Consider the following 56,804-nt stretch of genomic DNA (forward strand, 5'->3'; position numbering starts at 1 on the left):
TTCGGGCACGCCGGGATCGAGTGGGACCTCACGCGCGCAGACGTCGCGGAACGCGCATCCGTCGCCGAGTGGATCGCCGAGTACAAGCGCTCGCGCGAGCTGCTGCGCACCGGCACCGTCGTGCGCGCCGACAGCGTCGACCCCGCCCTGTGGGTGCACGGGGTGGTCGCCCCCGACCGGCGCGAGGCGCTCTTCGCCGTGGTGACCGTCGCGGCCACCCGCGAGGCGGTGCCGGCCCCGGTGACGTTCCCCGGGCTCGACGAGTCGCGGCGGTACCGGGTGGAGCCGGTGCTGCTCGGCGGTGGCCCCCGGCTGATTCAGGATGCGCCTCCGCCCTGGTGGGCGGAGGGCGGCGTCGTGGCCGCCGGGCGACAGCTCGCAGTGGTGGGCCTGCCCCTGCCGCTGCTGGCTCCCGAGCAGTCGCTCGTGCTGCGCCTCACCGCGCTCGGCTAGCCCCCACCCCGCTCCACCCCCGCGCCGCGGCGCGGGTCAGACCACGTCGGAGTAGAGGTCGGCAGCCCCGAACTGCGGCGTCTGCGCCACCGACTCCCACGCCGCGCCGAGCGCCCGCACCCCGCGCTCGAGGTCGCCCGGGCGATACACGATGGGCACCCGGAGGAACCGCTCGAACGCACCGTCGATGCCGAACCGCGGGCCGGCGGTGATGAGCAACCCCTGCGCCCGCGCCGCCAGAGCGAGCTGCGAGCTCACCGGCGCCGCGAGGTTCACCCAGGCTGCGAGCCCGCCGTCGATGGCGGGCACCTGCCAGCTCGGAAACGCCTCCGCGAGCATGCCGAGCAGGGTGTCCCGCCCTTCGCGCAGCTGGGCCGAACGCACCGCGAGCACCGGCTCGAAGTCGCGCAGCAGCTCGGCCACGATCAGCTGCTCCAGCACCGGCGTGCCGAGGTCGCCCGCGAACCGGGCCCCGGCGAGCTTGCGGATGATCGCGGGTTCCGCGCGCACCCAGCCCACCCGGAGGCCGGCCCAGACCGTCTTGCCCACCGACCCCACGAGGATCGCCGAGGCGGCCGTGTCGGCATCGCCGTAGGCGGCGAACGGCAGGAACGACTCCGCGCGGTCGATGTCGAGCTCGGCCGTGGTCTCGTCGACCACCACGAGCGACCCCTGCCGGGAGGCGTGCCGGAGCACCTGGCTGCGCAGCTCCGCCGGCATCGATTCGCCCGTGGGGTTGTGGAAGTCGGGCATGAGGTACGCGAGCGTGGGACTCGTGCGGGCGAAGGCTTGTTCCAGTCCCGCGGCGTCCCAGCCGCGCATCCCGTCGCCCGGCACCCCTCCTCGTCGGCCGTCGCCCGGTGCCGTGACCGTCACGGGCACGAACCGCGCCCCGGCCGCCCGCAGCGCCTCGTACGCGTGCGGGTAGCTCGGCAGCTCCACCACCGCGCGGTCGCCGCGGGCGAGCAGGGTTCTGGCCAGCAGGAAGATGGCGTGCTGGGCGCCGATGGTGATCATCACCTGCTCGACGCTCGTGGGCAGGCCGCGGGCCGTGTAGCGATCGGCCACGGCCTGACGCAGGGAGGTGGCTCCGAACGGATCGATACCGGTACCTCCGAGCTCGACGGCGAACTCGTCCATCACCCGGGTGGTGGCCGCGTGCAGGCCGGGGTAGGCGGGGGCCGTCGCTTTGGAGAAGTCGATGAAGTCGTCCGGCGCATCCGTACCCGCCACCGGAACGCGGCCGGGCAGGCGCGTGACGCTGCCCGACCCGCGGACGCTCTGCGTGTAGCCGGCCTCGCGCAACTCGCGGTAGGCGGCCGAGACCATGGTGCGGCTGACGCCGAGCGCCTGAGCCAGGTCGCGCTCGGCCGGCAGGCGGGTGCCCGTGGCGATGCGCCCGTCGAGCACCAGCAACCGGATGCGGTCGAACAGCGCCAGATACGACGGGCCCGCCGACGAGCGTCGCCAGTCACCGAGCAAGGCCATGAGGCTTCGGGTTCCAATGCGTTGGTCTGACATGACGCCACTTTAGCCATATTGGCCCTAGAGCATCAAGCCAATTGTGAGATTGGATGGCCACATGCTCGATCGTCTGCCCTTGCGGCTTCTTCGCCTGTTCGTCGGCCTCTTTCTGTACGGCTTCGCCGACGCGCTGATGATCCGCGGGGCCGTCGGCATCTCACCCTGGACGGTGTTCTCGCAGGGACTGTCGCTGAGCACCGGGCTCTCGATCGGACTGCTGACCAGCCTGATCGGGCTGGCCGTGCTGCTGCTGTGGATTCCCCTGCGCCAGCGGCCGGGATTCGGCACGGTGGCCAATGTGCTGCTGCTCGGACCGTTCATCGATGTGGGGTTGTGGTTGCTGCCGGCGCCCCCGAACCTGCTGCTGCAGGTGCTGTCGTTCACGGCGGGGCTGCTGCTGCTCGCGGTGGCCAGCGGCCTCTACATCGGCGCGCGTTTCGGGCCGGGGCCGCGCGACGGGCTGATGACGGGCATCCACAGCCGGCTGGGCTGGCCGATCTGGCTCGGGCGCACCCTGGTCGAGGCCACCGTGCTGGGGGCCGGCTGGCTGCTCGGGGGCGACGTGGGGTTCGGCACGCTGGCGTTCGCGCTGCTCATCGGGCCGCTCTGCGGGGTCACGATTCCGCTGCTCGCGGGGAGGCACCGCGCCGCGCCGGCCAGGGGCCGTGCTGCGCCGGCCGCGGGCCGGGCCGCACGGGGTACCCGCCGCAGCGCGTCTTCCGCGGGCCGGGTTGCGCGTGTTGCCCGCCGCGGCGCGCCGGGAGCGGTCCGGGCACCCGAGCCGGGTACCGCCGCCCCCACGGCGCCGGCGGCTGGATCCCGTGCGGCTACCGCATCTCCGGCCCCCGTCACGACCGCGTCCGCCGCCGGTTCCGGGCCCGCCTGAGGCGCGCACGGCCGATGCCACAGGCGGCCGAGCACTCCTCGCGGGTTCCGACGCTCCCACGGGCACGGCACCCGGAATCCGTGCGGCTACCAGCTGGGCCGGGCGTGCCGGACAGGCCGGGTGCGCTGGGGGCGCTGGAGGCGCGCTGGCGTGGGCAGGTCGGGCGCCGGGTCGGACGGGAGGCTCAGGACTTGGCGGCGGCCTTGGCCGCGCGCTTGGTCTCGCGCACGAGGGCCAGCGACTCGGGGTCGACGATGTCGGCTACCGAGCGGTGCGAGCCCTCCTCGCCATAGGGGCCTGCGGCCTCGCGCCAACCCGGGGGCGTCACCCCGTACTGCTTGCCGAGCAGCGCCACGAAGATGCGCGCCTTCTGAGCGCCGAACCCCGGCAAGGCCTCGAGCCGCTTGCGCAGGGTGGCTCCGTCGGGCACCTCGGCCCAGAGCGCGGCCGCGTCACCACCCCAGTCCTGCACCAGCGCCGCGCAGAGCGCCTGCACGCGGCCGGCCATCGACCCCGGGTACCGATGCACGGCGGGCGTCTGGCGGAAGACCTCGACCAGTGCATCCGGATCGTAGGCGGCGAGGTTCTCGGCGGTGAACGGCCCTTCGATGCGGTCGCGGATCTTCTTCGGCCCCTCGAAGGCCGTCTCCATGGCGATCTGCTGGTCGAGCAGCATTCCGAGCAGGATGGCGAGCGGATCGGTCGACAGCAACTCGTCGGCCGCCGTATCGCCAGTGATGTGCAAAGCGGGTTCCATGCGTCTATTCTGCCGCCCCACCCCGGCGGCCCGCGGTGGGTCGCGCGAAGTCGTGCTCAGGCGCTGCTGAAGGCGACTTCTCGCGACGCAACACTTGGTGAGGGTGGATGGGCGGGCGGGCAGGCGTGGGGGGATCGGCCTAGAGTCGGAGGATGTTCGACCTCGGCCCAGCGGATCGGCCCGCCGCAGACGCCCGGCCCGTCAGCCCGAGCACGCCGGCCGGCCCAGGCACGCCGACCAGCCCGAGCACGCCGGCCGCTCCACGGGGGCCGAGCACTCCGCCCGCGCCCCGGGTGCTGGCCGCTCCACGGGGGCCGACCATTCCTGGCGCGGCCGCGCCCGCGCCCGCGCCCGCGCTCGTCACCGTGCGGCGCACCGTGGAGGCCGACTGGCCCGAGGTGCGCCGGCTCCGGCTCGAGATGCTGCGCGACACCCCGCTGGCCTACCTCGAGACCCTCGAGCAGGCCCAGCGGCGCAGCGAGGGCGAGTGGCGGGCCAAGGCGCGCGAGGGCTCGAGCGGACACGCCATCACGGTGGTGGCCGAGGTGCCCGACGGCCGCTTCGTGGCGACCATGCTCTCCTCGGTGCCGCGCGGCGCATCCGGGGCCTACCTCTTCGGGGTGTACGTCGCGCCCTCGCACCGTGGGCCGGCCGGGGTGACGGATGCCTTGCTCGACCGCATCGAGGCCTGGGCGGCGGGCCGCGGCGACTCCCTCACCCTCGAAGTGCACGAAGAGAACCTCCGGGCGAGGGCGGCCTACGCCAAGCGCGGCTTCATCGAGACCGGGGCCACCCGGCCGTACCCGCTCGACCCGCGCAGCCGCGAGATCGAGATGCGCAAGGCGCTGCGCCGATGACCCGGCACCTGGCGGCCACGCCCCTCGTGGGCCCCGTCGGACCGCCCGAGCTGCATGTCATGACGTACAACATCCGCCGGCCGATACCGAGCATGCGGCGCCGGAGCCCCGACCGCTGGGAGACCAGGCGACCACACCTCGGGGCGCTGCTCGAGGCCGAGCGGCCGAGCATCCTGGGGGTGCAGGAGGCGATGCCGGCGACCATGGGTTTCGTGCGCCACGCGCTCGGCGAGCACTACCGATCGGTGGGGTACGGGCGCTCGGCCGATCGTCGGGGCGAGGGCTGCCCGCTGTTCTACGACACCGCGCGACTCGAGCTGCTGGAGTGGCGGCAGCAGGCGCTGTCGGCCACACCGGATGTCGCCGGATCCACCGGCTGGGGCAACCGGGTGCCGCGCGTGCTGGTGGCGGCGCAGTTCCGCGACCGGGCCACCTCAGCGCGCTTCCTCGCCGTGAACACGCACTTCGACCACCTCTCGCGCCACGCCCGCGTGCGCTCGGCTGAGGCGGTGCACGCCCTCGTGGCGGCGAGCGGCCTGCCCGCGGTCGTCACCGGCGACCTCAACAGCGGCGAGGCCACCACCCCGTTGCGCGCCCTGCTGAGCGGCGGGCTGCTTCGGGATGCGTACGCCGTCGCCGAGTCGCGCCTCACGCCCGAGTGGGGCTCGTTCCCCAACTACGGCGACCCGCGGCTCGGCCGCAAGCGCATCGACTGGGTGGCCACCACGGCCGACGTCGAGGTGGTGCGCGCCGGCATCAATCCGCAGCGCTACGGCGGCGGCTGGGGCTCCGACCATCTGCCCGTGCAGGTGGTGCTTCGGATGCCGGCGGCGTCGTGATCGCACGATTCCTGCGGCGGCCCCACGGTGCTGCCGAATGGGTCGCGGACGCGGTGCGGGTGGTCGGACTGCTCAGCGTCGTCGCGGCGTTCGTGGGCTGGAGCGTCACCGACGCGGGGATTCTCGCCCTGGTTCTGCCGGCGCTGCTCGTACCGCGGTTCGTGGGCGTGCATCCGCTGTTCGACATCGGCTACGGGGTGACGTTGCTCGTGGCCGCGTGGAGCAACGTGTTCGACCTCTACACCCGGGTGTGGTGGTGGGATCTCGTGGTGCACTTCGCCTGCACCGGCGTGATCGCCGCCCTGGTGTACCTCCTGCTGGCGCGGGTGGGGATGCTGGCCGCCCCGGGCAGCCAGGGGTTCTCGCTCGCGACGTCGCTCGTCTTCTGTGCGACGTTCGGGCTCGCGGGCAGCGCGGTGTGGGAGATGATCGAGTGGCTCGGCAAGACCTACGTGAGCCCGGCGATCTCGGTGGAGTACGGCGACACCATCGGCGACATGGCGATCGGCGGGCTCGGGGCGGTGGTCGCGGGGGTGCTGCTGTGGGCGTCACGACCGATGCCCCCCACCGTCTCACGCCCCGGCGTCAGCCCCGGGTAGTAACGTCGGAGCATGGCTCCCTTCGGCCGACGGCGGCGTGACGACCGACACCCCGACCGCCGCGAACCCCTGCACCCGAGCCCCGCCGCTCCGGATGCCGCGGGCGCCGTCGCCTCGCGCCGCGCGTTCCTCAAGGCCGCCGCCGTGGGCGCCGCGGGTGCCGCCGCCGGAGGCCTCGGCGGCGCCGCCATCGGAGCCGGCGTCTACGCGCAGGAGTCGAACCTCGACTTCGCGCCCGAGACCAAAGAGGTCAAGCCCGGCTTCGATCACCTCGTCGTGCTGATGTACGAGAACCGTTCGTTCGACAACCTCTTCGGCTGGCTGTACAAGAACGAGGAGCTCAAAGACGGGCAGTCGTTCGAGGGACTCTTCCAGGGCCGACGCTCGAACCCGGTGCCGGGCACCGACGAGGAGATCGAGGCGCGTCCCTACTCGGGCTCCACCGACGAAATCATGCAGAGCCCCAACCCCGACCCGGGCGAGGAGTACTCGCACGTCAACACGCAGCTTTTCCAGAAGGTCGACCCCGACGGCAACAGCGACCTGCACGCCAACGGCCTGCAGTACCCCTACAACGCCCCCGGCCCGAACGAGTCCCCCACTATGAAGGGCTTCGTTCAGGACTACATCATCAACTACCGGCACATCACCAAGAACAAGAAGGAGCCCGGCCGCGCCGAATACGAGACGGCGATGGGCGGCTTCACCCCCGAGATGCTGCCCGTGTTCTCCACGCTCGCCAAGAGCTTCGCGGTGTTCGACCACTGGCACAGCGCCGTGCCCTCGCAGACCTTCTGCAACCGCGTGTTCTTCCACGCCTCCACCTCGCACGGCTACGTCACCAACAAGGGCGACGGCGGCTACGAGAAGTGGCTGGATGCCGACAGCGCGAGTGCTCCCACCATCTTCAACCGGCTTCAGGATGCGGGGCTCACCTGGCGGGTCTATTACGACGCCGCCCAGCTGGTCTCCATGACGGGGGTGCTGCACGCCCCGGTTCTCGAGCCCTACTGGAAGACGAACTTCCGCGTGATGGAGCAGTTCTACGACGACGTGGCCAACGGCGACCTGCCCGACTACGCCTTCATCGAGCCGCGGATGATCTACAACCACAACGACATGCATCCGCCGCACGGCACCCTGCGCGAGAGCGACGACGCCACCGTCGACGGCGACGTGGTGATCGATGGGGCCCTCTCGGATGCCCGGGCGGCCGACGCCCTGCTGCACGCCGTGTACTCGGCCATCCGCTCGAGTGATTCGGCCGCGGGCTCGAACGCTCTGAACACGATGCTCTTCGTCACCTTCGACGAGCACGGCGGAACCTACGACCACGTGCCGCCACCCTCGGCCGTGCCGCCCACCACGGGTGAGCCGGGCGAGATGGAGTTCACCTTCGACCGGCTCGGCTGCCGCGTGCCGGCCCTCGCCATCTCGGCCTACACGGCGAAGAACACGATCGTGAACTCGCTGCACGACCACGGTTCGGTGATCGCCACGCTCACGAAGCTGCACGGGCTGAAGCCGCTCACCCGCCGCGACGCCGAGTCTCGCGACATGTTCGACGCGGTGAACCTCACGGCGCCTCGGCCCGCGACCGACTGGCCGCAGACGATGCCGCAGTACTCACCGCCGAACCCCGAGGTGAGCTTCGACGGCACCTCCCAGGCGCAACGGGCGAAGCCCATCAGCAACCCGGCGAAGGGTTTGCTCGGGCTGCTGATCGCCAAGTACGGCACGTCGGGCACCGCCGAACCCGACACCTATGCCGAGGCGTACGCGGCCTTGATGGAGACGCAGTCCTCGCAGGGGCAGCTCTTCGGCACCCTCGACTCCGTCGACGGCGCCCCCGGGCCAACGCCCACCCCTTGACCCCACCCCTTGAGGCCACCCCTCGACGCCCCCGACCCCTCGACGCCGCCGAGCCGTCGCAGATCGCCCTCTCGGGGCCCGCAAAGGGCGGTTCGCGACGGTTCGGCGGGCGGTCAGGCCCCGACGAGGCGCTCGGCCAGGTAGCCCGTGAGGCGATCGAGCGAGATGCGCTCCTGCTCCATCGAGTCGCGCTGCCGCACGGTCACGGCGTTGTCGTCGAGCGAGTCGAAGTCCACCGTGATGCAGAACGGCGTGCCGATCTCGTCCTGGCGGCGGTAGCGGCGGCCGATGGCTCCCGCGTCGTCGAAGTCGACGTTCCAGTTCTTCCGCAGATCGGCCGCGAGCGTGCGGGCGAGCGGCGACAGCGCCTCGTTGCGCGACAGCGGCAGCACCGCCGCCTTCACGGGAGCCAGGCGCGGGTCGAGCTTCAGCACGGTGCGCTTGTCGACACCGCCCTTGGTGTTGGGCGCCTCGTCCTCGTGGAACGAGTCGACCAGGAAGGCCATCAGCGAGCGCGTCAGCCCGGCGGCCGGCTCGATCACGTACGGCGTCCACCGCTCGCCGGTGGTCTGGTCGAAGTACGACAGGTCGGTTCCGGAGGCCTTCGAGTGCGTCGTGAGGTCGAAGTCGGTGCGGTTCGCCACACCCTCGAGCTCGCCGAAGGCGCTGCCGGTGAAACCGAACTTGTACTCGATGTCGACGGTGCGCTTGGAGTAGTGCGAGAGCTTCTCGGCGGGGTGCTCGAACAGGCGCAGGTTCTCGGGGTCGATGCCGAGGTCGGTGTACCACTGGAAGCGCTGGTCGATCCAGTACTGGTGCCACTCCTCGTCCTCCCCCGGCTTGACGAAGAACTCCATCTCCATCTGCTCGAACTCGCGGGTGCGGAAGATGAAGTTGCCGGGCGTGATCTCGTTGCGGAAGCTCTTGCCGATCTGGCCGATGCCGAACGGCGGCTTCTGCCGCGAGCTGTTCAGCACCGCGTTGAAGTCCACGAAGATGCCCTGAGCGGTCTCGGGCCGCAGGTACGCCATGCCGCCCTCGTCGTCGACGGCGCCGAGGTAGGTCTTCATGAGGCCTGAGAAGTTCTTCGGCTCGGTCCACGAACCCGGCTGCCCGGTGTCGGGGTCACGGATGTCGGCGAGCCCGTTCACGGGCGGGTGGCCGTGCTTCTCCTCATACGCCTCGAGCAGGTGGTCGGCACGGTAGCGCTTGTGGGTGTGCAGCGACTCCACGAGCGGGTCGGAGAAGACCTCGACATGGCCGGAGGCCTCCCACACCTGGCGCGGCAGGATGACGGCGGAGTCGAGCCCCACCACGTTGTCGCGCGACTGCACCATGAACTTCCACCACTGGCGCTTGATGTTCTCTTTCAGCTCCACGCCGAGAGGCCCGTAATCCCACGCCGACCTGGTGCCGCCGTAGATCTCACCGGTCGGGAACACGAACCCCCGGCGTTTGGCGAGGGCGATGACGGAATCGAGACGGGATGCAGGCATGCCTGAATTCTACCGGGGCGGCCCGCATCCGCCTTCGCACCCCAGATCCGTCACTTTCGGCCCCATAGCCGCCGTTTTGGGGCGAAAAGTGACGGACCTGGTTTCAGGAGGCGCGGCTCTTGTCGACCGAGCGGCGCAGCGCCTCCATCAGGTCGAGCACCTCGCCCGCGTCGTCGCTCTCTCCGGGCTCGCGGCCGAACGTCTCGTCGGTGTCGAGCGAGTCGCCCTGGGCGAGTTTCGCGTCGATGAGGGTGCGCAACTGCTCCTGGTACTCGTCGGTGAACTTCTCGGGCGCGAAGTCGCTCGAGAACTGGTCGACCAGCGACATCGCCATCTCGAGCTCCTGCGACGACACCCGCGTGGGCTCGTCGAGCGAGGGAAACGCCGCCTCGCGCACCTCGTCGTCCCACAGCAGCGTCTGCAGCACCAGCACGTCGCCGCGCACCCGCAGCGCACCGAGCCTGGTCTTCTGCCGCAGGGCGAAGTGCACCACGGCCGTGCGATCGGTGGTCTCGAGCGTCTTGCGCAGCAGAGCGTAGGCCTTGGGCGACTTCGAGTCGGGCTCGAGGTAGTAGCTCTTGTCGAACATCATCGGGTCGATCTGCTCGCTCGGCACGAACTCCACCACCTCGATCTCGCGGCTGCGCTCCTCGGGCAGCGACGCGAGGTCTTCCTTGGTGAGGATGACCGTTCGGTCGCCGTCGTCGTAGGCCCGGGCGATGTGCTCGTACTCGATGATCTTGCCGTCGATCTCGCAGCGGCGTTGATACCGGATGCGCCCGCCATCGGCGTCGTGCACCTGGTGCAGCGAGATGTCGTGGTCCTCGGTCGCCGAGTAGACCTTAACGGGCACGTTGACGAGCCCGAATGTGATGGCGCCCTTCCAGATGGATCGCATGACCAATTAGACCCCGCATCGGGCCCTCACCGGAAGGCCTACCGGCCCCGGAGGCCGGAGAGGAGGATGAGGACATGGCGTCGACGTCGAACGAGCAGACCGTCACGGTGGGCGGGCACCGGCTGCGCATCACGAACCTCGAGAAGGTGCTCTATCCCGAGACCGACACCACGAAGGCGGATGTGTTCCGTTACTACGCCGAGATCGCCCCCGTTCTCCTTCCACACTCGCGCGACCGGCCGGCCACCCGCAAGCGTTGGGTGCACGGGGTGGGCACCGACGGGCATCCGGGTCAGGTGTTCTTCCAGAAGAACCTCGACGAGGGCACCCCCGACTGGGTCAGGCGCGTCGACGTGCAGCACTCCGACCACGTGAACGTGTACCCGCTGGTGAACGACGCCGCGACGCTCGCCTGGCTGGCGCAGATCGCGGCACTCGAGATCCACGTGCCGCAGTGGCGGGTGGATGCGCGGGGCCGCCGCCAGAACCCCGACCGCTTCGTGATCGACCTCGACCCGGGCGAGGGCGCCGGCCTGCCGGAATGCGTGGAGGTGGCCGCGCTGGCCCGCTCGATCCTGACGGGAATGGGCCTGGAACCCGTGCCGGTCACCAGCGGCAGCAAGGGCATCCATCTCTATGCACCGCTCGACGGTTCGCAGTCGAGCGAGCAGGTCTCGGCGGTCGCTCATGAATTGGCCCGGGCGCTCGAGGCCGACCATCCCGACCTGGTGGTGAGCGACATGAAGAAGGCGCTGCGTACGGGCAAAGTGCTGGTCGACTGGAGTCAGAACAACGGAAACAAGACCACGATCTGCCCGTACTCGCTGCGCGGGCGGTCGAGGCCGACGGTGGCCGTGCCGCGCACCTGGGAGGAACTGGAGTCGCCCGGCCTGCGACAGCTCGAGCTCGGCGAGGTGCTCGAACGTATGCGGGAGCGGGAGGACCCGCTGACGGAGTCGGGGTCGGGCTCCTCCCACGACGACGACCGCCTCGCCGTCTACCGCTCCAAGCGCGACCAGGCCAAGACGCCCGAGCCCGTGCCGTCGTCGGCCCCCACGTCGACGGATGGCCGCAGCTTCGTCATCCAGGAGCATCATGCGCGGCGCCTGCACTGGGACTTCCGGCTCGAGCACGACGGCGTGCTCGTGTCGTGGGCGCTGCCGAAGGGGGTTCCGGACGACCCGGGTCAGAACCACCTCGCGGTGATGACCGAAGACCACCCGCTCGAGTACGGCTCGTTCGAAGGAAGCATTCCCGCAGGGGAATACGGGGCCGGAAACGTCACCATCTGGGACTCCGGCACCTACGATCTCGAGAAGTGGCGCGACGGCCGCGAGGTGATCGTGACGTTGCACGGCCAGCCGTCGGGCGGGCTCGGTGATGCCCGCAAGGTGGCGCTGATCCACACCGGGCGGGGCGGGGATGATGCGAAGAACTGGTTGATGCACCGGATGCGCGCTGGAGCTGGAAGCGACGATCCAGTGGATCGTCGCAGCGACGCCAGCGCCGAGCGGCCGGCCGCTCGGGCTCGCCAGAAGGCTTCGCCTCCCGAGGGCGCGGCGCGGGACTACACGCCGATGCTCGCGACCCTGGCCTCGCCCACAGACCTCGACGACGAGTCGCAGTTCGCCTTCGAGATGAAGTGGGACGGCATCCGCGCCATCGCCCGCGTCGACCGCGGCGCGGTCACCCTGCACACCCGCAACGGCAACGACGTCTCGGCCGCCTACCCCGAACTCACCGAAGCACTCGCACGCCTCTACCCCGAGAGGTCGCTCGTGCTCGACGGGGAGGTGGTCGCGCTCGAGAAGTCCGGGCGCCCCAGCTTCGGCCGACTACAGCAGCGGATGGGCCTGTCGAAGCCGCGCGAGGTCGAGGCGGCCCGTGCTGCGGTGAAGGTGGATCTGCTGGTGTTCGACATCCTCGAGCTCGACGGTTCGTCGCTGGTGTCGGAGCCGTACGACGAACGGCGGCGCATCCTGAGCCGGGTGGCGCCGGCCGACGACGGGCCCGTGCACGTGCCGCCGGCGTTCGACGGCGACCTCGAGCACGCGATGACCGTCAGCCGCGAGCTCGGCCTCGAGGGCGTGATGGCCAAGCGCCGCGACAGCACGTACACGACCGCGCGTTCCCGGGCCTGGCTGAAGCTCAAGCACCACCTCGCCCAGGAGGTGGTGATCGGCGGTTGGCGCCCGGGCAAGGGCCGGCGTGCGTCGCAGGTGGGATCGCTGCTGATGGGAGTGCCCGTCGGCGACGGCCGGCTGCGGTACGTGGGCCGCGTGGGCACGGGCTTCTCAGAGCGTGACCTCGAGCAGATCACCTCCCGTCTCACACGCCTGGAGCGGAAGACGAGCCCCTTCGACGACGTGCCCCGCGCCGACGCCTCCGACGCGGTCTGGGTGACACCCTCACTCGTGGGCGAGGTGTCGTTCGCGGAGTGGACGGCCACGGGCCGGCTCCGCCAACCCTCCTGGCGCGGCTGGCGCCCCGACAAGTCCCCCGCCGACGTCATTCGCGAGTAAGTCTCGCATCCCCCTCGTAAGCTGAGGTTTACTCCGCTACTCTGGGCCGATGAAACCCTCCATCCGACGGGCCACCGCTGTGGCCGCAGCCCTCACCCTCGGGCTCGTCGTCGCTCCTCTGGCAGCGACCTCCGCCTCCGCGACGAACTTCGTCGTCGCGACGATCCCCATCCCTGCCACCACCGCGGCTGCCAATCCGGTTGCGGTCGCGGTCGACGCCGATGCTCGGCGAGCGTATGTCGCGAACATCGGCAACGGCACGGTCTCCGTGATCGACACGGCGACCGAGAGCGTGATCGAGACGATCCCCGCCGGGGTCGCGTCAGGAGGTTTCGGCCCGACCGCCGTCGCCATCGACACCGCGAGGCATCTGCTCTTCATCTCGAATTCGCTGGCTAATACGGTGACGATCGTCGATGTCGCTCCCGGAGGCAGAAACGCCGTCCTGAAAGCAATCCCGGTCGGAAATCAGCCCGGCCGAATCGACGTCGACTCCGAACTGGGCAAGGCCTACGTGCTCAATTACCTCGACGGCACCGTATCGGTGATCGACATCGCGACCAGGGCCGTCTCCTCCGTCATCCCCCACGACTCCGCTGCCGGGATCGGCACCTCGCCCATGGGCATCTCGATCGACACGGCACTCCACAAGGGGTACGTCACCAACTGGGCCGACGGCAGCGTCTCGGTCTTCTCGACCCGAACGGACTCCGTCACCAAGGTGCTCCCCCAGGCATCCGACGGCATCGGTGAGTATCCTGCCGAGCTGGTCGCCGATGCCGCCTCGCACCGCGCCTTCGTCGTCAACAACGGCTCGAAGACGGTCTCCGTGGTCAACACCCTCACCGACGCCGTCGAAAAGGTGATCACGGGCATCGGCGATCAGCCATTCGCGGTCGGTCTCGACACGGTCGGCGGGCAGATCTGGGTCTCCGTGACCAACAACATCACAGCGATCGACGTGCGATCTCTCGCCGTCGTCCGCACGCTCGCGCATCCGCGCGGGGCGTCGATCGACGTGGACGCGGCTCACCGGCGCGCCTACGTCGCGACCAGCTCCACGAACTCGGTCGACGTGATGGATCTGGATGCCACGGCGCCGCTGTCGCGGCGGAGCGGTGTCGACCGGTTCGAGGGGTCGGCCGCCATGTCGGCCTCGGAGTTCGCTCCGGGCGTCGACGTGGCCTACGTGGCCTCGGGCGCCAACTACCCCGACGCCCTCTCGGGTTCGGCCATCGCCGGGCGGAAGGGCGGCCCGGTGCTGCTGGTCACCCGCGACGCGGTCCCGGCCTCGGTCACCGCCGAGCTGGTACGCCTGAAGCCCAAGAAGATCATCGTGCTCGGCGGAACCGCATCCGTCGGCGCGGGTGTCGAAGGCTCCCTCGGCGGCATCGCACCCGTGACCCGGCTGGGCGGAGCCGATCGCTTCGCCGTCTCGGCGGCCGTGTCGGCCGACGGGTACCCCGCGGGCACGAAGCCCGGGGTGGTCTTCGTGGCGTCGGGCGAGAACTTCCCCGACGCCCTCTCGGGTGCCGCCGCGGCTGCGAAGCAGAACGGGCCCGTTCTGCTGGTCACCCGCGACGCCGTGCCCGACGTCATTGCCGCCGAGCTGACGCGGCTCGCGCCCCCGATGATCGTGGTGCTGGGTGGGGAGAACTCGGTCAGCGCGAAGGTGGAGGCACAGCTCGACGACCTGGCTCCCACCACGAGGATCGCAGGAGCCGACCGCTTCGCGGCCGCCGCGGCCATCTCGGCCAACGTGTTCAGTGGAGGCGCCTCGACGGTCTACATCGCCTCGGGCACCGTCTTCTCCGACGCGCTCCCGGGCGGCCCCCTCGCCGCGGCGGCCGGCGGCCCCGTGCTGCTCGTGCGGCCCGACGCGATCCCCGACTCGACCTCCACCGAGCTGCAGCGCCTGAAGCCCACCCGCATCGTGGTGCTGGGCGGCCCGGCCACCATCACCCCCGCCGTCTACGACCAGCTGCGGGACTTCCTGCCCCGCTGACCTGGCAGGCCCACGCGAACGGCCCACGCGAGAAGACACCACGGCACCCCGGGCGCGAAAACCGCCCGGGGTGCCGTCGCGCCTGCACATCTGTGCGGGGTGTGGTCGCGGAGCCGGGCGGGGTGGTAGCTTCGCGAGCAGATCGCCACGGCGACGACGGCGACGACATCGAGGAGGATCTCATGACCGACAAGCGGAACGAGCGCGGCGAGCGCGACGGCGAGTACACCGACACCGAGGCCGAGAACGTGATCGAGCCGGAGCCCGAATCGGGCGAGTACACCGACAGCGACATCCCGGGCGACAACTGACACCTGGCCGTTCTGCGAGGGGCGGGAATAACCCGCCCCTCGCCCGACTTGACTCTGTGTTGGCCGCGAGTAGTGTTCTCACTCGTGGCCAACGAAACCCGCTCGGCAAAACGCTGGCTCATCGGAGACCCGCTGCCGAGCGACAAGCTCGACGGGCAGCTGCTGCCCAAGCGTCTCGCGCTCCCCATCTTCGCCAGCGACCCGCTCTCCTCCGTGGCCTATGCGCCGCAGGAACTGCTGATGATCCTGCTGATCGGCGGGCTCTCCTTCCTCACTCTGGCGCCCTGGGTGGCGGCCGCGGTCATCCTGCTGCTCGTGGTGGTGGTGGCCTCCTACCGGCAGCTCGTGAAGGCCTACCCCTCCGGCGGCGGCGACTACGAGGTGGCGCACAAGAACCTGGGTGAGAAGGCCGGCCTGGTCGTCGCATCCGCTCTGCTGGTCGACTACGTGCTCACGGTGGCCGTGTCGGTGGCCTCGGGCGTCGACAACATCATCAGCGCCATCCCGCAGCTGAACCCCTTGCGGGTGGAGCTGGCGGTGGGCTTCGTCATCATCCTGATGGCCGTGAACCTGCGGGGCGTGCGCGAGTCGAGCAAGGCCTTCGCCATCCCCACCTACATCTTCGTGGGCAGCGTGGCGCTGATGATCGTCACCGGTCTCGTGCGCACCGCCCTCGGCGACGCGCCCGTCTCCGAGTCGGCCGGCTACCAGGTGCAGGCCGAGCAGCTCACCCAGGCGGCCATGGTGCTGCTGCTCCTGCGGGCCTTCTCGAGCGGATGCTCCGCCCTCACGGGCGTCGAGGCCATCTCGAACGGCGTGCCCGCCTTCCGCGCCCCCAAAGTGAAGAACGCCCAGCGCACGCTGGTGCTGATGGGTTCCATCGCCATCTGCCTGTTCGCCGGGCTCACGGCTCTCGCGCTCATCTCGAACGTGCACTACGCCGAGAACGCCTGCCACCTGATCGGCTTCGCCGACTGCGCCACCACCCCGCAGCGCAGCCTGATGGCGCAGGTCGCGGCATCCGTGTTCGGCAACAACTCCATCCTGTTCTTCGTCATTCAGGCGGCCACCGCCGCCGTGCTGCTGCTTGCGGCCAACACGGCCTTCAACGGGTTCCCATTGCTCGGCTCGGTGCTCGCGAAAGACTCCTACGCCCCCAAGGCCCTGCTCACCCGCGGCGACCGCCTCGTGTTCTCGAACGGCATGATCGTGCTGGCCCTCGCGGCCACCGCCATCCTGATCGTCTACCAGGCCAACCTCACCCAGCTCATCCAGCTCTACATCATCGGCGTGTTCGTGTCGTTCACGCTCGGCCAGACCGGCATGGTGCGGCACTGGCTCCGGATGCTCCGCGAGGGCTGCGCGAACCGGGGCGAGGTCGTGCGCTCCCTCGCCATCAACGCGGTGGGCGCCGTGTTCACGGCCGTCGTGCTGATCGTGGTGACCATCACGAAGTTCACCCACGGGGCCTGGCTGGTGTTCGCCATCATGCCGGTGCTGTTCATCCTGATGATGGGCGTGAACCGCTACTACCGCGACGTGAACAAGGAGGTGGAGGTCGACCCGACCACCACCTTCGGCGCCACCGGCGACCACGCCATCGTGCTGGTGGGCCGCATGCAGAAGCCGGTGCTGAAGGCGCTCGACTACGCGATCGCCGCCCGGCACGACTCGATCGAGGCGGTGCACCTCTCGATCGACGACGAGCAGACCGCCCAGCTCGAGGCCGACTGGCAGCGCATGAACATCGAGGTGCCGCTCAACATCATCGAGTCGCCCTACCGCGACGTGGCGGTACCGCTGGCGAAGTACATCATGAAGCACCGCGCCGAGCACGGTTCGGAGGTGGTGACGGTCTACACGCCGATCTACATCGTGGGGCACTGGTGGGAGTCGATGCTGCACAACCACAAGGCCCGCCGCATCCGCAAGAAGCTGATGCTGGTGCACGGCGTGACGATCGCCCTCGTGCCCTGGCTGCTGGACTCGTCGGAGCTGCTGTACGGCCGCCGGTCGCGCCCGCTCCCCGGTCAGGAGCGGCGAGGCGAACCGGTGCGGCCGGTGCCGCGCCGCCCCCACGCGGAGCCTGCTCCCTCGCACAAGCGCGGCCGCGGCTGAGCGCTGCCTGACCGCGGCGGCCACCGCGCGGGGTGATGAGGTTGCTGCGTGCTAAACTCACACTCGATTTCGTTGTTATTCGTCTCATCCGGCGGCAGTGCCCCCGGCCCGAATCGTGAGGGGGTCTCGCATGGGGCGTGGCCGTCAGAAAGCCAAGCACACGAAGGTCGCGCGAGAGCTGAAGTACTTCAGTCCTGACACGAACTATTCGGCCCTTGAGCGTGAACTCACCGGCAAGGCCGGAGAGCCCGACTACTCCAAGTGGATCGAAGAAGACGACGACTCCGACGATACGTTCGAGCCGACGGCTCTGGAGCCGATTCCGTTCGAACCGAACGACGAGCAGAAGCGCGCCTAGGCGACACCGTTCTTGCTGAAGGGCCCGGCTCCGGTCGGGCCCTTCAGCGTTTCTCGGGTCGGCCCGACTCCGGTCGGGCCCTTCCGCGTTTCACGACGGCCCGACCAGGCCTAGAGTGACGGCATGGCGACTCAGTGGGTGGCGAGCGACTTCGGCGGGCTCGACGTGTTCGAGCAGATCGAGACGGAGGTCGCGCCGCCCGGCCCGGGTGAGGTGACCATCCGCATCCGGGCGGCCGGGATGAACCCCGCCGACTACAAGCACGTGGCCACCGGCGGTGACCGGAGCGCGCTGCCGATCCCCATCGGTTACGAGGTCTCGGGCGCGGTGATCGCTGTGGGGCCGGGCACGCGCATCGGCTCGGGAGACGTCGCCGTGGGCGACGAGGTGCTCGCGTTCCGCATCCAGGGCGGGTACGCCACCGAGCTGACGGTGCCGGCGGCCGATGTGTTCGCCAAGCCCGCGTCGCTCTCGTTCGAGGCGGCAGCCGGGCTGCTGCTGGCCGCGACCACGGCCGACGAGATGCTGCACGTGACGAGCGTGGCCGAGACCGACACGATCCTGGTGCACGGCGCCTCCGGAGCGGTGGGGGTGAGTGTGCTGCAGCAGGCCGCCCTGATCGGCGCGCGGGTGATCGGCACGGCCGGCCCGTCGCGGTTCGACGTGGTGGAGCAGTTCGGCGGCATCCCGGTGGCGTACGGACCAGGCCTCGCCCAGCGCGTCCGCGAGGCCGCCCCCGAGGGCGTGGTGGCGGCGCTCGACACGGTGGGAACGGATGAGGCGATCGACGTGTCGCTCGCCCTCGTGGCCGACCGGGAGCGCATCGTGACGATCGCCGCGATGGGGCGGGCGAAGAAGGACGGCATCAGGCTGATCGCCGGGGCGATGCCCGAGAGCGCCGCCTTCCGGGCGTCGGAGCGGGCGCGGTTGATCGCGCTGGCCGGCGAGGGCCGGCTCGTGGTGCCGATCGCGCGCAGCTTTCCGCTAGATCAGGCGCGGCAGGCACTCGAACTGCTGAAGGGCGGGCACGCGGGCGGCAAGCTCGTGCTCATCCCGTAGCGGCCGTCAGCGCCGGTCAGCGGGGGTCAGGCTCGGGTTTCGGCTCGTCCTGCACCTGTACGAACTCCACGGCGTCAGGCTCCACGGCGTCGGGCCCGGCCGCCGCGGTCGTCGGCGCGAGCGCCTCGGGCTCCGGCTCGTGCTCCTCGAGCTCGGCGGCCACGGTGCGGGCGCGGCGGCGGCTCACGCGGTCGAGCACGATCGCCAGCAGGGCGCCCAGCGCCACGAAGATCGCCGCCAGGAAGAGGCCGATGAACCCGAACACCTGCAGCTGCGAGAAGTCGGGCTGCTCGGGGAACGACAAAGTGAGAACCAGCGCCACGATCACGCCCACGATCAACCCCACCAGCATGAAGCGGTAGTAGCGCGGAGCCCGACGCACCGACACGTCGGCGACGCGTTCGGTGGAACGGGCGGATGCGGTGCTGTCCTCGGGCTGCTGACTCACCCCTCCATTGTCGCTCACCCGGATCGGGGCGAGGTGCGGATGCCGGAATCCGCCCTAGCGGCTCACCGGCACGTGCCCCGTGAGATCGGCTCGCTGCCCCGACGCGTGGATGCGCGCCGACGCGAGACCCTCGCCCCAGGCGAGCGCGCCCGTCGCCAGCTCGAGCCAGGTGCGGGCATCCATCTCCACCACGTTCGGCGGGGTGCCGCGGGTGTGACCCGGGCCCTCGATGCACTGCACGGCGCCGAACGGCGGCACGCGCACCTCCACCGAGTTGCCGGGGGCGTCGTCGGCGAGGCGCTGCAGCAGGTACCGCACCGCGGTGGCCCGGGTGTCGCGGCTGGAGGCGTCGAAGTCGCCGATGGCCGCCGTCACGGCTGCGGCGCCCAACCCGTCTGCGATGCGTGCCTTGCCCATGCCCTCCACGCTACCGCGGGCCACGCCCGGCTCCAGCGCGGCGGTGACGGGCCCGCCCACGCGCCTGGACGACCTCCCCAGCGCGCGTCGGCGGCGCTCGGTAGGCTGTGGGCGTGAAGATCCTGGTTCTCGGTTCGGGTGCGCGCGAGCACGCCATCATCACGTCGCTGCGGCGCGAGCGCGACGACGAGGGGCGGATGGCGCACGACATCGTCGCGGCGCCGGGCAATGCCGGCATCGCCGCCGACGTGCCGGTGGTCGACCTCGACGCGAACGATCCGCAGGCCGTCACCAACTACGCGCTCGCCGAAGACGTGCAGTTCGTGGTGATCGGCCCCGAGGCGCCTCTGGTGGCGGGAGTGGCCGACGCCCTCCGCACCCGCGGCATCCCGGTGTTCGGGCCCGGCCACGAGGCGGCTGCCCTCGAGGGCAGCAAGACCTTCGCCAAGCGCATCATGGATCTCGCCGGGGTTCCCACCGGCGGCGCCGTCACCGCCGGCACGCTCGCCGAGGCCGAAGCCGCGCTGGCCGCGTACGGCGCACCCTACGTGGTGAAGGCCGACGGCCTGGCCGCGGGCAAGGGCGTGCTCGTCACCACCGACCTCGCCGAGGCCACCGCCCACGCCCGGCACTGGCTCGAGCACGGCGACGTGCTGATCGAGGAGTTCCTCGACGGCGAGGAGGTGTCGCTCTTCCTGCTCTCCGACGGCCACTCGGTGGCGCCGCTCTCCCCGGCTCAGGACTACAAGCGCCTCGCCGACGGCGACGAGGGCCCGAACACGGGTGGCATGGGCGCCTACTCGCCCCTGCCCTGGCTCGACGAGCGCTTCGGCAGCGAAGCCGCCTTCGTCGACGAGGTGATCGACACCATCGCCCTGCCGACCGTTCGGCAGCTCGCCTCCGAGAGCACCCCGTTCATCGGTCTGCTGTACTGCGGCCTCATCCTCACGCCGAAGGGCATCAGGGTGATCGAGTTCAACGCGCGCTTCGGCGACCCGGAGACCCAGGTGGTGCTGCCACGGCTCGCCACCCCGCTCAGCGCCCTGCTGTTCGCCGCGGCGACGGGAACGCTCGCCGCCCAGGAGCGCCCGGTGTTCACCGACGACGTGGCGGTGACGGTGGTGCTCGCGAGCCAGAACTACCCCGGCTCCCCGGTGGTGGGCCGGGTCATCAGCGGGCTCGAGAGCACGGTGGGCATCGAGGGCGTGAGCGTGCTGCACGCGGCGACCGACCGAGACGAGGGCGCGACGGATGCGGCCGGCCGGCCGGTGCTGCGCGCCACGGGCGGCCGGGTGCTGAACGTGGTCGCCACGGCTCGCGACTTCGCCACGGCGCGCGATCGCGTGTACGGGGCGCTGGAGGGCATCCACCTCGAGGGCGGGCAGTACCGCCATGACATCGCGGCGCGCGTGGCCACGGAGGCGGGCCGATGAGCGGCGCCGAGCCGACCGCATCCGGGGCCGGCATCGCGCCCGGCTGGCGGCACGTGTACAGCGGCAAGGTGCGCGACCTGTTCGTGCCCGAGTCGACGGCTCCCGAGGCCACGCCCGAGGCGCTGCTGGTGGTGGCCAGCGACCGGGTGAGCGCGTTCGACCACGTGCTCGAGCCCGGCATCCCGGGCAAGGGCGCGCTGCTCACCGAGCTGAGCCGCTGGTGGTTCCACCAGCTGCGCACCGTGCCCAACCACCTCGTGGCCGTTCGTGACGGGCTCCCGCCGGTGCCGGCCGAGCTCGAGGCGCGTTCGATGGTGGTGACGTCGCTGGAGATGTTCCCGATCGAGTGCGTGGTGCGCGGCTACCTCTCGGGCAGCGGCTGGAAGGAATACCAGGCGTCGCAGAGCGTGTGCGGCATCGCCCTGCCCGCGGGCCTCGCCGACGGCGACCGGTTGCCGGAACCGATCTACACCCCGGCCTACAAGGCCCCGCTGGGCGAGCACGACGAGAACATCAGCTTCGAGCAGACCGTGGAGCTCGTGGGGCTCGAGGACGCGACGGCGCTGCGTGAGCTGTCGCTGGAGATCTACCGGCGCGCATCCGTCATCGCTGAAGCACGCGGGGTGATCCTCGCCGACACGAAGTTCGAGTTCGGGCGGGATGCGGCGACCGGCGAGATCACGCTGGCCGACGAGGTGCTCACGAGCGACTCGTCGCGGTACTGGGATGCGGCGGCGTACGACTCCGGGGAGCGAACCGCGAGCTTCGACAAGCAGATCGTGCGCAACTGGCTCGCCGCGAACTGGGACCAGACGGGCCCGCCGCCCACCCTGCCCCAGGAGATCGTGGAGCAGACGGCGGCGCGGTACCGGGAGCTGCTGGAGCGGCTCACCGCCGGGTGACCGCCGGCGCTGCCTAAAGCCTCGACGGCGTCGGAGGCGGGGCGTAGCGTCTGAGCATGGACGTGATATTGATAGCAGGGTTCTGGCTCGGTGGCGACTCGTGGAACGATGTGGCCCCGGCGCTCCGCTCGGCCGGGCTCACGGTGCACACGCCGACCCTCGACGGTCTCGCCTCGGTCGACGACGACCGCAGCGGGGTCACCCTCGACGGGCAGATCGGGGAGGTGCTGCAGCTGGTCGACTCCATCGACCCCTCGCGTGAGATCGTGCTGGTGGGGCATTCGGGCGGCGGGTCGATCATCCATGCCGTGGTGGATCGGCGACCGGGTCGCGTTCGCCGGGCCGTGTACGTCGACAGCTGGCCGACGGCCGACGGCATCGCCGTGAACGAGGAGCTCGAGGCAGTGGGCGACGAGGTTCCGCTGCCCGACTGGGGCGAGTTCGGCGAGGCCGACCTGCGCGGGCTCACCGACGACCTGCGGGCGTGGTTCCGGCGCATCGCGGTGCCCGAGCCGCTGCGGGTCGCCCGCGATCCGCAGCGCCTGCACGACGAGCGGCGCTTCGAGGTGCCCATCACGCTCGTGGCCACCACGTTCACGCGGGAGGAGCTCGACGGGTACCTCGCATCGAATCACCCCTACTTCGCCGAGCTGCCCCGGATGCGATCGGTCACCTTGGTGGAGCTGCCGACGGGCCACTGGCCCCAGTTCACCCGGCCGGCCGAGCTGGCGACGGCTCTCGTGGAGGCTGCGCGCGCGTAGGCCGCGCCATCCCTCACCGGCCGGCAGAGCCGAGCGGCGCCGCGATCGCCGCGGCGACCACGCGGGCCATGGGCTTGCGGATCATGTGGTCGCTGTTGGCGACGACGTGCGTCGTGACGCCGCGCATCCGTTCGACGATGGCCAGGTTGCCGGGCACCAGGAACTCGTCGAGCCGGCCGTAGATCAGCTCGATCGGCCGGTCGACCCGGGCGAGGTCGCTGATGACGGTCTGCGACTCGATGCAGTGCTCGAGGGTCTTCACGAACGGGGTCCAGTTCTGCTCGGTGACCTCCATCACGTGCTCCACCGGCAGCAGCTTCGACACCACGCGGGCACGGGCGATGGTGAACTCCTTGTTCTGGCGGAAGAACTGGTACGCCTGCAGGTACCCGGCCATGCGCAGCCGCACCCGGGGGTCGCCGATCTCGGCCGGGTTGAGGTAGACGGGCGGGCTCACCAGCACCAGCTTCAGCACCGAATCCTCGTGGGTCGCGGCGTACCGGGCGGCGATCAGGCACCCCAGCGAGTGGCCTACCAGCACGAACGGCTGGCCGAGCCGGAGCGAACGGATGGTGCGCACCACCGCGGCCACGTGCTCCTCGAGGGTGTACTCGGCGTTCTCGGGCTGGGGGCTGCCGCCGAAACCGAGCAGCTCGATGGCGATCACCCGATGCCCGGGCTGCACCAGGGGCACGACGAAATGGAAGGTCGCCGCGCTCGAGGCGATGCCGTGCAGCATCACCACGACGGGCCCCGGATGCTCGGACTCCGGCTCGCCCGAGTCGATCGCCACGTGAAGCAACGGCGCCTTCGGTTCGCGCACGCCCTCGACGAGGTCGTCGATGAGATCGTGGATCCTGCTCATCTCACCACCCTGCCCGCTCGCCGCCGGGGAAGCCAGAGCGGATGCCGCGGGACGGGGTGGCGAGCGGGGTGCCGGCGCAGGGTGATCGGCGCCGGCACCGGGCCGCTCAGGCGAAGGTGGCGGCGTCGATCACGAAGCGGTACCGCACGTCGGAGGCCAGCACCCGCTCGTAGGCGTCGTTGATGCCGTCGGCTGAGATGAGCTCGGTCTCGGGAGCGATGCCGTGCTCGGCGCAGAAGTCGAGCATCTCCTGCGTCTCGCCGATGCTGCCGATGCCCGAACCCGCGAACGAGCGGCGGTTACCGAACAGCGTGAACACGTGCAGCGGCAGCGGCTGGGCGGGAGCGCCCACGTTCACCATGGTGCCGTCGAGGGCGAGCAGGGAGAGGTAGGCGTCGAGGTCGATAACCGCGCTGACCGTGTTGATGATGAGGTCGAAGGAGTTCTTCAGCTCGGTGAAGGTGGCCTCGTCCTTCGTGGCGTAGTAGTGGTCGGCGCCGAGGGCGAGGCCGTCGTCCTTCTTGCTCAGCGTCTGCGAGAGCACGGTCACCTCGGCGCCCATGGCGTGGGCGATCTTCACGGCCATGTGACCGAGACCGCCGAGGCCCACCACGGCAACGCGCTTGCCGGGCCCGGCGTTCCAGTGCGACAGCGGCGAGTAGGTGGTGATGCCGGCGCACAGCAGCGGGGCTGCCTTGTCGTAGGGGATCGACTCGGGCACGCGGAGCACGAAGTCCTCCACCACCACCACGTGGGTGGAGTAGCCGCCCTGGGTGATGGTGCCGTCGAGGTCGACGCTGCCGTAGGTGCCCACGTTGCCCTTCAGGCAGTACTGCTGTTGGCCCTTGAGGCAGTTCTCGCACTCGCGGCACGAGTTCACCATGCAGCCCACGCCCACGCGGTCGCCCACCTGGTGCAGCGACACCTCGGAGCCGACCTCGGCGACCGTGCCCACGATCTCGTGGCCGACGGTGAGCGGGTACTGCTGGGGGCCCCAGTCACCGCGCACGGTGTGGATGTCGGAGTGGCAGATGCCGGAGTAGGCGATCTCGATCAGGACGTCTTTCGGGCCGAGCTCGCGACGCTCGATGGTGGTGGCGACGAGGGGCTCGGTGGCAGAGGGGGCGGCGTAGGCCTTGACGGTGGTCATGGTTCTCCTGTTCGGGTGGGCGCGGCGGCGGGTCGCAGCGCGCCGACGACCAGCCTGGCACTCCGCGGCTCCAAACGCTCTGAGTGGCCGCTCATCCCGTGGGTGCCGCTGCGGAGGCGGCGGCTCGCACGCGGGCGGCCTCGCGCTCGGCGTTCGCGTTGCGCACCCCTGCGCGGGAGCCCGCGAGCTTCGCCGCGATGTGCTCGCCGACGGTCACCGGTTCGTAGAGGTTCGGATGCGCCTCCGACACGCACGAGGGCAGCGTGGTGATCAGCGCGTCGACGTCGCCGTCGTGGAAGTAGGCCGCCGACCGGCGACGCTCGATGGTGCCGTCGACGATGGGTGGCTTGACGCGGTGGAGCGTCGACATCCACTGCTCGTTCGTCCACCGGGCCGTGATGTCGCCGAGGTTGATCAGCAGGGCGTCGTCGGCGGGGCTCACGTCGTTCCACGAGCCGTCGGAGCCGAGCACCTGCAGACCCTTCACCTGGTCGGCCCAGAGCACCGTGACGATGCCGTAGTCGGTGTGCTCGCCCATGCCCGTGAGTTCGCCGTCGAGGTCGACGGTGCCGGGCGGCAGGGCGTAGTTGTTCATCCGCAGCACGTCGAGCGAGTGGCCGGCGAAGGCGTCGAAGAAGCCCTCGGGCAGACCGAGCGCGTCGGCGAAGATCGTGGTCATCGTGGTGGCGACGCGCTTGGCCTCGGCGAAGTAAGCGGTGACGCGCGGTTCGAAGCCGGGCGCGGCATCCGTCGGCCAGGTGTTCTCGGCGTAGTGCTCCGCGTCGAGGTCGACACCCGGGTAGTCGCTCTGCGCGGCGCCCACGTTGAAGGCCTCGAAGAAGTCGTTCATGCGGCTGGCCGACTCCACGCCGAGGCTGAGGCTCAGCGACTCCGACTTCGGCGGCGCGTACCCGCGGTTGATGCCGGGCGGGGTGCGGTAGCGCTTCTTCACCTCGAGGTCGAGGCCGAAGAACTCGTCCATCGCGGCGGCGAGGCCGGCCTGGAGCTCAGGGGCGATGCCGTGCCCGAGGATCTGGATGAAGCCCACCCGGCGGCAGGCCTCGTCGACCGCGCGGGCGACCTCGGCCTTCTCGGCGGCGGTGCCCCCAGTGACGTAGGGCGCGATGTCGACGACGGGAACCTGGAACGTCATGGCGCGAGGCTACCGGCCCGCCGTTTCGGCCGTGTTAACGCAGCTCGCGCACGCCAGGCCGCCTCCGAGCCGCAGAGAGCGGCGGATGCGGCCTCGCGTGCGCGAGAGCTCGGGTCAGAGCCCGGAGTCGGGGCGCACCTCGTCGTAGTCGCCCTGGTTGAGGATCTCGGAGACCTCGTTGAAGCGGTACTGCGCCGTCGCGGGGCCCTCGGGGTCGGCGGAGGCATCCGGAATCAGGGCGTAGACGAGCTGGCCGTCGCTGTAGGGGAGCACGAGCTCCTCGGGGGCGCCGTCGTCGAGGGGGATGGTCTGGCCGTCGAGCGGGCCGCCGGTCAGGTGCGCGAGTGCAGGTGTGGTCATGAACCCAGGCTACCCGGATGCCCCGGGATGACGCTCGCCCCGGCTGCCGTCGAGGGTCTGCCGGCTGCCTCCGCCGCCACAACCCCTCGCCGAGTTGCGCCGAACTGCCCTCTCGGGGGCCGCGAAGGGGCGATTTGGCGCAACTCGGCGAGAGGGCGAGCGTTGGGTCAGGGGGCGTAGGTGGAGACCAGGCGCACCGCGCCGCCGTCGACACCCTTGGCACCCTGCTCGAAGCCGTCGGCGGGCTCGAACGAGCGGGCCGCCGTCGAGACGGTGCCCACCTGCCAGGTGCGGATGCCCTCGGCCTCGATCGCCGCGGTCACCCGCGCGGCCTCCGACGCTCCGACCACCGCGAAGAACCCGATGCCCAGGTTCCACGTGCCCTCGGCCGACTCGAGCGTGCTGCCCGCGAGTGACGACAGCACCCGGAACACCGGCGCCGGCGACCACGTCGAGCGGTCGACCTCCACCCACGAACCGCGCGGCAGCACCCGGGCGAGGTTGGCCGCGATGCCGCCCCCGGTGACGTGCGAGAGCGAGTGGATGGCGCCGGCCAGCGCGGGCTGGGCGAGCACGCGCACGAGCGGCCCCGAGTACAACCGGGTGGGCTCGAGCAGCACCTCGCCGACCACGCCACCGAGCTCGGCCGAGGTGTCGGTGTACGACAGGCCCGATTTCGCCAGGATGTGCCGCACGAGCGAGTACCCGTTGGAGTGCAGACCGCTCGACTCGAGCGCGAGCACCACGTCGCCGTCGCGCACCCGCTCGGCGCCCAGCACGGCGTCGGCCTCGACGGCTCCCACCGCGGCACCGGCCACGTCGTAGTCGTCGTCGCCCATGAGCCCGGGGTGCTCGGCCGTCTCGCCGCCCACGAGGGCGGTTCCGGTCTCGGAGCAGGCGCGCGCGATGCCCGCCACGATGGTGGCGATGCGCTCGGGCACCACCTTGCCGCAGGCGATGTAGTCGGTCATGAACAGGGGCTTGGCGCCCACCACCACGATGTCGTCGACCACCATGCCCACAAGGTCTTGGCCGATGGTGTCGTGCTTGTCGAGCGCCTGGGCGATGGCGATCTTGGTGCCCACCCCGTCGGTCGAGGTGGCCAGCAGCGGATGGGCGAACTCCTTCAGCGCCGACGCGTCGAACAGCCCCGCGAAGCCGCCCACCCCGCCCAGCACCTCGCGGCCGTGCGTGCGCTGCACCGCCGCCTTCATCAGCTCGACGGCGCGGTCGCCCGCCTCGGTGTCGACTCCGGCCTCGGCGTAGCTGTTGCTCATGCGTCCATTCTGACAGGCGGCCACGGCCGGGCCGAGCGCCTCACTTCGCGCAGGGTGCGAGCCGGGCGACGGCCGGGGTGAGCGACGCCTCGCCGCCGAGCAGCACCACGCGCGTGGCGCCGAGGCTCACGATGTCGGCGATCACGCCCCGCGGCACGCAGTCGGTGGGGGCGATGTAGAGCGGCGCGTCCTTCGCGCCCGCGAGCACGCCGCCGGCCAGCGCGTCGGGGAAGTTGTACCCCGTGGCCAGATACACCGTCGAGCTCGAGGTGTAGGCCGAGCGGTTCAGGGCGATCGCCGCGTCGAAGCGGTCGGCGCCGGAGACGCGGTCGACCGAGGCCGGGATCGTTCCGAGCGACGCCGCGACGCCCTCTGAGACGGAGTTCGGGCCGCCCACGATCGTGATCGAGCTCGTGTCGAGATCCCGGAACGCGGCGAGCGTGGCCTCGTCGGCCGACGCCGTGGGGCCGTTCACGAGCACGACGGGCTCGCTCGTGGAACCCGACGCCGCGCCGGCGACGAGCGCATCCGGGAAGTTGGTGCCGGTGGCCACGTAGGCGTGCGGGGCGGTGCCGAACACCGAGCTCGCGAGGTCGCGGCTCACGGCGAAGCGGTCGGCGCCCGAGACGCGCGACACGTCGACCCCGGTGACGAGCGTCTTCAGCGACTCCTCGACGGCGGTGGAGACCGAGTTCGGCCCGCCCACCACCACGATGCGCTGGGGTGCCAGGCGCTGGAGCTCGGTGGCCACCGCCGACGGGACGGAGTCGCGGGTGACCAGCAGCAGCGGGCCGCCCTGCGTGACCGCGGCGGGGCCGGCGCTGAGCGCATCCGGGTAGTTGGCGCCGGTGGCCACATAGACCACGGGCAGCGGACCGGGCAGCGGGTCGGGATGCGCGGCGCGCGAGACGTTGACCGCCACCTGGAAGCGGTCGGCGCCGGCGATGCGGTCGACCGAGGGATGCCCCGCGACGGTGAACGAGCCGGTGACGGCCGACGACGTCGAGGTCGCCGCCCCCTGGCCGAAGCGGGCGCGCAGGCTGTAGCTGTGCGCTCCGTCGGCGAGGTCGGTGGGCAGGATGGCCCAGCTGCCGTCCTGCGCGACGGGGGCGGTGTAGGTGCGGGTGCCGTCGACCGTGAGCACCACGGTGTGGCGCGAGCTGCCGAACGGGAGCGTGCCGCTCATCGGCGAGCCCCACTGCAGCGTGGCGCCCGAGGTGGGAGACGTGACGGCCGGGGTGGAGACCTCGGCGATCATGTCCCAGTTCTTCTCGAACGAGAGCACAGAGCCGTATGGGCCGTCGGGACCGGTGCCGCCGATCATCGGGTAGACGGCGCTGAACTTGCCGGTGTCGCTGCACGAGTTGTAGGTGCCGGCCGAGAGCAGCCCCATCGCGTTGGCGCCGGAGACCACGGCGCCGCCGCTGTCGCCGCCGAGGGCGCACATGCCGTCGATGATGTCGGCGTTGACCTTCTGGTTCCCATCGACGGTGAGGTCGATGTCGACGGCCTCGACCGTGCCGCAGGTCCAGCCGGTGGTGCGCCCCGACTTGCAGACGCTCTGGCCCACGATGGCGTCGCCGTAGTCACGCACCGTCACGGGCGTGCCGGAGGTGACCGGGCCGTTGTTGGCGCCGCCCCACACGCCCACTGCCGCGCGCGGGGTCCACGCGGAGTCGGTGGCGATGAGGCCGTTGTCGAACCCGCTGCCGAGGGCGAAACTGCCGGCCACGGGCTGGCCGAGCGTGACGCCGACCGAGAACGCCGAGCCCGGCTTGCTCTGCACCTGCTCGGTGAACCGGCTGTCGTTCTGGGTGCCCTCGACCTTGCAATGGCCGGCGGTGAGCACCTGCTTCTGGCCCGAGGATCGGTCGAGGCCGTTGAAGGCGGTGGAGCAGAGGTAGCGGTACTGGGAGTCCTGCGAGAAGTAGCCCTGGCCGCCGATGAGGTCGCGCTTGAACTCGAAGTCCTGGCCGGTGAGGTCAAGCGGCGCGGGGTCGCCGATCTCGGCCACCGCGTTGGCGGCCTCGACGGTGGCCACGGCGGAGGCGTCCGGCACGTTCACGACGAGGGTGGTGCCGTCCAGGCGCGAGCCGAGAACGTCGACACCGGAGGCCGCGAGCGAGTCCACCACGGCCACCGCGTCGGCCGCGGCGTCGGCGTTGGCGAGGTAGCCCTCCGGGGTCTGCCCGAGGTCGTCGGCGATCACCTGGGCGAGCTCCGGGGGAACCTCGGCGGCGCGGGAGGAGTAGGCGTCGAGGGAGTAGTCGCCCATCACGAGAGGGGCGGTGCCGCCCCCGGGGGTGGGGGCGTCGGTCTCGGATGCGCCCGGCGTGGGGGCCGGTGCGTCGACAGCGGCGGCCGCGTCGGCTCCGAGCAGCGAGCCACCCAGCAGGGCGGCGATCGCCAGCACGGCGAGCCCGCTCCTGCGGGTGCCGGTGCGGGCGGAGCGGGTCGGACGCGTGGGGCGGTGCGACATGGGAGCCTCTCGGTCGACGGCCGCGGGCAGCCGTGCATCGTGTGACCTCGAGACGAGTCCCCCGGCCCGGATCGGCCCAATCCTAGGGCAGACCCGAGCCGGAGTGGGGCCCGGAACCGTCTCCCGCCCGGGCGCGACGGGCAGCCGGCATCCGGTCAGGAGACCCGCACTACTCGCCGGGGCGCGTGCCGGCGCCCCCGCCCGTGAACCCTCCGCTCGGCAGGCCGCCGCCCGGAGTGCCGGTGGTCGATCCGGCGCCGCCGAGCCCGGTCAGTCCGGTGCTCGTGCTGTCGTCGGTGGTGCTGCCGATCACGTCGGCGTCGAGATCGGCCAGCACCACCTCGGCGCCCTCGTCGAGGCCTGAGGTGATCTCGGTGAGCTCGGAGCCCAGCGCACCGATCTCGACCGGGGTGGCCACCGACTCGCCATCCGTCAGCACGTCGACGGTGTAGGCGGTGCCGTCGCGGTGCACCGCGGATGTCGGCACGGTGAGCACCTGGTCGCCGCTCGCCACGGCCACCGCCACCTGGGCGGAGGCGCCGTCGAGCAGCCGCTCCTCGGTGGGGTCGATGGCGACGGTGACGTCGTAGGAGGGGGTGGTCGAGTCGGTCGCGGTGTCGAGCACGCCGACCGAGGAGACGACCCCTGTGAGCGAGGTCGAGCCGCCGGCGGTGGTGACGGTGGCCGTCTGGCCCACGGCGAGCTTGGCCACCGAGGTGAGGCCGACCGTGGACGAGACGAGGTAGCCGTCGTCACCGATCACCGAGATGACGGCGGTGGTGGAGGCGGCCGAGACGCTGTCGCCGACGGCGATCGAGACGGCGGCGACGGTTCCCGCGATGGGGCTGGTGAGGGTGGCCGAGGTGCGCTGCTGCTGCGCGACGGCGAGTTCGGCCTCGGCGAGGTCGATCTCGGCCTGGTCGGCGACGATCGTGGCGGCGGTGATGGTGGCGGATGCGCCGGCCGCGCCCGTGGTCGTGCCGCTGCCGGCGGTGCCGCTGGTGGTGCCGGTGTCGGGGGTGGCGCCGACGGTGCCCGAGGTGGCCGACGCGGTGACGACGGACGGGACGGCGGTCGCGGTGACGGCGGATACGAGCCGAACCGCCGTGCCGGTGGTGCCGGTGGTGCCGGTCGACGAGGCGGTGGCGGAACCGGCGGCCGGTGCCGCGGAGGTGGGGGTGATGGCGGAGGCCGCATCCGCGGTGGCGGTGGGCGTGGGCGTCGGGTCGGGGGTCGGCGTGGCGGTGGGCGTCGGCGTGCCCGCGGTGGTGCCGGGGGTCGCGCCGGAGACGGCGGTGGCCACGGCGGACTGCAGGGCGGTGACCGCCTCGTCGAGCTGGGTCATCAGGTCGAGCACGGCCGACTGGGCGGTGTCCGCCGTGGACTGCTCGGTCTGCACCTCGGTGATGGCGCTCTGGCAGGCGGCCAGGTCGGCCTTGATGTCGTCGAGCTGGTCGTTCGTGGAGCCGTCGGCCGCGGCGGACGTGGCCCCGGTGGACGGGTCGGTCGTCGTGCCCGAGGCGGCGCCGGTCGCCGAACCGGAGTCGGTCGTGGTGCTGCCGTCGGAGGTGGTGCTGCCGTCGGCCGCGGTGGGGTCGGAGGTGGTGGCGGAGTCGGGGTCGGCGAGGGTCGCCTCGAGGAAGGGGCGGCAGGCCTCGTCGGAGGTGGTGATCGTCTCCTGGGTCGCTGCCAGGGCCAGCTGGGCCGCCGAGTGCTGCGCGAGCAGCGCCTGCTGCGCCGCCGTGACCGCGTCGACCGCCGCCTGGATGGCCGCTGTGTCGACGGTGCCGCCCGTGCCGGTGCCGGTGCCGGCCTCGCCCGACCCTCCGCCGGACCCGGTGCCGGTCCCAGAGCCGGCACCCGTTCCCGAGCCGGTGCCCGTGGGCGCACCGGTGCCCTGGCTGCCGGTCGCGGCATCCGGGGTCGAGGTGCCCATGGAAGACGAGCCCGTGGAGGACGAGCCAGAGGACGACGAGGCGGTGGAGGTGGACGACTGGGCGTCGAGGTCGGTCTGCAGCTGCTCCTCGGCGGCGGTGACCGCGTCCTGGGCCGCGGTGACCGCGTCGTCGAGGTCGGAGGGGTCGAGCGTGCCGAGCATCTGGCCGGCCGTGACGGTGTCGCCCACCGCCACCGTCACGGTGGCCACCGTGCCGGCCGTCTGGAACGCCGCATCGCGCCGGGTGGCCGAGGCCACCGTGCCGCTCAGGGCGAGAGTCTCGTCGACCGTGCCGAGCGAGGCGATCGCCGTGCGGTACGCGGTGCCGGAGCCCTGGTTCAGCGCGAAGGCGGCACCGGTGCCCACCGCGCAGAGCACGGCGGTCACCACTCCGGCGGCGAGAACGCGACGGTTGCGCCGCCTGCGCCGGGCCACGGCCTTCGGGCTGCGGGCGGGAGCGAAGTCGCGGGCCAGGTCGTCGCCGGCCAGGTCGTCGCCGGCCAGGTCGTCGCGGGCCATCAGCTGGCGCTCGTGGTCGCGGCGGAGGACGTGGTGCCGCCGGTGGTGGCCGTGCCGGAGCCGGAGGAGCTGGAGGTGGTGGCCGAGCCCGAGTTCGAGCCGCCGCCGGCGCCGCCCCCGGCACCCGGGCCGCCCATGCCACCGAAGCCCGAGCGGGTCGAGCAGCCGTCGTCACCGGCCGTCGAGACGGCGAGCGCCGTGGCGGCCATCGTGCCGCTGTCGTCGGAGTCGCCCATCGCCGTCACGCACGCGCCCACGGTGAGCGCCGAGGCATCGGCGGTCTCGGTCTTCGTGACGACGGTGGACCCGTCGAGGGTGATCTCTGACGACTCCGTGCTGCCGTCGGCCGAGGTCGCGTCGACGGTGATGGTGTCACCCGACACGGCCGTCACCAGCCCGCTGGTGAAGCCGCCGAACGAGCCCATGCCGCCCTCCGGCGCACCCGTCGGAGCGACTCCGTCGGGCAGCGAGCCCGAGGCGTCGTCCGGCATACCGGTCGGCGGCGTCATGCCCTCGGGCAGCGAGCCCCCGGCTCCGCCACCGCCGCCGAAGCCGAAGCCCGCGTCGCAGGCCCCGTCGACCGCCGCCGTGACGGTGACCGTGCCGGCGGCGGCGGTCGCGGCATCCGTCGTCGACGTGTCGCCCGGCGAACCGATCACCGCCGTCACGCACGACCCCACCGTGATGTCGGCCGTCGTCGCCGTGACGGTTCGGGTGATGGTGGTGCTGTCGCCGTAGGTGACGGCGGTCTGCGACGAGTCGTCCTGCACCTGCAGCGTCGAGCCCGAGATGGCCGCGATCTCTCCGGAGACCCCGCCACCGCCCTGGCTGCCCTGCTGACCGCCGGCATCCGGAGCCGCGGTGGCCGGCGCCGAACCGGAGGCGGCCTCGCTGCCCGCGGAGGCGCACGCCGACAGCGTGAACACGCTAGCCGCGGCGAGCACGACCCCGATTCGCACGGACAGGTTTCGACGGGTGGAGTTCTTCATGACAGATCCTTCGGGTAGCGGGGAGGGGAAAGAGGGAGGAGGTTCATTCGCTGCGCAGCGCGTCGATCGGCGCCAGGCGCGCCGCCCGGGTGGCGGGATACACCCCGAACACGAGGCCGATGGCCACGGCGATGCCGATGGAGAGCCCCACGGCCGCCGGCGACACCACGATCGACGAGCCGATCACGCCCGGCAGCGCGAGCGCTGCACCGATGCCGAGCACCGCACCGAGCAGGCCGCCGGCGAGCCCGAGGATGGCGGCCTCGACGAGGAACTGCCGCCGGATGGCCCACGGCGGCGCTCCGAGCGCCTTGCGCAGCCCGATCTCGCGGGTGCGCTCGGTCACCGACACCAGCATGATGTTCATCACCCCGATGCCGCCGACGAGCAGCGACAGCGCCGCGATGCCCGTGAGCAGCACGGTGAGCGTCTGGTAGATGGAGGTCGCGGTGTCGACCAGCGCGTTCTGCGAGCTGATGGTGAAGTCGGCCGAGTCGGCGTCGGCGATGCCGTGCAGGTTGAGCAGCACCGCCTCGGTCTCCTGGTACGCGGCCGAGAGCTGGTCGTCGGATGCCGCCTTCACGTACACGGTCGACACCGAGGCGGCGTCGGTTCCGCCGATCAGCTGGGTGGCCGCGGTCGACAGCGGCACCACCGCCAGGTCGTCGAGGTTCGACGAGGAGTCGGAGCCGGCCGAGGCCAGCACCCCCACGATCTCGAGGCTGCGCCCGTCGACCGTGACCGTCTGCCCCACCACGTTCGTGGTGCCGAAGAGCTCGGTGGCGGTCTCGGAACCCAGCACCGTGACGGCGGCCGAGGAGGCCACGTCGTCGTCGGTGATGAACGTTCCGGCCGCGAGCTCGCGCGATCGCACGTCGATCCAGGATGCGGTGGTGCCGGTGACCGTCGTCGTCCAGTTGGTGTCGTTGGCCTCGAGCGAGAGCGAGGTGCTCTTCTCGGGGGCGACCCCCGCGACATCCGGGGCGTTGATGCTCGACGCGAGCGCCTCCGCATCCGCCGCCGTGAGAGTCGACCCGGTGCCGAAGCCGCCGCGCACCCCCGAGCTGTCGGTGCTCGAACCCGGCGCCACGATCAGCAGGTTGCTGCCGAGCGACGAGATCTGGGCGCTGACGTCTTTCTGGGTGCCGAGGCCGAGGCCCACGGTGAGGATCACGGCGGCGATGCCGATCAGGATGCCGAGCACCGTCAGCAACGACCGCAGCGAGTGCGAGCGCACGGCCGCCCAGCTCGTGGTGAGCGTCTCGGGCCAGTTCATGCCGCACCCGCCGCCGCGCTCAGGCCCGTGGCCGCGGGCACGGCTGCCGGAGCGTCGCCGAGCTGCCCGTCGCGCACCCAGACGATGCGCTTGGCGCGCTCAGCCACCTCGAGCTCGTGCGTGATCAGCACGATGGTGCGGCCGAGCTCGTTGAGCTCGTCGAACAGGCCCAGCACGTCGCGGGTCGACACGGAGTCGAGGTTTCCCGTGGGCTCGTCGGCCAGGATCATCGTGGGTTCGCCCACGAGCGCCCTGGCCACCGCGACGCGCTGCTGCTGGCCGCCCGAGAGCTCCCCCGGCCGGTTGCCGAGACGCGACCCCAGCCCCACGCGCTCCAGCGCCCGTTCCGCGCGCTCGCGGCGCTCGGCCGCCGGCACCCGGGCGTAGAGCAGCGGTAACTCGACGTTGCGCCACGCCTCGAGCGAGGGCAGCAGGTTGAACTGCTGGAAGACGAACCCGATCTCGCGGTTGCGGATCTCGGCCAGCTCCACCTCGTCGAGGTCGTCGACGTCGTGGCCGGCCAGCCGGTAGCTGCCCTCCGTGAGGGTGTCGAGGCAGCCGAGGATGTTCATCAGCGTCGACTTGCCCGAGCCCGAGGGGCCCATGATGGCCACGTACTCGCCCTGGTCGATGTCGAGGTCGACGCCGCGCAGGGCCTCGAACTCGATCGCCCCCGAGCGGTACACCTTGCGGGCCCCGGTGAGCTGGATGACGGGCTCCATCAGTTGCCTCCCGTCGTGCCGCCGGGGAAGCCCCCGGTGCCGCCGGTGCCGGTGCCGGCACCCCCGCCGAACTGGCTCGGGTCGAACTGGCTCGGGTCGAAGCCCTCCGGCAGCTGGCCGCCGCCCGGCAGCTGTCCCGTCTGCCCGGTGCCTCCCGTGCCGGCGTTCCCGCTGCCGCCCTGGAACAGCTGCACCTTCACCAGGTCGCCCTCGGCGAGTCCGGCGGTGATCTCCACGACGGTGCCAGAGGTCTCGCCCACGGTGACCGTGGTGGGGGTCTCGGTGCCGTCGTCGGAGACCACCGTCACCGTCGAGGTGCCGTCCGCATCCGTCGTCACCGCCGCACTGGGCACGGTGAGCACATCGGTGCGGCGCTCGTACACGATGGAGGCGGTCACCGAGACGCCGTCGTGCAGGCCCTCGGGGCTGCCGGTCACGGCCACCGTCACCGGGTAGGCGGCGGCGCCCGACGTGGTCGAGGGCAGCAGCCCCACCTCGCTCACGGTGCCGAAGAAGGCGGTGCCGTCGTCGGTCGACAGCTCCACCTGGTCGCCCACGGCCACGTTCGCCACATCGGTCTCGCCCACGGTCACCGCCACCTGCCAGGCGTCGGTGCCCACGATGGTGAAGGCCGCGGTCGAGGCGGTGGTGGTTCCGGATGTCGCGCCCGACGTGGCGCCCCCGGTCGACGTCGAGCCACCCGACGTGCCGCCCGACGCCGCTCCCGTGACCGTGTCGCCCACGGCGAGGTTCACCGAGGTCACGAGGCCGGCCACCGGAGCCACGAGCGTGGCCTTGGCCACGTCGGCGGCGGCCACGTCGGCGTCCTCCTGGGCCACGGCGACCGCGGCCTCGTCGGCCGCGATCTGCGTGGCGGAGGCATCGGTGCCGTCGTCGTCGGCCTCGGCCGAGGCGAGGGTGGCCTCGGCCTTGGCCAGAACGGCCTGCGCCTCGAGCGCCGCGGCCTGCACGGTGAGGGTGTCGACCGTGGCGAGCACGTCGCCCGCCGCGACCGTGCTGCCCGCCGTCACGTTCACGGCGGTGACGGTGCCGGCCACCTCGAAGTCGACGTCCTCGTTCACCGTGGGCGACAGGGTGCCCGAGGCCGAGACGGTCTTCTCCAGGGTCTCCAGCGAGGCCGCGACGTTCTGCGCGACGGGAGCGGTCTCCGCCGCCTGCGACCCCTGGGCGGAGACCACCGCCCAGGCGGTGCCCCCGCCCGCGACCAGCAGGAGGGCCGCACCCGCCACGATCCAGGTGCGCACGCGCATCCGTTTGACTTTCTCGACGATCTTCACGCCTCGACGCTAAGAAAGCCGATTATGCGCAGGTTCGCAGGCGCTTATCAGCCGGCTATGAATGAAGCCGTCGTCCTACTCCTTCTCGAGCAGCGCCACCGCGTCGCCGACCTGGCCGAAGAAGGTGGCGGTGTCGGCGAGCGCCGCCGGGTCGTCGCTGGAGCCCTGGATCGACACCACGAACGCGCGGCCGTCGGCCCGCTCGAGGTACCAGGAACCCGCCAGGACGCCCATCGAGCTGCCGCCCTTGAACGCTACGTAGCTCCACTCGTCGCCGAAGGTGTCGCCGAGGCCGTTGTTCATGGCGAGGATCTCGCGCACCGGGGCACCGGTGGGAGTGGCCGCCTTCTGCTGCAGCCCCAGGTGGGCGGCCACGAGGTCGTCGCCGGTGGTGAACCAGTCGAGGCCGTCCTGCCACACGGGCGTCGTCACGTCGGCGACCGGCACGGTCACGAGACCGGTGGGAAGCGTGTCGACCACGGCGCGGCGCTCGCTCTCGGACCCGGCGGCCTCCCAGGCGGCACGCGGAGCGGCGTCGCCCCAGCCCAGCTGGAACAGGGCGCGCGTGGTGAGCAGGGGCGTGTTCTCGGCCGGGTCGTGGTGGCCCAGGTCGGCGAACGACTGCTCGACGGCGGCCGGGCCGACCGCGGCGATGAGCAGGTCGGTGGCGGTGTTGTCGCTGATGGCGATCATCTTCTCGGCGGCCTCGCGCACGGTGACGGTGGTGCCCGACGGCCGGTCCTGCAGCTCGCCCGAGGGCAGGCTCTTCACGTCGTCGGTGATGGTGAGCGGCGTCTCCCAGCTCAGGCCGCCCGCGGCGACCGCGTCGGCCACCGCGCCGAGCACGTAGAGCTTGAACATGGAGCCGGAGGGCTTGGACTCGTCGGCGCCGATGTCCAGGAGGGGCGTGGCATCGGCACCGGCGTCGGTCACCTCGGTCACCTGCATCGAGGTGTCGGCGGCGAAGCCCTCCACAGCGGAGGAGAGCTCCTGCCACGACGTCGCGGGGGTGCGGTCGGCGGCGGCGGGGCTGAAGAGCAGGCCCGAGACGATTCCGGCGGCATCCACCGCGATCTGCAGGTCGAGCGCACCGCTCGACCCGAGGCCGGGCACGGCGGCCGCCGCCTCGGCCGACGCCGGGGTGATGGTGATGGTCGCCTGGTCGCCCCCGTCGTCGACGGCGGTGGGCGTCCACGGCGCGGCGGCCCGCAGCTGGGCGAAGATCGCGGTCAACTGAGCGGCCGGCGCCGCCTCGAGCAGCTCGGGTGTCATGCGCTCGCCGAGTTCCTGCTCGAGAGTCGACGACTCCTCGTTCATGGCGGCGATCACCCAGGCCGCCTGCTCACCGAGCGGCGAGTCAGGAAGGGCGACCGGGGTGGCCACGACGCTCGCCGTCGGGGTGGCCGGGGTTGCGGCGGGGGCGCAGCCGGCGAGCGTGCCTCCCGTGAGCGTCAGCACGGCGGCGATGGCCACGGCGGCCGTGCGCGGCGAGCGGTGGGGACGGGCGGCGGATGTCGGGGGTTCGCGTCGAGTGGGGTGCATGGATCGAGCCTCGCCGAGCGGCCGGCCGCGCACATCCGGCTCTCGTCTGATAGCCCTCCCCCGCGCGGTGGAGACGCACCGGCAGAGGGGCTCTCGGGCACGGTAGAATCGTTGCAATGTGCGGCATCGTGGGCATCGTTTCGGCTGAGCCCGTCAACCAACTCGTCTACGACTCCCTCCTCCTGCTGCAGCACCGCGGGCAGGACTCCACCGGCATCGCCACCGCCGAGGGCAGCGTCTTCCACATCGTGAAGGCCAAGGGCCAGGTGCGGGAGGCGTTCCGCACCCGTGACATGCGCTCGCTGCTCGGCACGATGGGCCTCGGCCACGTGCGCTACGCCACGCAGGGTCAGGCCTCGCAGGAGCAGGAGGCGCAGCCGTTCTACGTGAACGCGCCCTACGGCATCATCCTCGTGCACAACGGCAACCTCACGAACACGCGTGAACTCACCAACGAGCTCTACAGCATCGACCGGCGCCACCTGAACACGAGCAGCGACACCGAGGTGCTGCTGAACGTGTTCGCGAACGAGCTGCAGTCGCAGATCACCGGTCTCTCGCTCGACCCCGACCAGATCTTCACCGCCGTGGAGCGCGTGCACGAGCGCGTCGAGGGCTCCTACGCCACCATCGCGATGATCGCCGGCCACGGGCTGCTCGCCTTCCGCGACCCCTTCGGCATCCGCCCGCTCACCATCGGCAGCCGCCTGCTGCAGAGCGGGCAGATGGAGTACGTGGTGGCCTCGGAGTCGCTCGTGATGGAGAGCCTGGGCTACACCATCCTGCGCGACGTCGAGCCCGGCGAGGCCGTGTTCATCACGCTCGACGGCGAGCTCATCTCGAAGCAGTGCGCCCCGAACGCCCGGCTCATCCCGTGCTCGTTCGAGTACGTCTACCTCGCCCGGCCCGACTCGGTGCTCTCGGGCATCTCGGTGTACGAGGCGCGGCTGCGGCTCGGCGACGCCCTCGCCGACACGGTGGCCCGGTACACGCCCATGGGCGACATCGACGTCGTGATGCCCATTCCCGACTCCTCGCGCCCCGCCGCGATGCAGGTGGCGCAGAAGCTCGGCGTCGAGTACCGCGAGGGGTTCTACAAGAACCGCTACGTGGGCCGCACGTTCATCATGCCCGGGCAGGCCGCCCGCAAGAAGTCGGTGCGGCAGAAGCTCAACGCCATGTCGAGCGAGTTCAAGGGCAAGAACATCCTCATCGTCGACGACTCCATCGTGCGCGGCACCACCTCGAAGGAGATCGTCGACATGGCCCGGCAGGCCGGCGCCAACAAGGTCACCTTCGCCTCGGCCGCGCCCCCCGTGCGCTTCCCGCACGTCTACGGCATCAACATGCCGTCGCGGCACGAACTCGTGGCACACGACCGCAAGATCCCCGAGATCGCCCAGGCCATCGGCGCCGACCACCTCATCTACCAGGAGGTGGCCGACATGCAGCGTGCCATCACCCAGGGCTCCTCGGTCACCGAGCTCGAGATGAGCTGCTTCACGGGCGAGTACGTCACCGGCACCGTGACACCCGAGTACCTCGCCTGGGTCGAGGCCAACCAGCTCAGCTGAGCCCCGGCACCGATCCCTCGTCGGCCCGGTCGCATCCTCGGATGCGGTCGGGCCGACGTCGTTTACACGATGTTCACGTTTAGAAGGTCATTTCGTCGATAGTCGCTGTCTAGCATGGACGCAGCGTCCACACGATCCTCGGGCGCGGAGACGAGACCCCTGTGAACACCCCCGGCCGAACGATCGTGTTCGACTTCGACGGCACCATCTCCCTCGGAGACGGGCCGGTGCTGCGCTACGCCCATCACGTGGCCGAGACGCTGCCACTTGAGGCCCGCGCCCGCTTCGACGCCGAGGTCTCGGCCGGCCTGCCCGGGGTCGGCCGCTCCGCCGACGCACTCGACGGCTATGCGCTCGTGCAGACCCTGGCCGCCCGGCACGACGTTCCGGCCGCCGAGCTGTCGGCGGCCTTCCTGGCGAGCCGCGCCGAGCTCGGCGGGGCCGTCGCCCCCGTCACGGCACCGCAAGGTCTCGCCGGCTTCCTCGACGACCTCGACGGCCGGGCCCTCCGCGTGCTCGCCACCAACTCGCCCGACATCCGCATCGTCGAGGCGCTCGAGGCGCTCGGCCTCGCGGGCCGCTTCGACCTCGTGGTCACCGACGCCGGCAAGCCGGGCGGGATGCACGCGGTGCTCGACCGCGTCGACCCCGGCCCCGAGGCGGGCAGGCCAGGCGAGCGTCTGCTCAGCATCGGCGACCTCTGGGTGAACGACCTCGCCCCCGCCCACGACCGCGGCTTCAGCACGGCCTTCGTCGGAGCCGAACCGCCCGCCGGCGCCCGGCCGACCTTCTCGGCCCCCGATGTCTCCGGGCTCTACGACGCCATCCGCGCGTGGCTCGGCGACTCACGCTCTGCCGCCTCGACCGGGGCCTCCCGCACCGTCTCCGCCCCCTCCTCCTGACTCCCCGCCCTCACCCCCTCCTCACGGAAAGCAGAACGCCCATGAAGAAGACCGCCCTCTCGGCCCTGGCTCTCGGAGCCGTCGCCGCCCTCGCCCTCGCCGGCTGCTCGTCGAGCTCCGACGCCTCAGGCACCGCCGCTCCGGCCGCCGACCCCACCTCGCTCACGCTGGCCCTCGTTCCCTCGCAGGACCAGGACGGCCTCGTCGAGACCGCGGCTCCGCTCACCGACATGCTCACCGAGAAGCTCGGCATCCCGGTGACCGGTGTGGTGTCGAAGGACTACCAGGCCGCCGTCGAGGCCATGGGCGCCGACCAGGCGCAGATCGGCTTCCTGCCGTCGCTGCAACTCTGGCAGGCGAACGACATGTACGGCGCGAAGGTGGTGCTCCAGACCGAGCGCAACGGCAACATCACCTACCCGGCCCAGTTCATGACCAACAACCCCGACAAGTACTGCGACGACACCCCGGTCGAGCGTGACGGCATGCTGTTCTGCAACGGGGCCGACGCCCTGAAGGGCCCGCAGGGTCTGGACTAGATCACCAAGGTCAAGGGCGCCAAGGTGGCCCTGCTCGGCCCCGGATCGCCCGCCGGCTACATCTACCCGATGCTCGCGCTGAAGGAGGCCGGAATCGACACCGACAACGACATCCAGCAGATCCCGGTGACCGCCAACGACGCCTCGGTGCTCGCGGTGTACAACGGCGACGCCGAGGTGGGCTTCAGCTTCTGGGACGCCCGCACCATCGTGGCCAAGGACGTTCCGGATGTCGGCCAGAAGGTCGTCGTGTTCGCCATGACCGACGAGATCCCCAACGACGGCGTGGCCGTGTCGAGCTCGCTCTCGCCCGAGCTGCAGGACAAGATCACCCAGGCGCTGCTCGACTACTCCAACACCCCCGAGGGTTCCGCCGCCCTCACCGCGATCTACTCCATCACCAAGCTCGCGCCCGCCGATCCCTCCTCGCTCGACGTGGTGGCCCGCGCCGCCCAGAGCCTCGGCCTGAACTAGCGGATGGCTGAGAACCACTCCCTCGCGGAGGCCGGTGCACTCGCGCCGGCCTCCGGGCCGTGGGCCGTGAGCCTGCGTGACGTGACCGTACGCTACCCCAACGGGGTGGTGGCCTTGAAGAACGTGTCGTTGCACATCGACGCCGGCGAGATGGTGTCGATCGTCGGCCTGTCGGGTTCGGGCAAGTCGAGCCTCATCCGCACGATCAACGGGCTCGTGCCCGCCACGTCGGGCGAGATCGAGGTGGGTGGCGTGCGCGTCGACGGGCTCTCCGGGCGCCGGCTCCGTACCCTGCGCGGCGACATCGGCATGATCTTCCAGGGCTTCAACCTGGCCCGCCGCACCAGCGTGCTCAACAACGTGCTGGTCGGCCGCCTCGCCCACACCCCCGTCTGGCGCACCTTCCTGGGCCTGCACACCGCGGAGGACCGCGAGATCGCGTACCAGGCTCTCGAGAGCGTCGGCATCCTGGCCAAGGTGTGGGATCGCGCGTCGACCCTCTCCGGCGGCCAGCAGCAGCGGGTCGCCATCGCGCGCGCCCTGGCCCAGCAGCCCAAGCTCGTGCTGGCCGACGAGCCCGTGGCGAGCCTGGACCCGCCCACCGCGCACGGCGTGATGAACGACCTGCGCCGCATCAACCGCGAGCTGGGCATCACGGTGCTCACCAACCTGCACCTGCTCGACCTCGCCCGCAGCTACGGCGACCGGATGATCGGGCTCCGCGCGGGCGAGGTCGTGTACGACGGCCCGGCCGCCACCGCGAGCGACGACGTGTTCGAGGCCATCTACGGGCGCGCCATCCGGCCCGAGGACACGCTCGGATGAGCATCCGCGAACTCCCGCCGCGACCCGCGGGGCGCTGGAAGCCGTGGCTGGCGCTGGTCGTGGTGCTGGTGATCACCGCGATCACGATGAGCCCGCAGTGGGGGGTGGCGTTCGGCTTCGACGCCATCATCCGCAACTGGCAGAACGGCGCCGACAAGCTCGTCGAGCTGGTGCAGCCCGACTGGTCGTTCTTCCCGCGCACCGTGCAGCCGATGCTCGAGACGCTCGCCATGGCCGTCATCGCCACGGCCGTCGGCGCCGCCGTCTCGCTGCCGCTCAGCCTCTGGGCCGCCCGGTTGACCAACCCGAACCGGCTCACCCGCGGCATCCTGCGCACACTGCTGAACATCGTGCGCGCCGTGCCGGAGCTGCTCTACGCCTCGGTGCTGGTGGCCATGGTGGGCGTGGGTGCGCTTCCCGGCATCATCGCGCTCGTGCTGTTCAACGTGGGCATCATCGTGAAGCTGGTGTCGGAGGCCATCGAGTCGAACGACGCCGGCCCGCTCGAGGCCGGCCGCGCCGCCGGGGGAACCCAGACCCAGGTGAACCGGGCCGTCGCCCTGCCCGACGTGCTGCCCGCCTTCGTCAACCAGACCCTCTACGTGCTCGAGCTCAACGTGCGCGCCTCGACGGTACTGGGCCTCGTGGGAGCCGGTGGCATCGGGCTGCTGATCGACGCCGTGCGCACCTTCTACCGCTACGACCAGCTCTCGCTGATCGTGCTCGAGATCCTCGTGATCGTGATCGTGATCGACCTCGTCTCGAACGAGATCAGGAAGAGGATCGTATGAGCCTCGCCGTTCCCGTCCGGCCCCGCCGCCCCTGGCGGGTCGTGGCCGTCACCGTCGTCACCGTGCTGGTGGTGGCCGCCTTCTGGTCGGCCGACATCGCCTGGGACCGCCTCTCCGACCTGCCGGGCGACATCCTGCGCTACCTCTGGCTGATGTTCTCGAACCCCGACTGGTCGAAGCTGCCGCAGGCGCTGCAGCAGACCTGGGTGTCGGTGCAGATGGCCTGGGTGGGCACCGTGATCGGCATCGTGGTGTCGGTGCCGCTCGGCTTCATCGCCTCCCGCGGCTTCGCCCCGGTCGCCGTGCGGTGGCCACTGCGCATCCTGTTCTCGGCCATCCGCGCCGTGCCCGAGATCATCACCGCCATCATCATCCTGTCGGTTACCGGGCTCACCCCGCTCACGGGGGCGCTCGCCCTCGCGGTGTCGAGCATCGGAACCCTGGGCAAGTGGGGCTACGAGTCGATCGAAGGGGTCGACGGAGGGCCGCTCGAAGCCGTGCGGGCCGCGGGTGGCGGCACACTGTCGCTCATCCGGTGGGGTGTCTGGCCGCAGGCGAGCCCCGAGTTCCTCTCGTTCTGGCTCTACCGGTTCGAGATCAACGTGCGGGCCTCGGCCGTGCTCGGTCTGATCGGGGTGGGCGGCATCGGCGACATGCTCACCTCCTACACTCAGTACCGGGAGTGGTCGGTGGTGGGAACGCTCCTGATCGTGGTGATCGTCGTCACGATGTCGATCGACGCGGTGTCGGGGGCGATCCGCCGCCGGATCACCGAGGGGGTGCGGGTTCGTGCAGTGGAGTGACGAGGTGGGCCCCACCACGCGCATCGCCACCGTCGTCAACTCCCTGCAACCCAGCGAGCGACGCGTGGTCGAGCTCATCCTGGGCGACCCGGAGGGCGTGGTGGAGATCACCGCGCAGGAGCTCGCCGACCGGGCGGGAGTCGCGCGGTCGACCGTCATCCGCTCGTGCCAGACGCTCGGCTACCGCGGGTATCCGCAGCTGCGGGTGGCCCTCACGCGGGAGCTCGCCCAGAGCTCGGTGCGCACGGGAGCGTTCTCGGGGAGCTCGGCGGCCGGCAACGACCACGGCCCGGGCGCGCTCGGCCGGCTGCGCTCCGACCTCGACGCCCTTGCCGCCGCCCTGCCGAGGGTGGCGAGCGTGCTCACCGAGGCGGAGGTGGAGGATGCGGTGGGCCGCGTCGTCGACGCCGGGCGCCTGGTGGTGGTGGCCAGCGGGCTGTCGTCGCCGCTCGCGCTCGACCTGTCGCTGCGGCTCACGGCCATCGGGCGGCCCGCGGAGTACATCGCCGACCCGATCGGTCAGCAGATCGCGGTGAGCCGACTGCGGCCCGACGACCTGGTGCTGGTCATCAGCGGCAGCGGGGCGAACGAGCTCAGCCTCAAGGCGGCACGGGCGGCGCGCACCGCCGGGGCCGGGATCGTGGCGATCACGTCGTTCGCCACCTCGCCCATCGGCGCCCTGGCCGACGTGGCGCTCGTGGTGGCGCCGGCGAACGCGGGCTTCCGGCACGAGGTGGAGCACACCTCCCGCATCCCGCACGTGATCGTGCTGGAGTCGCTCGTGGAGATCGTGGCCGACCGGCTCGGGCCCACCGCCACGGCCACCCGCGCCGAGGTGCTGACAATTCTGAGCGACAACCTCAGCGACTGACGTTCACGCGCCTTCACTAGGCTCGACGCATGCCGACTCCCGACTTCGTCCTGTCACTGCGCGAGAAGATCGGGCACGACCAGCTCTGGCTGAGCGGCGTCACCGCCGTGGTCGTGCGGCCGGGCGCGGGTGCTCCGGATGCGCCAGGGCCCGACGAGGTGCTGCTGGTGCGGCGCAGCGACTCCGGTGCGTGGACTCCCGTGACCGGCATCATCGACCCGGGTGAGGAGCCCGCCGTCGCCGGCGCCCGCGAGGTGCTCGAGGAGGCCGACGTGGTGGCCGAGCCGGTCAGCCTGATGTGGGTGCACACCATCCCCGAGGTCGTGTACCCGAACGGCGATCGGTCGCTCTACCTCGACCTGTGCTTCCTGTTCCGGTACGTCTCCGGCACGCCGTTCCCGGCCGACGGCGAGAACACCGAGGCGGCCTGGTTCGCGCTCGACGCCCTGCCTCCGCTCTCCGACGAGATGGCGGCGCGCATCCGGGCGGCGCTGGCGGGCGGGCCCGGCGCCCGCTTCGAGTACTAACGGCGGGTCAGCGGCGGCTCAGCGGCGGCTCAGCGGCGTTCGAGGATGCCGCGGGCGTAGGCCGCCTGGCCGGCGTGCTGCAGGTCGTCGGAGAGAACGCTCACCAGCCGCACGGCGAGGGTCACCGGCGGGGTCCAGTTCTCGTCGACCACCCGGTCGAGGTCGGCGTCGGAGAGCCCCGCCAGGTAGGCCGCGGTCGCCGCGTGCACGGCGTCGTGATAGCCGAGCAGGTTCTCGACGGTGACGCCGGGCCCGGCCACGCGCGCGACGTCGGCGGAATCCTGCGCGTACCCCGTCGCATCCGGAGCGAAGGGCAGCGCGAAGCGGGCGGCCCAGCCGCCGGCCGTCCACACCTGCTCGGTGCCGGCCACGTCGGCCACGTGGTCGTCCTGCACGCGGGTGAGGTGCCAGACGAGCCAGGCGATCGTGTTCGCCTCGGGGCCGGGTCGGGCCGTGAGCAGCTCCGGGTCGAGGTTCTTCAGGGCGCCGTGCACGGTGCCCCGGATGCGGTCGAAGCCGTCGGAGAGGATGTCGCTGCTGGTGGTCATCACCCCAGCCTAGGCACGGGCGGCCGGTGGCGCAGGGGCCGGTGAGGGGCGCATTCAGGCTGTTCCGAAGCATCCACCGTAATCTGTCGCATATGCCCGAAGCACCCCACCGCCTCACCAGCGCGTTCCAGCGCCTGATCGACGGCACGAAGCGCCCGGTCGGCATGATGCTGGCCCTCGGAGTCGCTGCGGCCCTCCTCATCACCGTCATGGCCGTGCCCGCGGTCGCCGTCACCGGCGTCTACGCCTCGCGCACGGCCGACGTGCTCGACACGCTGCCCGACTACATCCGGCCGTCGACCCTCGCCCAGAACTCCGAGATCTACGCCACCAACGCCGACGGCAGCACCACGCTCCTGGCCACCGTGTTCGACCAGAACCGCCAGGAGGTGGGCTGGGACGACATCTCGCAGTACGTGAAGGACGCGGTGGTCTCCACCGAAGACCCGCGCTTCTACGAGCACGCGGGCGTCGACATCGCCTCCACGCTGCGCGCGGCGGTGGGCAACTTCACCTCGGGCGGCGTGGAGAGCGGCGCATCGACCATCACCATGCAGTACGTGCGCAACATCCTCGTGCAGCAGGCCGAGTCGCTCGACACCAAGGCCGAGCGCGACGCCGCCTACCAGGCCGCCACCACCGAATCGGTCGACCGCAAGCTCACCGAGATGCGCCTCGCCATCGCGCTGGAGAAGCAGTACTCCAAGAACGACATCCTGCTCGGCTACCTCAACATCGCCAACTTCGGCGGCTCGGTCTACGGCATCCAGGCGGCGGCCGAGTACTACTACGGCGTGAGCGCCAAAGACCTCACCCTCGACCAGGCGGCCTCGCTCGCCGCGACGGTGAACGAGCCCAACGGCCTGCGCATCGACGAACCGGAGAACATCGCCGACAACGAGGCTCGCCGCAACGAAGACGTGCTCGCCTCGATGCTGAAGCAGAAGGCCATCACGAAGGAGCAGTACGACGCGGCCGTGGCCACGCCCGTCGCCCCGAACATCACGGCCCCCACCACCGGCTGCCAGGCGGCCGCCATCGGAGCCGCCTACTTCTGCGACTACGTCACGTACATCGTGCGCAACGACCCCACCTTCGGCGACAGCGCCGACGAGCGCTGGTCGAACTTCAAGCGGGGCGGCTACCAGATCTACACCACCCTGAACACCGCGCTCCAGGCCAACGCCGACTCCGTGATGAAGGAGTACGTGCCGGCCTCCTCCGACGAGGCCGACCTGGGTTCCACCATCGTGACGGTCGAACCCGGAACCGGGCGCATCCTGTCGATGGCGCAGAACACCACCTACGCCGCCGACCCCGACACCCCGGTGGCCGGATCGACGGCGCTCAACTACAACACCGACATCGACTACGGCGGATCGTCCGGCTTCCAGGTGGGCTCGACCTACAAGGTGGTCGCCCTGGCCGAGTGGCTGAAGCAGGGGCACACGCTCGCCGACCGGGTGAGCGGCAACGAGCGCGAGTGGGACCAGTCGACCTTCCCCGACAGCTGCCAGGAGCTCGGCGGCCCGTGGGAGCCGGCGAACGACGGAAGCGCCCGCCCCGGCACCATGAGCGTGCAGAGCGCCCTCACCAACTCGGTGAACAACGCATTCGTGGCGATGGCGCAGCAGCTCGACCAGTGCGCCATCCGGTCGACGGCCGAGTCGCTCGGCGTGCACCGCGCCGACGGCACCGACCTGCAGACCATCCCGTCGGCCGTGCTCGGCACGAACGAGATCGCACCGCTCACCATGGCGGCCGCCTACGCGGGCATCGCGGCCAACGGCGTCTACTGCGCCCCGGTGGCCATCGACCGCATCGTCGGGCCCGACGGAGAAGAGCTGCAGCCGCCGCAGGCGAACTGCCAGCAGACCATGGACCCCTCGATCGCCTCCACCGTCGCCTATGCGATGCTCGGGCCGATCGAGAACGGCACGGCCACGGCGTCCGATCCGGATGACGGCATCACCCACATCGGCAAGACGGGCACCACCGACAACGAGAAGGACACCTGGATGGTGGGCGCCTCCACCAAGGCCGCCACGGCCGTGTGGGTGGGCAACGTGACCGGCAACGTGTCGATGACGGATGTCTATCCGAACGGCTTCCTCGGCTCGACGGTGCGGCACCGCATCTGGAAGGCCGTGATGACGGGCAACGACAACGTGCTCGGGGGAGACGACTTCCCGGATCCCGATGAGAAGCTCGTCGACGGGTCGTCGACCCGGTTCGACGTGAACGGGTCGGGTTCGTCGAACGACGACACCGACAGCACGCCGACACAGGCTCCGACGCCGGACCAGCCGACCACGGCTCCCGACCCCACCGGGGTCACGCCCGGGGGTGGAGGATCGACGCCGGCTCCGGCGCCCGATCCGGCGCCCGATCCCGCCGAGCCGACGGTTCCGGCCCCAACGCAGACGCCGGCGGCCGGAGCCGCCGCTCCCGCCACCGGCTGACGCAGCCTGCGCCCCGCGCCCCGGGGGTCAGGCGGAGATCTCGGTGAGCTTCTGCTCGATGACCGTGGCCGCGTCGTCGATGAGCTCCTCGGAGATGACGACGCTCGGGAGGAAGCGGAGCACGCTGTCCCAACTGCCCGCATCCAGCACGATGACGCCGTTCTGGGCGGCGTGCTGGATGACCGACTTCAGCGCATCCGGATTCGGCTTCTTCGTGCCGGGCAGCACGAGCTCGACGCCGAACATGGCGCCCTTGCCGCGCACCTCGCCCACGATGGGGAAGCGCTCGGCCCAGTCGCCGATGCGGGCGAGCAGGGCGCGCTCGACGCGCTGCGCCCGACCGATGAGATCGTCACGCTCGATGAGTTCGAACACCTTCAGCGCTGCTGCGGTAGAGACCGGGTTGCCGCCGAAGGTGCCGCCGATGCCGCCGGGCTGCACGGCGTCCATGATCTCGGCGCGACCGGTGACCGCGGCCAGCGGGAAGCCGCCCGCGATGCCCTTCGCGCTCGTGACGAGGTCGGGAACGACGCCGTGGTGCTCGATCGAGTACCAGGCGCCGGTGCGCGCGATGCCCGCCTGGATCTCGTCGGCCACGAACACGATGCCGTTCTCGGTGCAGAACTCGCTGAGACGCGCGAAGTAGCCCGGCGCCGGGATGATGATGCCGCCGTCGCCCTGGATGGGCTCGACGAACAGGGCGGCGAGCTCGGTGGCACCGATGTGGGTGACGATGTAGTCGATGGTGCGCTCGGCCGCCTCCTCGCCCGTCATGCCCTCGGGGTCGCGGAAGGGGTAGCTGATCGGCACGCTGTAGATGTCGCCGGGCATCGGGCCCATGCCGGCGCGCTCGGGCCAGGGGCGGTAGGTCATGGCCATGGTGAGGTTGGTGCGGCCGTGGAACGCGTGGTCGAGAGTGGCGATGACACGGCGGCCCGTGTACTTGCGGGCGATCTTCACGGCGTTCTCGACCGCTTCGGCTCCTGAGTTGACCAGGATGGAGCGCTTCTCGAAGTCGCCGGGCGTGATCTCGGCGAGCTTCTCGGCCACCTTGATGTAGGTGTCATAGGGAGTGACGGTGAACAGCGAGTGCGTGAGCTTCGAGGCCTGGGCGGCCGCCGCCTCGGCCACCTCGGGGTTGGCGTGACCGATGGTGGTGACGCCGATGCCGCAGCCGAGGTCGATGATCTGGTTGCCGTCGACGTCGACCAGGATGGCGCCCGACGCGTGGTCCATGTAGATGTCGGCGAGGGTGCCGGCACCGCGGCTCACCGCCTTGCGCCGGCGTTCGTGCAGCTCGCGCGACTTCGGGCCGGGCAGCTCGGTGACGAGCTTGCGCTGCTGGGGAACGGAGAATTCGGTCGTGGAGGACATGGTTCGAGCCTAGGCCTGTGTCTTGGCCGGGCAGCCGTCGAGGTGGTCGTCGAACACGCCCACCGCCTCGAGGTAGGCGTTCATGATGGTGGACCCCACGAAGGTGAACCCCCGCTTCTTCAGGTCTTTGCTGAGCCGGTCGCTCAGGTCGCTGGTGACCGGCAGGTCGGCAAGGGTCTGCGGATGCGTGACGATCGGCTCCCCGCCCGCCGCACCCCACAGGTACTCGGCGAAGCTGCCGAACTCCCGCTGCACGGCGATGAAAGCGATCGCGTTCTTTCGGGTGCCGAAGATCTTCAGACGATTCCGGATGATGCCCGGCTCACCCATCAGCGCCTCGAGCTCGGCATCGCCCATCCCGGCGACAGCCTCGACGTCGAACCCCTTGAAGGCCCTGGCGTACCCCTCGCGCCGATTCAGGATGGTCGACCACGACAGTCCGGCCTGCGCGCCCTCGAGCACGAGCATCTCGAACAGGTACGCGTCGTCCCGCCGCGGACGCCCCCACTCGTCGTCGTGGTACCGGCGCATCGCCTCAGACCCGGTGGCCCACCCGCACGTCCCGTCGCTCATCTCGCTCATACCCCCACCCTTGCAGGAGCTCCCGACAACCCTGCGCACGCTCGCGCCCACCAGCACGGGTACAGGCACGCCCACCCGTCGCAATCCGCCCTCTCCCGGGCCTCACAGGGCGGATTGCGACGGCTCGGCAGCCCGACGGCGTCACTTTCGGAGGTAGTCGGCGAGCTTGAGCTCGACGGATCTGTCGATCGTGGCCTCGCCGCCCAGCAGAACGATCCGGTACGGATTGAGCCGCCGGAGCTCGGCGTCGACCTCGGGGGAGATCGCGTCATGACTCACCAGGAGGACCGGCCCGTTCCGTTCCACCGCCGCGGCCGACCCCGAGAGGGCATCCGGGAACTTCTCACCGGAGGCCACGTAGACCACGGATCGATCCGGGCAGTAGTTATGGGCAGAGGCGGCAGCCGACGCCGAGTATCGATCGTGCCCGAACACCCGCTCGACCGGAGCAAAGCGTTCGAGCTCGCGTTGCACGGACTCGCTGACGGTTGCGGGGCCACCGACGATGACGATCCGTTCCAGGAATTCCATTCGCAGCAAGGCCGTCACCACACTCGCCGGAAGCTGGTCCCGCTTCACGAGCAGAACGGGCGCGTACCAGAACCCGGCCGGGGCCGACGCAGACAGGGCATCCGAGAAGACCTCTCCGGATGCGACGTACAGCACCCGGTTTCCGTCGCCGTAGTGGCCGGCGACCTTCGCCGACACCTCATACCGGTCGGCGCCCTCCACCCGGCTGACCTCCGGCGCGAACTCCAGCATCGACTGCGCGAGCGGCTTCGACACCGACGCCAGCCCACCCAGCACCACGATGCGCTGAGGCTTCAATCGTTTCAGCTCGCCCTGGATGGCCGGCGGCGCCTCATCCGACCCGTCGAGCAGGAGGAGCGGGCCGCCCGACGCCCCGACGACCGCCGAGCCCGAGAGCGCATCCGCGTAGGTCAGGCCGGAGGCCACGTACACCGTCGGCACCGGGTCGGGGAAGGTGGCCGCCGACACGGCCGCGGAGACCTCGTAGCGGTCTGCGCCGTCGAGCCTCTCCACCATCTGGAGCCCGGGTGGAGCGGTGGAGCAGCCCCGCAGGTCGTCGCCCAGCGCGGAGGTCGACGGAGTGAGCAGGCACAGGAGCAGCACTCCGACGGCGATCCTTCCCAATCGGCGCATCATGACCGGAGGTAGTTCGCGAGGTCGAGCTCGATGGCCTTCGAGATGGTGTTCTCGCCACCGAGCACGACGATCTGCTGCGGATTGAGACGCCCGAGCTCCTGCGACACCGCCGGTGGGAGGCCGTTCTTCGACACCAGCAGCACGGGGGCGCTCCTCGCGATGGCTGCGGCCGACCCGGACAGCGCATCGGGGAAGACCTCTCCCGAGGCGATGAACACGATCGGCGATTCGCTGCAGAACTGGTAGCCGGAGGTCGCTGCCGAGACCGCGTAACGATCAGCCCCTCCGATCGCCTTCAGCGGTGCGCGTTCTGCCAGGCTCCGCGTGACGGACTCGCTGATCGTCGCCGGACCACCGAGAACGACGATCTGGCTGATTCGTCGCTGGCCCGCCAGATAGGACTCCACGGCCGGTGGGATCTCGTTCTTCCGCACCAGCAGCACGGGCCCGGCTGCATCTCCGGCGGCTGCCGCGGCCGAGAGCGCGTCGGGGAAGACCTCGCCGGATGCGACGTAGATCGTGCGCGCTTCCGTGGCGAAGACGAGTTGCGCCAGCGCCGCCGACACCTCGAATCGATCCGCACCGGCCACACGCCTCACGGTGGGGGCGAAGCGCTCCATGGTGAGCTCGAGGGTGGTCGAGATGGATGCCGTTCCACCGAGCACGATGATCTTCTCGGGATTCAACCGCGTCAGTTCAGCTTGGACGGCTGCGGGAGCCTCGTCTCCCGGCCCCACGAGCAGAAGAGGCGCCTCCAGGCGACCCGCGGCGGCCCCGCCTGCGAGCGCATCGGGGAAGGTCGAGCCGGACGCGATGACGGCCACGGGCACATCCTCCGGGAAGGTGGAAGCCGAGACGGCGGCGGACACCGCGAACCGGTCTGCGCCGGTGAACCGGGTGACCGACGTCGGAGCAGGCGGGGTCACGACACACAAACGCGTGCCCAACTCGTCGGCCACGGCGCCGTGCGCAGAGAGCATGCCGGGAACAGTCAGCCCCAGCAGGAGAACGAGAACCGACGCGGATCGACCGAGCATCTCGCTCACCTACTTTCGGAGGTAGTCGGCGAGCTTGAGCTCGAGGGCCTTCGAGATGGTGTTCTCGCCGCCCAGCACGACGATGTGCTGAGGATTGAGGCGCCGGAGCTCCTGCTCCACCTGCAGTGAGATGTCGTTCTTCGACACCAGGAGCACGGGACCACCCTGCGCAATGGCGGCGGCCGACCCGGACAGGGCGTCGGAGAAGACCTCGCCCGAGGCGATGAAGACCGTGTGCCGGTCGGTGCAGAACTGCCAACCCGACGTCGCCGCCGAGACCGCGAAACGATCGGCCCCCTGAATGCCCTGGAGGCGAGCGAACTTGGCAAGGTCCCGTGCCACGGTATCGCTGACGGTGGCGGGCCCGCCGACCAGCACGATCTGATCGAGGATCCCCTGCGAGTCCAGATAGCTCTCGACGGCCGGAGGAACCTCGTTCTTCTTCACGAGCAGCACCGGCGCCGAAGCGTCGCCCGCCGCGGCCGCGGCCGACAGTGCATCGGGGAATACCTCGCCGGAGGCGACGTAGATGGTGCGAGCCGTCGTACTGAAGACCTGACGCGCCAGCTCGGCCGACACCTCGAACCTGTCTGCACCGGATACGCGCCTGACGCTCGGGGCGAAGCGCTCCATCGTCAGTTCGAGCGCCGTCGAGACGGAGGCCGTTCCGCCCAGCACGACGATCTTGTCGGGCTGCAGCCTCGTCAGCTCGTCACGGACCGCCGCAGACGCCTCGTCACCCGGCCCCACCAGAAGAACCGGACCTCCCAGCTTGCCCGCCGCGGCAGCGCCCGACAGGGCATCCGGGAAGGAAGTACCCGAGGCGACGAAGGCGATGGGAACATGAGGCGAGAAGTTCTCGGCGGAGATCCGAGCCGAGACCTCGTAGCGATCGGCACCGCTGATGCGGTCGACGCTGGATTCGGTTGAGAGGACGATTTCGCACGCCTTGACGATCACACTGTCATCCGTCCCCGCCTGCGCGGACACGGCAGGCGCCAGCGCGAGGGCGGCAACTGAGACGACGACGAGGGCTGACTTCCAGAACATCCTCGGATAGTACCCGAGCAATACTCATTAAGCCAGAACTCTCACCCGCCCGCAGTCGCCGACCCGAAACCCGACTTGCCCGACGAGCCGAAGCCGCTCTTCAGCGGCGCCCGCTCGCCGGTCTTCGCACCGGCGGGCGCCGGCGAGACCACGTCGGACTGCAGCTTCGACCCCGGCGCCGCGAACCCGCCAGAGGGCACCGGCGCCCAGCCCGACACCCGCGAGGAGTTCCAGCGCGAACCGGCGAACAGCAGCGGCCCGAGCCAGAGCCCGGAGTAGTGCGCCTGCGGGTAGTTCGACGAGGGTTCGCAGAGCTCCTCCGGGGTGTCGACGATGTCTTCGCCCTGCTTCTCCAGCACCGCGATCTGCTCGGCGACGTCGGCGATGCAGTCCTCCTTCGAGTTGTACATCGGCCGCTCGGCGTTGTCGGGAACCACGTACTTCTCACCGTCGGCGCCCTCGAGAACGATGCCCTCGTCGGTCGGCGCGCATCCCGAGAGCGCGAGCACGGCACCCGCGATCGACACCACCGCCACGCCGCGGGCGAGGTGCGGACGACCGGCGAGGCTCGGACGACCGGCGAGACCCGGCCGGTTCGCCGCGGCGATGCCTTGCAGAGCCAGACCAGCGGATGCGACAGACTTCACGACGACTCCTCGGAGATGTAGTGCGGCACGAACTCGGCGAGGTCGCCGGTGATGGGGCCGCTGGTCTCGCGCAGGTCGATGCCGGCGGGAGTCTCCCCCACGATCCAGCTGCCGATCACCGCCGTCTTGCCCTCGATGGGTGCGAACGCGGCGAGCGCCTGATGCACGAAGCCCTCGTCTCCGTACCCTCCGTCGTTGGCTGCCGTGACAGCGCCCGCGGCGTCGTGCACGGTGACATTCGCCCCCTCGCGGCCGAGACGCGGTTTCGACACGAAAGCACGGCCGGCAAGCGCATCCGGAGTCGTGAAGGCGGGCAGCAGATTCGGATGACCGGGGAAGAGCTCCCAGAGCACCACGAGCAGCTGCTTGTTGCTGAGCAGCAGCTTCCACGCGGGCTCGACCCACTGGGTGGTGCCGCGGCTGATGGGGAGGAAGCCGCCGAACTGCTCGGTGATCATCCATTCCCAGGGGTAGAGCTTGAAGATGTGACGCACGGGCTCGTCGTCGGCGTCGAGGAAGAGCTGGTGGTCCATGCTCCAGCGCACGTCCTCCATGAAGATGAGCTTGGGGTCGAAGCCGGCGGCCGCGGCGGTCTCGGCCATGTAGGCGACGGTGTCGAAGTCCTCGATGATGAGCTCGCCGTCGCCGGAGTCGTGGAGGCTCGCGAGGTGCAGTCGCGCGCCGGGAGCGAGACCCCAGCGGGCTTCGCGGATGTGCCGCCACTGCTCGATCAGCAGTTCGTGCAGGCCGTTGAACTGGTCGGCGTCGGGAGGAAGCGCTCCGGATGCGCGCAGGTCGTCGAGCCACTGCCACTGCGCCGCCGCGGTCTCGACGAGGGAGGTGGGGGTGTCGGCGTTGAACTCCAGGAGCACGACCGAACCCGCGCCGTCGTAGGCGAGGTCGAACCGGCCGTACACGGTGGGGTCGTCCTCGTCCCACGATGCCCGCACGAGTTCGTGGTAGCGCCCCGGAATGCCGAACTCGTCGAACCGGCCCTGCCGCACCACGAACTCCACGGCATCCATGCACCGGTCGAAGAGCTCTTTGGTGGCGCTTTCGAGCCGGTCGATCTCGGCGGGGGTGAACACGTACGCCGCCGACTCGTTCCAGTACGGGCGGCCACCTTCTGACTCGAGGTCGTAGAAGCTGAAACCCACCTCGTCGCATCGATCGCGCCAGGCGGCTCGCGGGGTCATGTCGGTGCGGCGCATCAGTCGAAGCCTAACGCGGGCGAACGGATGCGCGGCGGGGCGCACAGCTGTCGAACAGGTGCGCCCCGCGTGACGCAGGGCCCGGCTGGGTGCCGCCCGCTACTTCAGGGCGTCGAGCTCGGCGAACTCGTCGTCGGTGAGGTCGAGCGCCGCCGCCGCCACGTTCTCCTCGAGGTGCGCCACCGACTTCGTGCCGGGGATGGGGAGCATCGCCGGCGACCGGCGCAGCAGCCAGGCGAGGGCGAGCTGGCTGGGCGCAACCTCGTGCCGGGCGGCGAGCTCCGCCAGGGGCGAGCCCTCGCCGCTGAGCTTGCCGGTGGCCAGCGGGAACCACGGGATGAACGCGATGCCCTCGGCCGTGGCGTAGTCCAGCAGCGCCTCCGACTTGCGGTTCGTGAGGTTGAACAGGTTCTGCACCGACACGATCGGGGCCACCTTCGAGGCCGCCTCGACCTCGTCGATCGACACCTCCGAGAGACCGATGTGGCGAACCTTGCCCTCGTCCTGCAGGGCCTTGAGCTCACCGATCTGCTCCTCCAGCGGCACCTTCGGGTCGATGCGGTGCAGCTGCAGCAGATCGATGCGGTCGACGCCCAGGTTGCGCAGGTTCAGCTCGGTCTGCTGGCGCAGGTACTCGGGGCGGCCCACCGGGATCCACTCGTTCGGGCCCTGGCGGGTGAAGCCCACCTTGGTGGCGATGGCGACTCCGTCGGCATACGGATGCAGGGCTTCACGGATCAGCGCGTCGGTGACGTACGGCCCGTAGGCGTCGGCGGTGTCGATGAGGTTCACGCCCAGCTCGACGGCTCGGCGCAGCACGGCGACCGCCCCGTCGTGGTCGGCGGGTTCGCCCCACACCCCTGGTCCGGTGAGCTGCATCGTGCCGAAGCCGAGGCGGTTGACGGTGAGATCGCCGCCGATGGCGAAGGTTCCGGAGGCGTCGGCGGGCTTCTGCGTGCTGGTGTCAGTCATGATGATGCCAACCCTGCTCCCGCCGGCACGATTCCGGAACCGTGTTCGCCGCCCGCTGAACCGCACGATTTGGGTAGGAATTGCTCATCACGGTCGGCGCCGGCGGGGTGACATGCTGATGCCGCACCGCGTTCCGGGTGCGGCGGCGGACTCCTTCCGTGATGTCCCCCCACCTCTCGTGCGGCATCCGCCGCCGCCCCGGAGCGCGGTGCGGTGCGCCCGGCGCGCGGGTGCCCCGCCGTCACGTCTCCCGTCCCGTCCTCCTGTGCCCCGCGGCGACGACGGAGATGCGCGGCCGAACCGGACCCAGCATCCGTCGTTACCCGGAATGGCACCCGAACTCCGTCGTTACCCGGCCGCCAGGGAC

Annotated in this window: 50 protein-coding genes and 1 pseudogene (1 of these 51 cut by a window edge); 24 read left to right on the top strand and 27 right to left on the bottom strand. The window is 70.9% G+C overall.

Features of this window, described 5'->3' with window-relative positions; translation table 11 throughout:
* Window positions 1-453, top strand: partial view of an alpha-galactosidase gene (locus ACEXOR_RS07465; RefSeq protein ID WP_374848841.1) — the end only. It extends 1,740 nt beyond the left edge of the window; 453 of the gene's 2,193 nt are visible here — the last part of the coding sequence; the start codon falls outside the window, past its left edge; its stop codon occupies window positions 451-453.
* A 36-nt stretch (window positions 454-489) separates the two neighbouring features.
* Here ACEXOR_RS07465 and yczR read toward each other — a convergent pair whose 3' ends face one another.
* On the bottom strand, window positions 490-1,974 hold the full coding sequence (gene yczR, locus ACEXOR_RS07470; RefSeq protein WP_374848842.1) for a MocR-like transcription factor YczR: 1,485 nt from the start codon (window positions 1,972-1,974) through the stop codon (window positions 490-492).
* A gap of 61 nt (window positions 1,975-2,035) precedes the next feature.
* Between yczR and yczE the strand changes: the two genes are divergently transcribed.
* Window positions 2,036-2,863 carry a membrane protein YczE gene (yczE, locus tag ACEXOR_RS07475; RefSeq protein WP_374848843.1) on the top strand — a complete coding sequence of 276 codons (828 nt, stop codon included), beginning with the start codon at window positions 2,036-2,038 and terminating at the stop codon, window positions 2,861-2,863.
* Window positions 2,864-3,047: 184 nt separating this feature from the next.
* On the opposite strand, the gene ACEXOR_RS07480 is transcribed toward yczE, so the two are convergent.
* On the bottom strand, window positions 3,048-3,620 hold the full coding sequence (locus ACEXOR_RS07480; RefSeq protein ID WP_374848844.1) for an HhH-GPD-type base excision DNA repair protein: 573 nt from the start codon (window positions 3,618-3,620) through the stop codon (window positions 3,048-3,050).
* A 152-nt stretch (window positions 3,621-3,772) separates the two neighbouring features.
* Here ACEXOR_RS07480 and ACEXOR_RS07485 point away from each other — a divergent pair, with 152 nt between their 5' ends.
* From ACEXOR_RS07485 to ACEXOR_RS07500, 4 genes are read left to right on the top strand one after another with little or no spacing between them, the layout of a single operon-like run.
* A complete protein-coding gene (locus ACEXOR_RS07485; protein WP_374848846.1) occupies window positions 3,773-4,477 on the top strand; it encodes a GNAT family N-acetyltransferase in 705 nt (234 codons plus the stop codon).
* Complete coding sequence (locus ACEXOR_RS07490; RefSeq protein WP_374848847.1) at window positions 4,474-5,316, top strand: endonuclease/exonuclease/phosphatase family protein; 843 nt, start codon at window positions 4,474-4,476, stop codon at window positions 5,314-5,316. The genes ACEXOR_RS07485 and ACEXOR_RS07490 overlap by 4 nt, the downstream gene beginning before the upstream one ends.
* Window positions 5,313-5,915 (top strand): DUF2238 domain-containing protein, encoded by a 603-nt coding sequence (locus ACEXOR_RS07495; RefSeq protein WP_374848848.1) that lies wholly within the window; start codon window positions 5,313-5,315, stop codon window positions 5,913-5,915. The genes ACEXOR_RS07490 and ACEXOR_RS07495 overlap by 4 nt, the downstream gene beginning before the upstream one ends.
* A 12-nt stretch (window positions 5,916-5,927) precedes the next feature.
* Window positions 5,928-7,787: an alkaline phosphatase family protein gene (locus tag ACEXOR_RS07500; RefSeq protein WP_374848849.1), complete on the top strand. Its 1,860-nt coding sequence runs from the start codon at window positions 5,928-5,930 to the stop codon at window positions 7,785-7,787.
* Window positions 7,788-7,900: 113 nt separating this feature from the next.
* Here the strand turns inward: ACEXOR_RS07500 and ACEXOR_RS07505 are convergent, their stop codons facing one another.
* Together ACEXOR_RS07505 and ku are read right to left on the bottom strand one after the other, a co-directional pair.
* Complete coding sequence (locus tag ACEXOR_RS07505; RefSeq protein ID WP_374848851.1) at window positions 7,901-9,283, bottom strand: glycine--tRNA ligase; 1,383 nt, start codon at window positions 9,281-9,283, stop codon at window positions 7,901-7,903.
* 103 nt (window positions 9,284-9,386) lie between these two features.
* Window positions 9,387-10,181 carry a non-homologous end joining protein Ku gene (ku, locus tag ACEXOR_RS07510; RefSeq protein WP_374848852.1) on the bottom strand — a complete coding sequence of 265 codons (795 nt, stop codon included), beginning with the start codon at window positions 10,179-10,181 and terminating at the stop codon, window positions 9,387-9,389.
* Between the two features lie 74 nt (window positions 10,182-10,255).
* Between ku and ACEXOR_RS07515 the strand changes: the two genes are divergently transcribed.
* The 6 genes from ACEXOR_RS07515 (at window position 10,256) to ACEXOR_RS07540 (ending at window position 18,554) form a co-directional block, all read left to right on the top strand.
* Window positions 10,256-12,703 (top strand): ATP-dependent DNA ligase, encoded by a 2,448-nt coding sequence (locus tag ACEXOR_RS07515; RefSeq protein WP_374848853.1) that lies wholly within the window; start codon window positions 10,256-10,258, stop codon window positions 12,701-12,703.
* Window positions 12,704-12,752: 49 nt separating this feature from the next.
* Window positions 12,753-14,708, top strand: a complete 1,956-nt coding sequence (locus ACEXOR_RS07520; RefSeq protein WP_374848854.1) for a cell wall-binding repeat-containing protein — start codon at window positions 12,753-12,755, stop codon at window positions 14,706-14,708.
* A gap of 182 nt (window positions 14,709-14,890) precedes the next feature.
* Complete coding sequence (locus tag ACEXOR_RS07525; RefSeq protein ID WP_374848856.1) at window positions 14,891-15,019, top strand: hypothetical protein; 129 nt, start codon at window positions 14,891-14,893, stop codon at window positions 15,017-15,019.
* 84 nt (window positions 15,020-15,103) lie between these two features.
* Entirely contained in the window at window positions 15,104-17,137 is a 2,034-nt protein-coding gene (locus ACEXOR_RS07530; protein WP_374848857.1) for an APC family permease, read from the top strand.
* Between the two features lie 130 nt (window positions 17,138-17,267).
* Entirely contained in the window at window positions 17,268-17,495 is a 228-nt protein-coding gene (locus tag ACEXOR_RS07535; RefSeq protein WP_374848859.1) for a DUF3073 domain-containing protein, read from the top strand.
* A gap of 123 nt (window positions 17,496-17,618) precedes the next feature.
* Window positions 17,619-18,554, top strand: a complete 936-nt coding sequence (locus tag ACEXOR_RS07540) for an NADP-dependent oxidoreductase (RefSeq protein WP_374848860.1) — start codon at window positions 17,619-17,621, stop codon at window positions 18,552-18,554.
* A gap of 16 nt (window positions 18,555-18,570) precedes the next feature.
* On the opposite strand, the gene ACEXOR_RS07545 is transcribed toward ACEXOR_RS07540, so the two are convergent.
* Both ACEXOR_RS07545 and ACEXOR_RS07550 read right to left on the bottom strand, forming a co-directional pair.
* Window positions 18,571-19,002 (bottom strand): hypothetical protein, encoded by a 432-nt coding sequence (locus ACEXOR_RS07545; RefSeq protein WP_374848861.1) that lies wholly within the window; start codon window positions 19,000-19,002, stop codon window positions 18,571-18,573.
* 54 nt (window positions 19,003-19,056) lie between these two features.
* On the bottom strand, window positions 19,057-19,419 hold the full coding sequence (locus ACEXOR_RS07550) for a sterol carrier family protein (protein ID WP_374848862.1): 363 nt from the start codon (window positions 19,417-19,419) through the stop codon (window positions 19,057-19,059).
* Between the two features lie 113 nt (window positions 19,420-19,532).
* Here ACEXOR_RS07550 and purD point away from each other — a divergent pair, with 113 nt between their 5' ends.
* From purD to ACEXOR_RS07565, 3 genes are read left to right on the top strand one after another with little or no spacing between them, the layout of a single operon-like run.
* Window positions 19,533-20,852 carry a phosphoribosylamine--glycine ligase gene (gene purD / locus ACEXOR_RS07555; RefSeq protein WP_374848863.1) on the top strand — a complete coding sequence of 440 codons (1,320 nt, stop codon included), beginning with the start codon at window positions 19,533-19,535 and terminating at the stop codon, window positions 20,850-20,852.
* On the top strand, window positions 20,849-21,754 hold the full coding sequence (locus tag ACEXOR_RS07560; RefSeq protein ID WP_374848864.1) for a phosphoribosylaminoimidazolesuccinocarboxamide synthase: 906 nt from the start codon (window positions 20,849-20,851) through the stop codon (window positions 21,752-21,754). The genes purD and ACEXOR_RS07560 overlap by 4 nt, the downstream gene beginning before the upstream one ends.
* Before the next feature lie 56 nt (window positions 21,755-21,810).
* Window positions 21,811-22,515, top strand: a complete 705-nt coding sequence (locus tag ACEXOR_RS07565; RefSeq protein ID WP_374848865.1) for an alpha/beta fold hydrolase — start codon at window positions 21,811-21,813, stop codon at window positions 22,513-22,515.
* A 13-nt stretch (window positions 22,516-22,528) separates the two neighbouring features.
* Here the strand turns inward: ACEXOR_RS07565 and ACEXOR_RS07570 are convergent, their stop codons facing one another.
* The 12 genes from ACEXOR_RS07570 to ACEXOR_RS07625 form a co-directional block, all read right to left on the bottom strand.
* A complete protein-coding gene (locus ACEXOR_RS07570) occupies window positions 22,529-23,380 on the bottom strand; it encodes an alpha/beta fold hydrolase (protein WP_374848866.1) in 852 nt (283 codons plus the stop codon).
* A 106-nt stretch (window positions 23,381-23,486) separates the two neighbouring features.
* Window positions 23,487-24,530 carry an NAD(P)-dependent alcohol dehydrogenase gene (locus ACEXOR_RS07575; RefSeq protein ID WP_374848867.1) on the bottom strand — a complete coding sequence of 348 codons (1,044 nt, stop codon included), beginning with the start codon at window positions 24,528-24,530 and terminating at the stop codon, window positions 23,487-23,489.
* A gap of 91 nt (window positions 24,531-24,621) precedes the next feature.
* On the bottom strand, window positions 24,622-25,683 hold the full coding sequence (locus tag ACEXOR_RS07580) for an isopenicillin N synthase family dioxygenase (RefSeq protein WP_374848868.1): 1,062 nt from the start codon (window positions 25,681-25,683) through the stop codon (window positions 24,622-24,624).
* A 114-nt stretch (window positions 25,684-25,797) separates the two neighbouring features.
* Complete coding sequence (locus tag ACEXOR_RS07585; protein WP_374848870.1) at window positions 25,798-26,043, bottom strand: response regulator; 246 nt, start codon at window positions 26,041-26,043, stop codon at window positions 25,798-25,800.
* A gap of 167 nt (window positions 26,044-26,210) precedes the next feature.
* A complete protein-coding gene (gene purM / locus ACEXOR_RS07590; RefSeq protein ID WP_374848872.1) occupies window positions 26,211-27,320 on the bottom strand; it encodes a phosphoribosylformylglycinamidine cyclo-ligase in 1,110 nt (369 codons plus the stop codon).
* Between the two features lie 40 nt (window positions 27,321-27,360).
* Window positions 27,361-29,799, bottom strand: a complete 2,439-nt coding sequence (locus ACEXOR_RS07595) for a cell wall-binding repeat-containing protein (RefSeq protein ID WP_374848873.1) — start codon at window positions 29,797-29,799, stop codon at window positions 27,361-27,363.
* 169 nt (window positions 29,800-29,968) lie between these two features.
* Window positions 29,969-32,254, bottom strand: coding sequence for a permuted SH3 domain-containing protein (locus tag ACEXOR_RS07600; protein WP_374848874.1), 2,286 nt, complete (start codon window positions 32,252-32,254; stop codon window positions 29,969-29,971).
* Window positions 32,254-33,243, bottom strand: a complete 990-nt coding sequence (locus ACEXOR_RS07605; RefSeq protein WP_374848875.1) for a hypothetical protein — start codon at window positions 33,241-33,243, stop codon at window positions 32,254-32,256. Before ACEXOR_RS07605 ends, ACEXOR_RS07600 begins: the two co-directional genes overlap by 1 nt.
* Before the next feature lie 43 nt (window positions 33,244-33,286).
* Window positions 33,287-34,519, bottom strand: a complete 1,233-nt coding sequence (locus ACEXOR_RS07610) for an ABC transporter permease (RefSeq protein WP_374848876.1) — start codon at window positions 34,517-34,519, stop codon at window positions 33,287-33,289.
* Window positions 34,516-35,241: an ABC transporter ATP-binding protein gene (locus ACEXOR_RS07615; protein WP_374848877.1), complete on the bottom strand. Its 726-nt coding sequence runs from the start codon at window positions 35,239-35,241 to the stop codon at window positions 34,516-34,518. The genes ACEXOR_RS07610 and ACEXOR_RS07615 overlap by 4 nt, the downstream gene beginning before the upstream one ends.
* Window positions 35,241-36,539 carry an efflux RND transporter periplasmic adaptor subunit gene (locus ACEXOR_RS07620; protein ID WP_374848878.1) on the bottom strand — a complete coding sequence of 433 codons (1,299 nt, stop codon included), beginning with the start codon at window positions 36,537-36,539 and terminating at the stop codon, window positions 35,241-35,243. The genes ACEXOR_RS07615 and ACEXOR_RS07620 overlap by 1 nt, the downstream gene beginning before the upstream one ends.
* A gap of 75 nt (window positions 36,540-36,614) precedes the next feature.
* A complete protein-coding gene (locus tag ACEXOR_RS07625; protein WP_374848879.1) occupies window positions 36,615-38,081 on the bottom strand; it encodes a serine hydrolase in 1,467 nt (488 codons plus the stop codon).
* 116 nt (window positions 38,082-38,197) lie between these two features.
* Here ACEXOR_RS07625 and purF point away from each other — a divergent pair, with 116 nt between their 5' ends.
* From purF to ACEXOR_RS07665, 8 genes and pseudogenes are all read left to right on the top strand, one after another.
* Window positions 38,198-39,655 carry an amidophosphoribosyltransferase gene (gene purF, locus ACEXOR_RS07630; protein WP_374848880.1) on the top strand — a complete coding sequence of 486 codons (1,458 nt, stop codon included), beginning with the start codon at window positions 38,198-38,200 and terminating at the stop codon, window positions 39,653-39,655.
* Between the two features lie 161 nt (window positions 39,656-39,816).
* A complete protein-coding gene (locus tag ACEXOR_RS07635; RefSeq protein ID WP_374848881.1) occupies window positions 39,817-40,557 on the top strand; it encodes an HAD family hydrolase in 741 nt (246 codons plus the stop codon).
* Between the two features lie 41 nt (window positions 40,558-40,598).
* Window positions 40,599-41,570, top strand: a pseudogene (locus ACEXOR_RS07640) (phosphate/phosphite/phosphonate ABC transporter substrate-binding protein).
* Window positions 41,571-41,573: 3 nt separating this feature from the next.
* Window positions 41,574-42,395, top strand: coding sequence for a phosphonate ABC transporter ATP-binding protein (gene phnC, locus ACEXOR_RS07645; RefSeq protein ID WP_374848882.1), 822 nt, complete (start codon window positions 41,574-41,576; stop codon window positions 42,393-42,395).
* Complete coding sequence (gene phnE / locus ACEXOR_RS07650) at window positions 42,392-43,186, top strand: phosphonate ABC transporter, permease protein PhnE (RefSeq protein WP_374848883.1); 795 nt, start codon at window positions 42,392-42,394, stop codon at window positions 43,184-43,186. The genes phnC and phnE (ACEXOR_RS07650) overlap by 4 nt, the downstream gene beginning before the upstream one ends.
* Entirely contained in the window at window positions 43,183-43,989 is an 807-nt protein-coding gene (gene phnE, locus ACEXOR_RS07655; protein WP_374848884.1) for a phosphonate ABC transporter, permease protein PhnE, read from the top strand. The genes phnE (ACEXOR_RS07650) and phnE (ACEXOR_RS07655) overlap by 4 nt, the downstream gene beginning before the upstream one ends.
* The gene (locus ACEXOR_RS07660; protein ID WP_374848886.1) at window positions 43,976-44,860 is read left to right on the top strand and encodes a MurR/RpiR family transcriptional regulator; all 885 of its coding nucleotides are present in this window, start codon (window positions 43,976-43,978) and stop codon (window positions 44,858-44,860) included. The genes phnE (ACEXOR_RS07655) and ACEXOR_RS07660 overlap by 14 nt, the downstream gene beginning before the upstream one ends.
* Window positions 44,861-44,889: 29 nt before the next feature.
* Window positions 44,890-45,387, top strand: coding sequence for an NUDIX hydrolase (locus ACEXOR_RS07665; protein ID WP_374848887.1), 498 nt, complete (start codon window positions 44,890-44,892; stop codon window positions 45,385-45,387).
* 29 nt (window positions 45,388-45,416) lie between these two features.
* On the opposite strand, the gene ACEXOR_RS07670 is transcribed toward ACEXOR_RS07665, so the two are convergent.
* Window positions 45,417-45,935 (bottom strand): mycothiol transferase, encoded by a 519-nt coding sequence (locus ACEXOR_RS07670; RefSeq protein ID WP_374848888.1) that lies wholly within the window; start codon window positions 45,933-45,935, stop codon window positions 45,417-45,419.
* Between the two features lie 92 nt (window positions 45,936-46,027).
* Between ACEXOR_RS07670 and ACEXOR_RS07675 the strand changes: the two genes are divergently transcribed.
* Window positions 46,028-48,397, top strand: coding sequence for a transglycosylase domain-containing protein (locus ACEXOR_RS07675; RefSeq protein WP_374848889.1), 2,370 nt, complete (start codon window positions 46,028-46,030; stop codon window positions 48,395-48,397).
* Between the two features lie 27 nt (window positions 48,398-48,424).
* Here the strand turns inward: ACEXOR_RS07675 and ACEXOR_RS07680 are convergent, their stop codons facing one another.
* From ACEXOR_RS07680 to ACEXOR_RS07715, 8 genes are all read right to left on the bottom strand, one after another.
* Window positions 48,425-49,771, bottom strand: coding sequence for an aminotransferase class III-fold pyridoxal phosphate-dependent enzyme (locus tag ACEXOR_RS07680; protein ID WP_374848890.1), 1,347 nt, complete (start codon window positions 49,769-49,771; stop codon window positions 48,425-48,427).
* Window positions 49,772-49,780: 9 nt separating this feature from the next.
* Entirely contained in the window at window positions 49,781-50,353 is a 573-nt protein-coding gene (locus ACEXOR_RS07685) for a DNA-3-methyladenine glycosylase I (protein WP_374848891.1), read from the bottom strand.
* Between the two features lie 141 nt (window positions 50,354-50,494).
* Window positions 50,495-51,508, bottom strand: a complete 1,014-nt coding sequence (locus ACEXOR_RS07690; RefSeq protein WP_374848892.1) for a cell wall-binding repeat-containing protein — start codon at window positions 51,506-51,508, stop codon at window positions 50,495-50,497.
* 8 nt (window positions 51,509-51,516) lie between these two features.
* The gene (locus tag ACEXOR_RS07695; protein WP_374848893.1) at window positions 51,517-52,557 is read right to left on the bottom strand and encodes a cell wall-binding repeat-containing protein; all 1,041 of its coding nucleotides are present in this window, start codon (window positions 52,555-52,557) and stop codon (window positions 51,517-51,519) included.
* Between the two features lie 9 nt (window positions 52,558-52,566).
* On the bottom strand, window positions 52,567-53,628 hold the full coding sequence (locus ACEXOR_RS07700) for a cell wall-binding repeat-containing protein (RefSeq protein WP_374848894.1): 1,062 nt from the start codon (window positions 53,626-53,628) through the stop codon (window positions 52,567-52,569).
* 20 nt (window positions 53,629-53,648) lie between these two features.
* Entirely contained in the window at window positions 53,649-54,254 is a 606-nt protein-coding gene (locus ACEXOR_RS07705) for a hypothetical protein (RefSeq protein WP_374848895.1), read from the bottom strand.
* Window positions 54,251-55,465 (bottom strand): glutathionylspermidine synthase family protein, encoded by a 1,215-nt coding sequence (locus ACEXOR_RS07710; RefSeq protein ID WP_374848896.1) that lies wholly within the window; start codon window positions 55,463-55,465, stop codon window positions 54,251-54,253. Before ACEXOR_RS07710 ends, ACEXOR_RS07705 begins: the two co-directional genes overlap by 4 nt.
* Window positions 55,466-55,564: 99 nt before the next feature.
* Window positions 55,565-56,437, bottom strand: coding sequence for an aldo/keto reductase (locus ACEXOR_RS07715; RefSeq protein ID WP_374848898.1), 873 nt, complete (start codon window positions 56,435-56,437; stop codon window positions 55,565-55,567).
* Window positions 56,438-56,804 lie beyond the last annotated feature (367 nt).

Origin of the sequence: Herbiconiux liangxiaofengii (assembly GCF_041927335.1) — a bacterium.
Taxonomy (GTDB): domain Bacteria; phylum Actinomycetota; class Actinomycetes; order Actinomycetales; family Microbacteriaceae; genus Herbiconiux; species Herbiconiux liangxiaofengii.

Bases quoted from the DNA above. Each gene is read 5' to 3' on its own strand.
- yczR (WP_374848842.1), bottom strand. From the start codon at position 1,974: ATGTCAGACCAACGCATTGGAACCCGAAGCCTCATGGCCTTGCTCGGT.
- yczE (WP_374848843.1), top strand. From the start codon at position 2,036: ATGCTCGATCGTCTGCCCTTGCGGCTTCTTCGCCTGTTCGTCGGCCTC.
- ACEXOR_RS07480 (WP_374848844.1), bottom strand. From the start codon at position 3,620: ATGGAACCCGCTTTGCACATCACTGGCGATACGGCGGCCGACGAGTTG.
- ACEXOR_RS07485 (WP_374848846.1), top strand. From the start codon at position 3,773: ATGTTCGACCTCGGCCCAGCGGATCGGCCCGCCGCAGACGCCCGGCCC.
- ACEXOR_RS07490 (WP_374848847.1), top strand. From the start codon at position 4,474: ATGACCCGGCACCTGGCGGCCACGCCCCTCGTGGGCCCCGTCGGACCG.
- ACEXOR_RS07500 (WP_374848849.1), top strand. From the start codon at position 5,928: ATGGCTCCCTTCGGCCGACGGCGGCGTGACGACCGACACCCCGACCGC.
- ACEXOR_RS07505 (WP_374848851.1), bottom strand. From the start codon at position 9,283: ATGCCTGCATCCCGTCTCGATTCCGTCATCGCCCTCGCCAAACGCCGG.
- ku (WP_374848852.1), bottom strand. From the start codon at position 10,181: ATGCGATCCATCTGGAAGGGCGCCATCACATTCGGGCTCGTCAACGTG.
- ACEXOR_RS07515 (WP_374848853.1), top strand. From the start codon at position 10,256: ATGGCGTCGACGTCGAACGAGCAGACCGTCACGGTGGGCGGGCACCGG.
- ACEXOR_RS07520 (WP_374848854.1), top strand. From the start codon at position 12,753: ATGAAACCCTCCATCCGACGGGCCACCGCTGTGGCCGCAGCCCTCACC.
- ACEXOR_RS07525 (WP_374848856.1), top strand. From the start codon at position 14,891: ATGACCGACAAGCGGAACGAGCGCGGCGAGCGCGACGGCGAGTACACC.
- ACEXOR_RS07535 (WP_374848859.1), top strand. From the start codon at position 17,268: ATGGGGCGTGGCCGTCAGAAAGCCAAGCACACGAAGGTCGCGCGAGAG.
- ACEXOR_RS07540 (WP_374848860.1), top strand. From the start codon at position 17,619: ATGGCGACTCAGTGGGTGGCGAGCGACTTCGGCGGGCTCGACGTGTTC.
- ACEXOR_RS07550 (WP_374848862.1), bottom strand. From the start codon at position 19,419: ATGGGCAAGGCACGCATCGCAGACGGGTTGGGCGCCGCAGCCGTGACG.
- ACEXOR_RS07560 (WP_374848864.1), top strand. From the start codon at position 20,849: ATGAGCGGCGCCGAGCCGACCGCATCCGGGGCCGGCATCGCGCCCGGC.
- ACEXOR_RS07565 (WP_374848865.1), top strand. From the start codon at position 21,811: ATGGACGTGATATTGATAGCAGGGTTCTGGCTCGGTGGCGACTCGTGG.
- ACEXOR_RS07570 (WP_374848866.1), bottom strand. From the start codon at position 23,380: ATGAGCAGGATCCACGATCTCATCGACGACCTCGTCGAGGGCGTGCGC.
- ACEXOR_RS07575 (WP_374848867.1), bottom strand. From the start codon at position 24,530: ATGACCACCGTCAAGGCCTACGCCGCCCCCTCTGCCACCGAGCCCCTC.
- ACEXOR_RS07580 (WP_374848868.1), bottom strand. From the start codon at position 25,683: ATGACGTTCCAGGTTCCCGTCGTCGACATCGCGCCCTACGTCACTGGG.
- ACEXOR_RS07585 (WP_374848870.1), bottom strand. From the start codon at position 26,043: ATGACCACACCTGCACTCGCGCACCTGACCGGCGGCCCGCTCGACGGC.
- purM (WP_374848872.1), bottom strand. From the start codon at position 27,320: ATGAGCAACAGCTACGCCGAGGCCGGAGTCGACACCGAGGCGGGCGAC.
- ACEXOR_RS07595 (WP_374848873.1), bottom strand. From the start codon at position 29,799: ATGTCGCACCGCCCCACGCGTCCGACCCGCTCCGCCCGCACCGGCACC.
- ACEXOR_RS07600 (WP_374848874.1), bottom strand. From the start codon at position 32,254: ATGGCCCGCGACGACCTGGCCGGCGACGACCTGGCCGGCGACGACCTG.
- ACEXOR_RS07605 (WP_374848875.1), bottom strand. From the start codon at position 33,243: ATGAAGAACTCCACCCGTCGAAACCTGTCCGTGCGAATCGGGGTCGTG.
- ACEXOR_RS07610 (WP_374848876.1), bottom strand. From the start codon at position 34,519: ATGAACTGGCCCGAGACGCTCACCACGAGCTGGGCGGCCGTGCGCTCG.
- ACEXOR_RS07615 (WP_374848877.1), bottom strand. From the start codon at position 35,241: ATGGAGCCCGTCATCCAGCTCACCGGGGCCCGCAAGGTGTACCGCTCG.
- ACEXOR_RS07625 (WP_374848879.1), bottom strand. From the start codon at position 38,081: ATGCACCCCACTCGACGCGAACCCCCGACATCCGCCGCCCGTCCCCAC.
- purF (WP_374848880.1), top strand. From the start codon at position 38,198: ATGTGCGGCATCGTGGGCATCGTTTCGGCTGAGCCCGTCAACCAACTC.
- phnC (WP_374848882.1), top strand. From the start codon at position 41,574: ATGGCTGAGAACCACTCCCTCGCGGAGGCCGGTGCACTCGCGCCGGCC.
- phnE (WP_374848883.1), top strand. From the start codon at position 42,392: ATGAGCATCCGCGAACTCCCGCCGCGACCCGCGGGGCGCTGGAAGCCG.
- phnE (WP_374848884.1), top strand. From the start codon at position 43,183: ATGAGCCTCGCCGTTCCCGTCCGGCCCCGCCGCCCCTGGCGGGTCGTG.
- ACEXOR_RS07665 (WP_374848887.1), top strand. From the start codon at position 44,890: ATGCCGACTCCCGACTTCGTCCTGTCACTGCGCGAGAAGATCGGGCAC.
- ACEXOR_RS07670 (WP_374848888.1), bottom strand. From the start codon at position 45,935: ATGACCACCAGCAGCGACATCCTCTCCGACGGCTTCGACCGCATCCGG.
- ACEXOR_RS07675 (WP_374848889.1), top strand. From the start codon at position 46,028: ATGCCCGAAGCACCCCACCGCCTCACCAGCGCGTTCCAGCGCCTGATC.
- ACEXOR_RS07680 (WP_374848890.1), bottom strand. From the start codon at position 49,771: ATGTCCTCCACGACCGAATTCTCCGTTCCCCAGCAGCGCAAGCTCGTC.
- ACEXOR_RS07685 (WP_374848891.1), bottom strand. From the start codon at position 50,353: ATGAGCGAGATGAGCGACGGGACGTGCGGGTGGGCCACCGGGTCTGAG.
- ACEXOR_RS07695 (WP_374848893.1), bottom strand. From the start codon at position 52,557: ATGCTCGGTCGATCCGCGTCGGTTCTCGTTCTCCTGCTGGGGCTGACT.
- ACEXOR_RS07710 (WP_374848896.1), bottom strand. From the start codon at position 55,465: ATGCGCCGCACCGACATGACCCCGCGAGCCGCCTGGCGCGATCGATGC.
- ACEXOR_RS07715 (WP_374848898.1), bottom strand. From the start codon at position 56,437: ATGACTGACACCAGCACGCAGAAGCCCGCCGACGCCTCCGGAACCTTC.